The 56,923-nt window shown below is 67.7% G+C and carries 49 protein-coding genes (1 of these 49 cut by a window edge); 24 read left to right on the forward strand and 25 right to left on the reverse strand.

The window, feature by feature from the left end; genetic code table 11:
* The 5 genes from ACZK3W_RS21705 to egtB form a co-directional block, all read right to left on the reverse strand.
* Window positions 1-502, reverse strand: partial view of a DUF2628 domain-containing protein gene (locus ACZK3W_RS21705; RefSeq protein WP_125895935.1) — the 5' portion only. The gene continues 272 nt to the left of window position 1, outside the view; 502 of the gene's 774 nt are visible here — the first part of the coding sequence; it begins with the start codon at window positions 500-502; its stop codon lies off the left edge, out of view.
* Window positions 503-551: 49 nt separating this feature from the next.
* Entirely contained in the window at window positions 552-1,418 is an 867-nt protein-coding gene (locus tag ACZK3W_RS21710; RefSeq protein WP_071229489.1) for a D-hexose-6-phosphate mutarotase, read from the reverse strand.
* Window positions 1,419-1,458: 40 nt separating this feature from the next.
* Window positions 1,459-2,727 (reverse strand): lytic murein transglycosylase, encoded by a 1,269-nt coding sequence (locus tag ACZK3W_RS21715; RefSeq protein ID WP_125895936.1) that lies wholly within the window; start codon window positions 2,725-2,727, stop codon window positions 1,459-1,461.
* 84 nt (window positions 2,728-2,811) lie between these two features.
* The gene (egtD, locus tag ACZK3W_RS21720; RefSeq protein ID WP_125895937.1) at window positions 2,812-3,786 is read right to left on the reverse strand and encodes an L-histidine N(alpha)-methyltransferase; all 975 of its coding nucleotides are present in this window, start codon (window positions 3,784-3,786) and stop codon (window positions 2,812-2,814) included.
* Window positions 3,783-5,054: an ergothioneine biosynthesis protein EgtB gene (gene egtB / locus ACZK3W_RS21725; protein WP_478450270.1), complete on the reverse strand. Its 1,272-nt coding sequence runs from the start codon at window positions 5,052-5,054 to the stop codon at window positions 3,783-3,785. Before egtB ends, egtD begins: the two co-directional genes overlap by 4 nt.
* Window positions 5,055-5,204: 150 nt before the next feature.
* Here egtB and ACZK3W_RS21730 point away from each other — a divergent pair, with 150 nt between their 5' ends.
* Complete coding sequence (locus ACZK3W_RS21730) at window positions 5,205-6,485, forward strand: GGDEF domain-containing protein (RefSeq protein WP_125895939.1); 1,281 nt, start codon at window positions 5,205-5,207, stop codon at window positions 6,483-6,485.
* A 3-nt stretch (window positions 6,486-6,488) separates the two neighbouring features.
* Here ACZK3W_RS21730 and ACZK3W_RS21735 read toward each other — a convergent pair whose 3' ends face one another.
* Window positions 6,489-6,881, reverse strand: coding sequence for a YchJ family protein (locus ACZK3W_RS21735; RefSeq protein ID WP_125895940.1), 393 nt, complete (start codon window positions 6,879-6,881; stop codon window positions 6,489-6,491).
* 102 nt (window positions 6,882-6,983) lie between these two features.
* Between ACZK3W_RS21735 and ACZK3W_RS21740 the strand changes: the two genes are divergently transcribed.
* On the forward strand, window positions 6,984-7,763 hold the full coding sequence (locus ACZK3W_RS21740; protein ID WP_014039007.1) for a sulfite exporter TauE/SafE family protein: 780 nt from the start codon (window positions 6,984-6,986) through the stop codon (window positions 7,761-7,763).
* A gap of 96 nt (window positions 7,764-7,859) precedes the next feature.
* Here ACZK3W_RS21740 and ACZK3W_RS21745 read toward each other — a convergent pair whose 3' ends face one another.
* From ACZK3W_RS21745 to folE, 4 genes are all read right to left on the reverse strand, one after another.
* Window positions 7,860-11,240 (reverse strand): ATP-binding protein, encoded by a 3,381-nt coding sequence (locus tag ACZK3W_RS21745; RefSeq protein ID WP_125895897.1) that lies wholly within the window; start codon window positions 11,238-11,240, stop codon window positions 7,860-7,862.
* A 16-nt stretch (window positions 11,241-11,256) separates the two neighbouring features.
* Entirely contained in the window at window positions 11,257-11,958 is a 702-nt protein-coding gene (locus ACZK3W_RS21750) for a DUF4194 domain-containing protein (protein ID WP_005411692.1), read from the reverse strand.
* Window positions 11,945-13,414 carry a DUF3375 domain-containing protein gene (locus ACZK3W_RS21755; protein WP_046985163.1) on the reverse strand — a complete coding sequence of 490 codons (1,470 nt, stop codon included), beginning with the start codon at window positions 13,412-13,414 and terminating at the stop codon, window positions 11,945-11,947. Before ACZK3W_RS21755 ends, ACZK3W_RS21750 begins: the two co-directional genes overlap by 14 nt.
* Window positions 13,415-13,526: 112 nt before the next feature.
* Window positions 13,527-14,138, reverse strand: a complete 612-nt coding sequence (gene folE / locus ACZK3W_RS21760; protein WP_004141296.1) for a GTP cyclohydrolase I FolE — start codon at window positions 14,136-14,138, stop codon at window positions 13,527-13,529.
* A gap of 545 nt (window positions 14,139-14,683) precedes the next feature.
* Here folE and ACZK3W_RS21765 point away from each other — a divergent pair.
* The 8 genes from ACZK3W_RS21765 to ACZK3W_RS21800 all read left to right on the forward strand — a co-directional run bounded on the left by ACZK3W_RS21765 (window position 14,684) and on the right by ACZK3W_RS21800 (window position 21,695).
* Complete coding sequence (locus ACZK3W_RS21765) at window positions 14,684-15,139, forward strand: MarR family winged helix-turn-helix transcriptional regulator (RefSeq protein ID WP_012481667.1); 456 nt, start codon at window positions 14,684-14,686, stop codon at window positions 15,137-15,139.
* Window positions 15,140-15,247: 108 nt separating this feature from the next.
* Window positions 15,248-15,457 (forward strand): DUF1656 domain-containing protein, encoded by a 210-nt coding sequence (locus ACZK3W_RS21770; RefSeq protein ID WP_010487502.1) that lies wholly within the window; start codon window positions 15,248-15,250, stop codon window positions 15,455-15,457.
* Window positions 15,454-16,371, forward strand: a complete 918-nt coding sequence (locus tag ACZK3W_RS21775) for an efflux RND transporter periplasmic adaptor subunit (RefSeq protein ID WP_032973896.1) — start codon at window positions 15,454-15,456, stop codon at window positions 16,369-16,371. Before ACZK3W_RS21770 ends, ACZK3W_RS21775 begins: the two co-directional genes overlap by 4 nt.
* Window positions 16,368-17,828, forward strand: a complete 1,461-nt coding sequence (locus tag ACZK3W_RS21780; protein WP_049400357.1) for an efflux transporter outer membrane subunit — start codon at window positions 16,368-16,370, stop codon at window positions 17,826-17,828. Before ACZK3W_RS21775 ends, ACZK3W_RS21780 begins: the two co-directional genes overlap by 4 nt.
* A gap of 3 nt (window positions 17,829-17,831) precedes the next feature.
* Complete coding sequence (locus ACZK3W_RS21785; protein WP_293799478.1) at window positions 17,832-19,871, forward strand: FUSC family protein; 2,040 nt, start codon at window positions 17,832-17,834, stop codon at window positions 19,869-19,871.
* 61 nt (window positions 19,872-19,932) lie between these two features.
* A complete protein-coding gene (locus ACZK3W_RS21790) occupies window positions 19,933-20,328 on the forward strand; it encodes a hypothetical protein (RefSeq protein ID WP_125895899.1) in 396 nt (131 codons plus the stop codon).
* 357 nt (window positions 20,329-20,685) lie between these two features.
* Complete coding sequence (locus tag ACZK3W_RS21795; RefSeq protein WP_478450271.1) at window positions 20,686-21,141, forward strand: IS110 family transposase; 456 nt, start codon at window positions 20,686-20,688, stop codon at window positions 21,139-21,141.
* On the forward strand, window positions 21,114-21,695 hold the full coding sequence (locus ACZK3W_RS21800; protein WP_478450272.1) for a transposase: 582 nt from the start codon (window positions 21,114-21,116) through the stop codon (window positions 21,693-21,695). The genes ACZK3W_RS21795 and ACZK3W_RS21800 overlap by 28 nt, the downstream gene beginning before the upstream one ends.
* Window positions 21,696-21,741: 46 nt before the next feature.
* Here ACZK3W_RS21800 and recD read toward each other — a convergent pair whose 3' ends face one another.
* The 3 genes from recD to recC are packed head-to-tail and all read right to left on the reverse strand — an operon-like array spanning window position 21,742 to window position 30,643.
* Window positions 21,742-23,622: an exodeoxyribonuclease V subunit alpha gene (recD, locus tag ACZK3W_RS21805; protein ID WP_180837995.1), complete on the reverse strand. Its 1,881-nt coding sequence runs from the start codon at window positions 23,620-23,622 to the stop codon at window positions 21,742-21,744.
* On the reverse strand, window positions 23,619-27,299 hold the full coding sequence (recB, locus tag ACZK3W_RS21810; protein ID WP_125892565.1) for an exodeoxyribonuclease V subunit beta: 3,681 nt from the start codon (window positions 27,297-27,299) through the stop codon (window positions 23,619-23,621). Before recB ends, recD begins: the two co-directional genes overlap by 4 nt.
* Window positions 27,296-30,643, reverse strand: a complete 3,348-nt coding sequence (gene recC / locus ACZK3W_RS21815) for an exodeoxyribonuclease V subunit gamma (RefSeq protein WP_125892567.1) — start codon at window positions 30,641-30,643, stop codon at window positions 27,296-27,298. Before recC ends, recB begins: the two co-directional genes overlap by 4 nt.
* Window positions 30,644-30,832: 189 nt before the next feature.
* Between recC and ACZK3W_RS21820 the strand changes: the two genes are divergently transcribed.
* Genes ACZK3W_RS21820 through ACZK3W_RS21845 form a run of 6 tightly spaced genes read left to right on the forward strand, consistent with a single transcriptional unit; the run spans window position 30,833 to window position 34,929 of the window.
* Window positions 30,833-31,621 (forward strand): ABC transporter ATP-binding protein, encoded by a 789-nt coding sequence (locus ACZK3W_RS21820; protein WP_049462908.1) that lies wholly within the window; start codon window positions 30,833-30,835, stop codon window positions 31,619-31,621.
* A complete protein-coding gene (locus ACZK3W_RS21825) occupies window positions 31,621-32,370 on the forward strand; it encodes an MlaE family lipid ABC transporter permease subunit (protein WP_005414955.1) in 750 nt (249 codons plus the stop codon). The genes ACZK3W_RS21820 and ACZK3W_RS21825 overlap by 1 nt, the downstream gene beginning before the upstream one ends.
* A 59-nt stretch (window positions 32,371-32,429) precedes the next feature.
* The gene (gene mlaD, locus ACZK3W_RS21830) at window positions 32,430-32,954 is read left to right on the forward strand and encodes an outer membrane lipid asymmetry maintenance protein MlaD (RefSeq protein ID WP_010487482.1); all 525 of its coding nucleotides are present in this window, start codon (window positions 32,430-32,432) and stop codon (window positions 32,952-32,954) included.
* On the forward strand, window positions 32,951-33,613 hold the full coding sequence (locus ACZK3W_RS21835) for an MlaC/ttg2D family ABC transporter substrate-binding protein (RefSeq protein WP_010487479.1): 663 nt from the start codon (window positions 32,951-32,953) through the stop codon (window positions 33,611-33,613). The genes mlaD and ACZK3W_RS21835 overlap by 4 nt, the downstream gene beginning before the upstream one ends.
* Window positions 33,603-33,914, forward strand: coding sequence for an STAS domain-containing protein (locus tag ACZK3W_RS21840; RefSeq protein ID WP_032128488.1), 312 nt, complete (start codon window positions 33,603-33,605; stop codon window positions 33,912-33,914). Before ACZK3W_RS21835 ends, ACZK3W_RS21840 begins: the two co-directional genes overlap by 11 nt.
* A gap of 1 nt (window position 33,915) precedes the next feature.
* A complete protein-coding gene (locus ACZK3W_RS21845; protein WP_032128489.1) occupies window positions 33,916-34,929 on the forward strand; it encodes an MlaA family lipoprotein in 1,014 nt (337 codons plus the stop codon).
* 84 nt (window positions 34,930-35,013) lie between these two features.
* Here ACZK3W_RS21845 and ACZK3W_RS21850 read toward each other — a convergent pair whose 3' ends face one another.
* From ACZK3W_RS21850 to ACZK3W_RS21860, 3 genes are all read right to left on the reverse strand, one after another.
* Window positions 35,014-35,559: a glutathione peroxidase gene (locus tag ACZK3W_RS21850; protein ID WP_125892569.1), complete on the reverse strand. Its 546-nt coding sequence runs from the start codon at window positions 35,557-35,559 to the stop codon at window positions 35,014-35,016.
* A 137-nt stretch (window positions 35,560-35,696) separates the two neighbouring features.
* Window positions 35,697-36,095: a hypothetical protein gene (locus tag ACZK3W_RS21855; RefSeq protein ID WP_125892571.1), complete on the reverse strand. Its 399-nt coding sequence runs from the start codon at window positions 36,093-36,095 to the stop codon at window positions 35,697-35,699.
* 71 nt (window positions 36,096-36,166) lie between these two features.
* Window positions 36,167-37,702, reverse strand: a complete 1,536-nt coding sequence (locus tag ACZK3W_RS21860) for a DNA recombination protein RmuC (protein WP_049400349.1) — start codon at window positions 37,700-37,702, stop codon at window positions 36,167-36,169.
* 45 nt (window positions 37,703-37,747) lie between these two features.
* On the opposite strand from ACZK3W_RS21860, the gene ACZK3W_RS21865 reads away from it, so the two are divergent.
* A complete protein-coding gene (locus ACZK3W_RS21865) occupies window positions 37,748-38,353 on the forward strand; it encodes a glutathione S-transferase family protein (RefSeq protein ID WP_478450273.1) in 606 nt (201 codons plus the stop codon).
* 121 nt (window positions 38,354-38,474) lie between these two features.
* Here the strand turns inward: ACZK3W_RS21865 and ACZK3W_RS21870 are convergent, their stop codons facing one another.
* Window positions 38,475-39,482, reverse strand: coding sequence for a zinc-binding alcohol dehydrogenase family protein (locus ACZK3W_RS21870; RefSeq protein ID WP_049420932.1), 1,008 nt, complete (start codon window positions 39,480-39,482; stop codon window positions 38,475-38,477).
* Between the two features lie 91 nt (window positions 39,483-39,573).
* On the opposite strand from ACZK3W_RS21870, the gene ACZK3W_RS21875 reads away from it, so the two are divergent.
* The 5 genes from ACZK3W_RS21875 to ACZK3W_RS21895 all read left to right on the forward strand — a co-directional run bounded on the left by ACZK3W_RS21875 (window position 39,574) and on the right by ACZK3W_RS21895 (window position 43,915).
* Window positions 39,574-40,545 (forward strand): LysR family transcriptional regulator, encoded by a 972-nt coding sequence (locus ACZK3W_RS21875; RefSeq protein ID WP_121504956.1) that lies wholly within the window; start codon window positions 39,574-39,576, stop codon window positions 40,543-40,545.
* A gap of 15 nt (window positions 40,546-40,560) precedes the next feature.
* Window positions 40,561-41,190: a leucine efflux protein LeuE gene (gene leuE / locus ACZK3W_RS21880; RefSeq protein ID WP_049420930.1), complete on the forward strand. Its 630-nt coding sequence runs from the start codon at window positions 40,561-40,563 to the stop codon at window positions 41,188-41,190.
* Entirely contained in the window at window positions 41,187-41,615 is a 429-nt protein-coding gene (locus ACZK3W_RS21885) for a hypothetical protein (protein WP_414578237.1), read from the forward strand. Before leuE ends, ACZK3W_RS21885 begins: the two co-directional genes overlap by 4 nt.
* A gap of 5 nt (window positions 41,616-41,620) precedes the next feature.
* A complete protein-coding gene (locus tag ACZK3W_RS21890; protein WP_478450274.1) occupies window positions 41,621-42,310 on the forward strand; it encodes a suppressor of fused domain protein in 690 nt (229 codons plus the stop codon).
* A gap of 177 nt (window positions 42,311-42,487) precedes the next feature.
* Window positions 42,488-43,915: an amino acid permease gene (locus tag ACZK3W_RS21895; protein ID WP_032128498.1), complete on the forward strand. Its 1,428-nt coding sequence runs from the start codon at window positions 42,488-42,490 to the stop codon at window positions 43,913-43,915.
* A gap of 92 nt (window positions 43,916-44,007) precedes the next feature.
* Here ACZK3W_RS21895 and ACZK3W_RS21900 read toward each other — a convergent pair whose 3' ends face one another.
* Together ACZK3W_RS21900 and ACZK3W_RS21905 are read right to left on the reverse strand one after the other, a co-directional pair.
* Window positions 44,008-45,249: a dipeptidase gene (locus tag ACZK3W_RS21900; protein ID WP_478450275.1), complete on the reverse strand. Its 1,242-nt coding sequence runs from the start codon at window positions 45,247-45,249 to the stop codon at window positions 44,008-44,010.
* Between the two features lie 124 nt (window positions 45,250-45,373).
* A complete protein-coding gene (locus ACZK3W_RS21905; protein ID WP_295555531.1) occupies window positions 45,374-46,543 on the reverse strand; it encodes a class I SAM-dependent rRNA methyltransferase in 1,170 nt (389 codons plus the stop codon).
* Window positions 46,544-46,951: 408 nt separating this feature from the next.
* Here ACZK3W_RS21905 and ACZK3W_RS21910 point away from each other — a divergent pair, with 408 nt between their 5' ends.
* Window positions 46,952-47,914, forward strand: a complete 963-nt coding sequence (locus ACZK3W_RS21910) for a TerC family protein (RefSeq protein WP_049400341.1) — start codon at window positions 46,952-46,954, stop codon at window positions 47,912-47,914.
* Between the two features lie 106 nt (window positions 47,915-48,020).
* Entirely contained in the window at window positions 48,021-48,791 is a 771-nt protein-coding gene (locus ACZK3W_RS21915) for a rhomboid family intramembrane serine protease (RefSeq protein ID WP_049400340.1), read from the forward strand.
* Between the two features lie 146 nt (window positions 48,792-48,937).
* Here ACZK3W_RS21915 and ACZK3W_RS21920 read toward each other — a convergent pair whose 3' ends face one another.
* From ACZK3W_RS21920 to rpmH, 6 genes are all read right to left on the reverse strand, one after another.
* Window positions 48,938-50,053, reverse strand: coding sequence for a glycerophosphodiester phosphodiesterase (locus ACZK3W_RS21920; protein WP_125892587.1), 1,116 nt, complete (start codon window positions 50,051-50,053; stop codon window positions 48,938-48,940).
* A 270-nt stretch (window positions 50,054-50,323) separates the two neighbouring features.
* A complete protein-coding gene (gene mnmE, locus ACZK3W_RS21925; RefSeq protein ID WP_049399027.1) occupies window positions 50,324-51,673 on the reverse strand; it encodes a tRNA uridine-5-carboxymethylaminomethyl(34) synthesis GTPase MnmE in 1,350 nt (449 codons plus the stop codon).
* 3 nt (window positions 51,674-51,676) lie between these two features.
* The gene (locus ACZK3W_RS21930; RefSeq protein ID WP_125892591.1) at window positions 51,677-54,349 is read right to left on the reverse strand and encodes a polysaccharide deacetylase family protein; all 2,673 of its coding nucleotides are present in this window, start codon (window positions 54,347-54,349) and stop codon (window positions 51,677-51,679) included.
* Window positions 54,350-54,501: 152 nt separating this feature from the next.
* The gene (gene yidC / locus ACZK3W_RS21935; protein WP_032128506.1) at window positions 54,502-56,217 is read right to left on the reverse strand and encodes a membrane protein insertase YidC; all 1,716 of its coding nucleotides are present in this window, start codon (window positions 56,215-56,217) and stop codon (window positions 54,502-54,504) included.
* The gene (gene rnpA / locus ACZK3W_RS21940; RefSeq protein ID WP_021203275.1) at window positions 56,217-56,711 is read right to left on the reverse strand and encodes a ribonuclease P protein component; all 495 of its coding nucleotides are present in this window, start codon (window positions 56,709-56,711) and stop codon (window positions 56,217-56,219) included. Before rnpA ends, yidC begins: the two co-directional genes overlap by 1 nt.
* 5 nt (window positions 56,712-56,716) lie before the next feature.
* A complete protein-coding gene (gene rpmH, locus ACZK3W_RS21945) occupies window positions 56,717-56,857 on the reverse strand; it encodes a 50S ribosomal protein L34 (RefSeq protein WP_005411729.1) in 141 nt (46 codons plus the stop codon).
* Window positions 56,858-56,923: the final 66 nt, after the last annotated feature.

Consider the following 56,923-nt stretch of genomic DNA (forward strand, 5'->3'; position numbering starts at 1 on the left):
TCAGCAGCAGCAGGCCAGCCCACATCGCCGCCAGGCGGTACATCTTGCGGTACATCATCCAGATCAGGCCGAGCAGGAAGGCCGGCCAGTGCCAGGTGCCACTGCCCGTGGCGATGCCCTGATCCAGCCGCCAGCGCTGGCGATAGATCGGGAAGTTGCCACCGACCACGCTGGCGTACAAGGCCATCTCGCCCTCCAGCCCGGCAGCCGCAGCCACATCCGGTGCAGCGACCGGCGCACGATAGGGGTCGGACGGATCGCCGACACTCGACGCGATGCCCTCAGCCGCGGGCGCTGCGTCGATATCCAGGACCGGAGCCACCTCGACCTGCGTTGAGGCCTGATCCAGCTCCGCCAACGGCCGCCACGAGGGCATGCCCTCGCACCAGAGCAGCGTTCGCGCCGTGACCGTCCCTTCCCGCTGCAGCTGGCGAAGACCGGCCAGATCCACCGGCCCACTGCTCTGCCTGCCATTGGCGTACCACCATTGTGCTTCCTGCATGTTTTCCGTCCTTGCTACTGCATCGACAAACTGAAACCGCTGCCAGCGCCTACAGCGCGGTACTGGCCAGGGTCTGCACCAGTTGATGGCGCTCACCCGGCGCAAGCGTAATCTGCTCCGGGCCTGCGTTGGCCACTTCCAGGCAAACGTAATCGTGCCAGCCATCGCCGACATCGGCCATTTTCGCTGCCGCCTCCGCACCGGGATTCCAGGCCACCAGCGTCTGGCTGCCTTCGCTGCGGATCTCGATCCGCCGCTGCAGTACGGGATCACGCAGCACGTAATGGCCGCCGGCACCGGTATAGATGCGATCGCTGCGACCGGGGTCACGCGGATCGCGCAATGACCACGGTCCCTGTTGCAGGCGAAGCTGCGCATAGTCCTCGTACTTGTCCAGGTACTGCAGGCCGTCGAGGCCCTCGACCTCGACCTGGTTGGCATCGCCCACCCGGAAATAGCTGTGCAGGGCCTGGGTGAAGGTCACCGGCGAGGTTCCGGTGTTTTCGGTGACGAGCTGCTGACGCAGCTGGCGGCCGATGCGCAACTGCATCTGCAGGCGCAGGCCGGGATCGGCGCAGGGTGCAGGTGCCAACTGCAGCTCGACCTCACCGTCATCGCTCTGGCTGGCCTGCAGAAGCTCCCAACGCGCGGTGCGCACCAGGCCATGCGCGGGCACATCATTGTTCTGGCCCTGGCGGCCGAACCACGGCCAGCACACCGGGACGCCACCGCGGATGGGCGTGGGCAGCTCGGCGCGCGTGGGCGAAAGCCACAGTACATCGGGCTGCCCATCGGGAATGAACGACAGCAGCTGTCCGCCGAACACGCTGATGACCGCCGTCGCGCTGGGGGTGCGCACGTGCCAGGCCTCCAGCCCGTGATACAGGCCGCTGCTGATGTCCGGATCCGACTGCATGCGATGACGCTCCTTGAAGACCGCGGCGATGATGTCGCGGTCAGCGTGCCTGGGGCAAGGCCTTCTGCGCAGCGGGTGCGATGGCGGCCGCCTCTTCCTGCAGCGCGCGCAGGATGCGCTGGCCGGCACGCCCATCGGCATTGGCCCAGCCCAGGCGCTGCTGCTCGGACTGGATCGCGCGACGGGTGGCGGTACCGATCATGCCGTCGGCGGTACCGATGTCGTGGCCACGCGCCAGCAGCAGGGTCTGCAGCTGACGGCGTTCATCGCGGCCGATGCCGGGATCATCGGTCGGCCAGGCGGTGGCCAGCTCATTGCCGCCACGCAGCTGGTCGGCCAGCGTGGCGATCGCCAGCGCATAGCTTTCGGCGGCGTTGTAGCTGTAGATCGCGTCGTAGTTGCGGAACACCAGCAACGCCGGGCCCTTGTTGCCGGCCGGCAGCAGCAGGGCGGCGCGCGCATCCGCCGGCAGGTTGGCCGGAGCCAGCACACTGCCATCCAGCGCGGTCAGGCCCTGCGCACGCCAGTCGGCCAGGGCGCGACGCTGGGTACGTCCGGCCTGGCTGGCGTTGAAGCCAGCGGGAACAAGAACTTCCATGCCCCACGGCTCGCCACTGCGCCAGCCGGCACGCTTGAGGTAGTTGGCAGTGGAGGCCAGCGCATCGGGAATGCTGCCGACCAGATCGCGGCGGCCATCGCCATCACCGTCCACGGCGATGCGTGCGTAGGTGCTGGGCATGAACTGCGTATGCCCGAAGGCACCGGCCCAGGAACCGGTGAGGCCCTGTGCCTGCAGGTCGCCGCGGTCGATCAGCTTGAGCAGTGCCAGCAATTCACCGCGGAAGAAGGGTTGGCGACGGCCGGCGCAGGACAGCGTGGCCAGTGACTGCAGCAGGGGGCGCTTGCCGAACACGCGGCCGTAGTCGCTCTCCACGCCCCAGACCGCGACGATGGTGGCCGGATCGACGCCGTACTGCGCCGACACTCGATCGAGCAGGTCGCGATGCTGCTGCAGCATGGCGCGACCATCAGCCACGCGCTGGCGATCGACCAGCGCGGCCAGGTAGTCCCAGATCGGCGTGGTGAATTCCGGCTGCGCGTCGAGCAGGCCGAGCACGCTGGGGTCCGGGGTGAGGCCGGCGGTGATTTCGTTGAAGCGCTCGGCGCTGATGCCCTGGCTGGCGGCCGTGGCCTGCAGGCCCGAAAGGCAGCGGCTGAAGGCCAGATCGACGCTGGCATCCGGTGCTGCAGGCAGCGCGGGGGGCGAGGCGAGAGCGGCCGCCAGGCCGAGGGTGGTCAGAATGGGCATGGCGTCCTCCGTGTTGCCGTTGCACGGCCATCTTAGGGGTAGCGGTGCTGCAGAACCTGAAGGGGTACCGGCTGGCCGGCCGCCCTAGATGGCACGCAGCAGGCGCAGGCCGTAGGCGGGACTGTCGGCATTCCAGCGCTGCGTGACCTGCAGGCCCGCGTGCTGCAGCAGCGCCTCGAAGCTGTCGTCGGTGTACTTGTGGCTGTACTCCACACGGATCGGTTCGTCGGCGGCGAAGTGGAAGGTGCGGCCGTCCAGATGCATATCCTGCGCCCAGCGGCTGACCAGATCGGTTTCGATGCGCAGCCGCGCGGTGCTGTAGCAGGCACGGTGGTGGAAGCCGTCGAGGTCGAAGTCGCTGCCGATCTCGCGATTGAGCCGGGCCAGCAGGTTGAGAGTGAACGCGGCGGTGACGCCCTGCGCGTCGTTGTAGGCCGCTTCGATCAGAGCCGGGTCCTTGTGCAGATCGATGCCGACCAGGGCCAGGCCGTCGCGGCCCATCGTCTGGCGCATCGCCCGCAGCAGTGCGACCGCGTCTTCGCCTTCAAAGTTGCCCAGCGTGGAACCGGGGAAGAACAGCAGCCGTCGCGCGGGTTCGCGCTCGGGCATGGGAACGGCGACGGGGCGGGTGAAGTCGGCACAGACCGGCAGCATCTCCACCTCCGGCAACGCCGGCGCCAGATGATCGATGCTGGACAGCAGCGCGGCCCGCGAGATTTCAATCGGCGTATAGGCCACCGGGTCGTGAAGTGCGGCCAGCAGCAGCGCGGTCTTGCGTCCGCTGCCGCTGCCCAGCTCCACCACGTGCAGACGCGGGCCAACGCTGCGGGCGATGTCCGGCAGCACACGCTTAAGCAGGGCCAGCTCGGTGCGCGTGGGGTAGTACTCGGGGGTCTGCGTGATCTGCTCGAACAGTCGCGAGCCACGCGCATCGTAGAAGTACTTGGACGGCAGCTGGCGCGGCGTACGTGAGAGTCCGGCCACTACGTCGGAGAGGATCTGCTGCCGCCCGGGGGTGAGATCGGTCAATGCCTGCAGCGCGTCATGCACGGTGCTCATGTGAGGTCCCTGGCCAGGCGCAGCCCGGAGAACTGCCAGCGCGCCGGCGGCATGAAGAAGTTGCGGTAGCTGGCGCGCACATGGCCGCGGGGTGTCGCGCAGCTGCCGCCACGCAGCACCCACTGCCCGCACATGAACTTGCCGTTGTACTCACCGAGGTTGCCGGCGAAGGGACGGAAGCCCGGATAGGCGCCATACGCGCTGTGGGTCCACTCCCAGACATCGCCGAACAGCTGCCGTATTCCACTGCCCTGCGATGCCTGCGGGTGCAGCCGGTCGTCGTCAGCGAAATGGCCGCGCAGCGGCTGCGACGCAGCGGCGGCTTCCCATTCGTACTCGCTGGGCAGGCGCGCGCCGGACCAGCGGGCGCAGGCATCGGCCTCGTAGTAGCTGAGGTGGCAGACCGGCGCGTGCGGATCCAGTTCGCGCCAACCGCCCAGGGTGTACTCGCGCTGCAGGGCGTCATCCCAGTACAGCGGGTGCTGCCAGCCCTCGGCTTCGCGCAGCGCCCAGCCTTCGCTGAGCCACCAGCGCGGTTCGCGATAGCCACCGGCGTCGATGAAGGCCCGATACTCGGCATTGCTGACGGGACGCTCGGCCAATGCGTGCGCGGGGAGCAGCACGCGGTGCGCTGGCGATTCGTTGTCGTAGGCGAACGCGGCCTGCTGCGGCCATGCCGCGGCGCCGACCGTGACGATGCGCTCGGATGATTCGATCCAGCCCTGCGCACTGGCAGCGCTGGTGGCAGGCTGCAGGTCCTCGCGGTAGGCGGGCTGCAATGGGTTGCACCAGAACGCATGCTTGATGTCGGTGAGCAGCAGTTCCTGGTGCTGCTGCTCGTGCTGCAGGCCCAGCTGCAGATGTTGCAGTGCCTGTTCATCGAGATCGCCCGCCGCCAACCGCGATTGCACCTGCGCATCGACCTGCTGGCGGTAGTCTCGCACCTGCTGCAGCGACGGGCGCGACAGCAACCCGCGCTGTGGCCGCGCATGCGCCGGGCCGATGCTCTTGTAGTAGCTGTTGAACAGGTAGTCCCAGCCCGGGTCATGCGCTGGCGCGGTGCCGAAACCCGCCAGCACGAAGCGTTCGAAGAACCAGGTGGTGTGGGCCAGGTGCCATTTGCTCGGGCTGGCGTCAGCCATGCTCTGCAGCATGGCGTCCTCGGCACTGAGCGGCGCGGCCAACTGCAGGCTGCGCGTCCGTACATGGGCGAACTGGCGGGCGAGATCGTGCTGCGGGGCAGCGACGGCGGCGGGTACGCTGTCCATGTGGGCAGCATCGGCGCTGGATGGTGAGTGCGACGTCATGGTTCGGCATCACTTCGTTCACATGGATGAGCCTGCCGCATTCAAGAAGCCACCACGAACGCCGCTAACGGCAATGCTGCGGCCGCGTCGTCACCGCGCTGGAATTCCTGCTTGCCCCTGCATCCGCTCCGCCAGCCTGCGCATTACCTGTTCGTGCTGCCTGCCGTGCTGGTTGCCGTGGTGGTGTGGACCGCATTGGATACCGCAGACGTGGCCAGCCCGGCGCAGCGCATCCTGCCCTGGCTGCTGGCCTGCCTCGGTGCCGGCCTGGCCCTGCTCTACCACCAGGTGCGCACGTTGTGCCTGCTGATGGTTGTGGCGGTGATGTTCGCGCTGCTGCACCAGGACGTCGCTGGCTACCTGCGCAATGGCCATGTCACCACGCTGACACCGCTGCGCTTCCACGCCATCTCGGCCTGGTTGCCGCTGTTGTCTGCCGGCCTTGCGTTGTGGCCGGAGCGCGGACGGCGGCGCCAGGACCTGCTGCTGCGCGGTATTGCCAGCGGCACCGCGGTGATGATCTTCCTGCTGCTAGCCACACAGCAGCCGCGCGGCATGCACGATCTGCTGTCGAACCGTCACTGGGCCTGGATTCCCGCCGACTGGAACGCGCTGGCGCAGCTGCCGGCGCTGCTGTTCCTGCTGGCGACCGCAGCGTTGGGCTGGCAGGCGTGGCGGCATCCTCGGCCACTGCACACGGCGATGCTGCTGGCCCTGCTGTGCCTGTGGTGGATGCTGCCGCGGATCTTCCTGCACCCTGTACTGCTGCCGGCGCTGAGCAGCGCCGCCCTGCTGCTGATGCTGGGCGCGATGCTGCAGGAGTCCTTCCACATGGCCTTCCGCGATGAGTTGACCGGCCTGCCGGGGCGACGGGCATTCAACGAGACCCTGCAGCGGGCACGCGGCACCTACAGCATCGCGATGGTGGACGTGGACCACTTCAAATCATTCAACGACACCCATGGCCACGACACCGGAGACGATGTACTGCGCCTGGTGGCCTCGCGGCTGGCGCGGGTGGGCGACGGTGGCCGTGCATTCCGCTATGGCGGTGAGGAGTTCGCGGTGGTGTTCCTGGACCGCCCTGCGGCGGCCTGCATGGATGCCGTGGAGGCGCTGCGGCAGAGCATCGAGGAGACCCGCATGCAGCTGCGCGACCGCAGCACCCGCAGCCGCGATGACGAAGCCGGCCGCCAGCAGCGCGGACGCGGTGGCAGCGGCCAGGTGGTACAGGTGACAGTGAGCATCGGCCTGGCCGACAGCCATGTGGATCCGCGCCCGATGGCGGTGGTCAAGGCCGCCGACCAGGCGCTGTACGTGGCCAAGGACGGGGGGCGCAACCAGGTGCACGCACATGCCGGCCAGCGCGTGCTGGCCGTGCGTGGCGGCTGAGGCTCAGACCGCGTCGAGGTAGTACCAGCGGCCGTCGATGCGCTGGAAGCGGCTGTGTTCGGTCATCTTGACCGCACTGCCGCCGCCGACGCGATAGCGCGCGGTGAAGCGGACATCGGCGCTATCGGCACCGGTGACGGTGTGCTCGTGCACGGTCAGGCCCAGCCAATGGGTACGCTGGCCGGGTGCTTCATCCAGTGACAGCTCGGCCGGACGCGTGTCCGGGTGCCAGCTCTGGCGCAGGTAGTCAGCCAGACCGCGCACGTAGGCGCTGTAACGCGAACGCATCAGGCGCTCGGCGTCGGGCGCGGCTTCACCGGTGTGGAAACGGCCGCAGCAGGCGGCATAGTCGGCGGGCAGGCCACAGGGACAGGGATCGGCGGGTTTTCGGCTCATGCCGGCATTGTCGCCGGGTTGCGCGGATTGATCCACGCGCGGCACGGGCCAGCTGAAGCAGGACAGGCGTATGCTGTCGCGCCCCCACCTTGATTGATCGCCGTGCTGGAACTGGTTCCCCCTGAGTTGTGGTGGCTGGTGGTGATCGCCTTCATCGCCGGTCTTGTGGATGCCGCCGTGGGTGGCGGTGGCCTGGTGCAGCTGCCCGGCCTGTTCACGGTGCTGCCGCAGCAGACGCCGGCGATGCTGTTCGGTACCAACAAGTTCAGTTCGATGTTCGGCACCGGTGCGGCTGCCTGGCGCTATGCGCGCAACGTGCGCTTCCCGTGGAAGCCGGTGCTGTTCGCGGCCGGCACCGCCTTCATCTTCTCCTTCGCCGGGGCCACCGCGGTGAGCCTGCTGCCCAAGGACGCGGTGCGCCCACTGGTGCTGGTGCTGCTGATCGCGATGCTGGCCTACACGTTGTGGAAAAAGGACTTCGGTGCGCTGCACCGGCCGCAGGAGATCGGCCGCCGCGAGCTGGTGATCGCGCTGGCGATCGGTGCAGCGATCGGCTTCTACGATGGCTTCTTCGGGCCGGGCACCGGCAGCTTCCTGATCTTCCTGTTCGTGCGCTTCTTCGGCCTGGATTTCCTGCGCGCGTCGGCCGCGTCGAAGGTGGTGAACCTGGCGACCAATGTGGCGGCGATCTCGTTCTTCGTGCCGACCGGCAACATCCTTTGGCTGTTCGCGCTGCCGATGGCGGCGGCCAACATCATCGGTTCGGTGGTGGGCACGCGGTTGGCGCTGAAGGGCGGCACGCCGTTCATCCGCAAGCTGTTCGTGGGGCTGGTGGTGGTGCTGATCGCGCGGATGGCGTGGGATACGTTCCGCGGAGCGTGAGTGCGGTTGCCGGCCAGCGGCCGGCACTACCGGGTCATGAACCCCGCCCATGGGTAGTGCCGGCCGCTGGCCGGCATTCCCATTCAATCGGCCGGGTCAGGCCTCCGCTTCTTCCGGTTCGTTGGCCTGCTGGCGGCTGCGCTCGGGCAGCTTCAGGCGCTTGCCTTCTTCGTCGTACTCGATCAGCAGCACGCCGGAGTCGTGGCGGCCGCTGATTTCGACGAAGCAGGCACCGCCGATGAACGGTTCCAGCGTCATCACCGACTTCAGCGGGGTGGCCACCACCATCTGGAAGCCGAAGTTGTCGAAGATGTTCATCGCCAGTGCGGTGAACTCGTTGTCGGCCTTGTCGAAGGCTTCGTCAAGCACGACCGCGGCGTAGCTGGGCAGCTGGCTGTCAGCGCCGCCGAGCTGGTAGCGCAGTGCCGCAGCCAGGCAGGTGGTGGCCAGTTTCTGGCGCTGGCCGCCGGACTTGCCGGCGCCGCTGCGGTAGATCTCGACCTGCTGGCGCGTTTCCGCATCCAGCTCGACGCCGATGAACTCCACGTGCATGCGCACGTCCAGCACCAGTTCGCGCCAGCGCTTGTCTTCGCCTTCCTGTGAACCCAGGCGGTTGACCAGCTGGCGCAGCACGGTGAACTGCGATTCGGCCAGCTCGCGCTGCTCGGTCTGCTGCTGCGACAGCACCTCGCGCAGCTGCAGGTGGAACTCACCGACTTCCGGCAGGCGGCGGTCGCTCAGTTCAATGGTCAGCAGCGTGCCACGGTTGAACGGCACCTGTTCCAGGCTGGCGTTCACCTCGTCCAGGCGCTGGCCGATCGACTTGCGGGCCTCGGCGCTGTGGCGCTGCAGGGCCAGCAGGTTGTTCTTGCTCTGGTTCTGCAGCAGATCGAAGAAGCGCTCTTCGTGCTGCGGCAGGCCGTCGCGCTCCAGGCGTTCGAGGCGGGCGAGGAAGTCCTCGGCCGAGGCCACCGAGACGGTGAAGTCGCCCGATTCCTCCGGCCACTGCTGGATGAAGCGACGGAAGCAACCGATCAGCTGGTTCTCGATGCGGTTGAGGTCCTGCTGCGAGGACGACAGCTGCTCGTTCAGCGCGTTGCTGACCTGGCGCATGTGCGCCTCCAGCGTTTCCAGGCTGAGCGGGCCCTGCTCCTGCAGGCGCTCGGCGAGCCCGGCTTCCTGCTCCTGGGCCAGGCTCGGCAGCACCAGCGCACGGCTCTGCTGGCGGGCGCGGTCGAGGCGATCGCGCTCCTTGACCAGCTGGCCGCGCTCGACGCGGACGTCCTCATAGGTGCGGCGGGACTGCTCGATGTCGGCGCGCACGGCGTCGATCTGCTTGGCCAGCTTGGCCAGATCGGCATTGCCTTCGCGCAGGTCACGCAGGGTGGCCTCGATGTCGCTCAGGCGCTGCTGCGGAGCGGCGATGTCGATCTCGTTCCAGCTGATGCTGACCAGCTCGTGGCAGGCCAGGCGGCGTTCGTTGTCGCGGTCACGCTGGCCGCGCAGGCGCGCGATGTCAGTCTCGCAGCTGGCGATGCGCTTGGCCAGTTCCTGTGCTTCGCGCTCGAAGGCGCCCACCTTGTCGTGGTTGTTGAAGCCGAGGATCCAGCGGCGGCGGTCGCCTACCGCGCTGCGGTCGTCCTTCTCGAAACGGTCGCCCGGATGCTTGACCTGGCCTTCGCGGGTGATGCCGCGGTCGACGTTGCGCAGCTGCTTGGCATCCACGCATTCGTAGTCAAAGCGCTTGCCGAGCTCGCGCCGCAGCCAGCTTTCGAACACATGCTCGCGCAGCTCCAGCTTGTGCAGCAGCGACTTCGCCGACGGCTCGCGCGCGAACGCATCATCGTTGCGGCGCACGCGGTAGTAGGTGAAGCGCATGCCCAGGTGAGTGCGGTTCACCCACTCGGCGACGTCGTTGTAGTGCTTGTCATCGACCAGCAGCGACAGCGCGAAGCCGCCCAGCACACGTTCGATGGCGCCCTGCCAGCCCTGCTCTTCCGAGCGGACCTGGATCAGCTCGCCGACGAACGGCAGCGCCGCTTCGGCGATGCCGGTTTCCTCGGCCAGGCGCGCGCGCAGCTTCTGCATCGGCGCCGGAATGTTGGACGGCGTGCGCTGCATCGCTTCGAGTTCGACGCGTACTTCACCGAAGCGGCGCTCGTCATCGCGCTTGCCGCCGAGGCGATCGCTGATCGCATCGTCCAGTGCCGCCGAGGCACGCTGGCGGTCCTGCAGTTCGTTCTGTGCGCGCTCGACCAGCTCGGCGAAACCATGGGCATCGTCGGGCAGTTCGGCCTGCAGCTGCTGTGCCGCCTCCTGGGCCTGGTCACGCTTGGCCTTGCGGCGGTCGCGCTCGGCTTCGGCGCGGCCCTGCTCGCGCTCCAGTTCCTCGATGCGCTCACCGCCCTGCTGGCGGCGCTGCAGTTCCAGTTCGGCCAGGCGCTCGGTGTGGTTGTCGAGCGCGGCGCGGCGCTGGGCCTCTTCGCCGAGCAGGCCACGGTCACGCACGTCCATCTCGCGCAGGCGCGCTTCGATCAGCGCCTGGCGGCGGCTTTCGCGGAAGCTGTCGACGCCGAGCTTCAGTGCTTCGTCGTCGCCACGCTGGCGGTGCATCTCTTTCAGATCGTTGTAGTAGGCGCGTGCCGGCAACAGGGTTTCCACCTGGCGGCGCGCGGTGACCACGGCCTGGTGCGCGCCATCGAGCTCGGCGAAGTCGCTGACCAGGCGCTCGGCGGCGTCGAAGGTCTTCGGCGTGTCGAGCATGAAGTCGCGCAGGAAGACGTTGAGGTCGCCCAGGTTCTTCGCCGACTGCGTCTTGTGCAGCAGGCGCAGTGCCATCTCGTTGTCGATGCCGAGCAGGTCGCGGAAGCGCTCGGCGTAGCCGGAGAACGTGTCGAAGTGGTGCAGGTCGGACAGCTTCTGCTTGAGCTTGCGCAGGTCCAGGTCGAAGCCGCCGAGATCCTTGGCGATGTCGAACGGACGCTCGGCGATCATGTAGTGCTTGCGCACGTCACCGGCCGAGGTGCCGTTTCCGGAGATCCACAGCAGGCGCACCAGGCTGACCACGCGGCCGTCGCCAGCGCGGTATTCCAGCACCAGTGCAGTCCAGGTCGCACCCTTGCGCAGGTACTGCGTAGCGATTTCACCGGTGCCGCTGTCCTGCTGGTCGGCCCACGCGCCACGCACATAGGACACCAGGTTGCGGTCGCGCCCACTGCGCTCGGCTTCACGCGCGGCGGCGTTGAAGTCGACGATGGCCGGTGGCGTCAGCAGCGCGGACATGGCATCGAGCAGGGTCGACTTTCCCGAGCCGGAACGGCCGACGAACAGGAAGCCGCGCTCGGCGATCGGCACTTCGGTCAGGCCATTGAAGGTGCCCCAGTTGTGCACCTGCAGGCGGCGCATGCGGAACTGCTGCAGGCGCGGGTCCGGCAGGCCTTCGTTGAACAGGGCGGGAGTGTGCTTGGAGATAGCCATGCGATGTTAGGGTCTCTCAGGCCTCGGCGGCCGGGGTTTCGCGCAGCTGGCGGTACACCGCCGAAAGCTGGGACACGTCTTCGGCGGAGAACAGCAGCTTCAGCGCCGGCGAGACTTCGTGGCGGTCTTCCTGGCCGCTGAGGCGGGTCAGGATGTGGTTGTCCTTCATTTTCTGCACCGCCGAGGCGACACGGCGGTTGAAGCCGGCGCGGTCGGTGGACAGGTTCTTCTCGTAGATGGCCAGTGCTTCGGCCATCTCGGCATCGGCCACCACCGCGCGGTTGCCGCGCGCATCGGCCTCGGCCAGCTGCTGGCGCAGATACAGCAGCAGCACCGAGTCGATGAAGGTCAGCGGCGAGGTGCGCAGCAGCACCGGCGCGTCGACGTCTTCGGTATCGGCCTGGCGGGTGAACGCCACGCCGCTGTCGCGATCCAGTACCAGTTCCAGGAACAGGTCGGCCAACGACGAGCGGATGGCGGCTTCGCTGCGGATCAATGCCGGCCACAGCTTGGCGTGGCGCAGCTGGTCGATGCTGGGGCCGATCAGCAGCTGGCACAGCGCGCGGCGCGCATCCAGCGGCAGGCGTCCGGTATCGCCCAGGTAGTACACGTCGTTGCCACGGCGGGGCTGTGCCACGGCCGCCACCGGCTCGGCTTCGTAGGCGTCTTCCGCCACGTCGGCCTGCGCTGCATCGATGGGATCTTCATGCCAGCTCATGGCGTCTCTCCTGGGTGAACCAAACCAGCGGGATGCGGGCGCGACGGATCTGGCCGTCGCCACCACGCCATTCGGCAAGCTCCTGCTCGCCGGCGATCACGTTGCCGAAGCGCGTGCCCAGCGACAGGTAGCCGATGACGCTGCCCAGGCCCTGCGGCGCTTCACGCTGCGACAGCGCCTGGGCAATGCTGAGCCGCGGCTGTGCATCGAGCAGGTCGTGCAGGTCGCGGCGCAGGGTGCGGAAGTCGATTTCGGACGAGGCGACCAGGTCGCCAACGCTTTCCAGGCTGATCGCGGCCGCGTCGTTGTATTCGACGTTGCCATCGACCTGGGCACTGCGCGGATCATGCAGCTTCCACTGCGACCACGAACGCAGGCGGCTGGTGGTCAGCTGCAGGTCGCGGCCGATGCCACGCTGTGCGGGGAACTCGTCGCGCAGCGCCAGCGCTTCGGACTGCGCCTGTTTCAGCAACTGGTTGAGACGGCGCTGTTCCAGGTAGCCACGGCTCTGCACGAAGCCGCGCAGGCTGCGCGCAAAGTTCTGCAGCACGTCGTGCACCTGGCCACCACGCTCGAGCATGGTGCTGGTGAAGCCACGCAGGAAGTTGCGTTCGTTGCGGTCAAGGCGGCGCGCAAAGCCACGCGCCAGCACCGCTTCCAGCGCGGCATCGAGCTGGGCGCTCTGCTCGGCGTCGTTGAGCAGGCGCCAGAAGGCCTGGAAGCTGCGCCCGGCATCACTCTCGCCGATCACGTCCACGCCTTCGAACAGCTGCGACAGCACGTCGCCGCGCTCGCCCTCGTCGTCGATGATGCGTTCGCGGAAATCGCGGTTGAGCTGTTCGAAGTCGTCGCGCACGCGGCGGAAGTCCTCGGTCAGCTCGTCGGCGAGGCCGATGATCTGGCGCGCACGTTCCAGCGCGCGCTTGCCGTCCAGCGCGATCACACGGCCGGCACCGACACGGGCGATCTCAGCGTCGATGCGGTCACGCTCGTCGCGCAGCGCGGACAGGCGCGCGTCCGGATCGGATTCGGTCTGTGCGGCCAGCTGCGAGAGCTGTTCGATGACCAGCGCCAGGCGGCTTTCGGTGGCGGCCACGCGGGCCTGCTCAAGGCCGTCGGCGAAGCGGATGGCCTGCAGCGCCGCGGTCGACAGTTCGTACTGCTCCTGGTCGGCGCCTTCGGGCAAACGGCGTTCCAGCCAACCCTGGGCCAGCCAGTGCGCGATGTAGGCCTGCGCGGTGCGCGGCAGGTCGCGCGACAGTTCGTCGCCGTTGAGCTGGTCCAGCGCACGTTGCAGGCGCTCGTTGAGCACCGACGACGACAGCGTGCGCTCGCCGTCCATCAGCAGCCCTTGCAGCAGGCCAATGATTTCCGGGGCATGGTCGGCGGCGAGCAGCTTCCACTGGGGCTGTTCGCGCAGATGGCGGTAACGGGAGATGCGTTCGCGGTGCTTCATGCAGCGAAAGGAGTCATGAGGGCTGGCGGGGACGAGCAGCCACGCACGGCTGCCGTGCAGGCAGCCGTGGGCATGCCGGCCACGCGGGGCCAGCGGGGTGCGGGCAAGCGGCTCAGCGCTTGCCGCCCACTTCGATGAAGCGCAGGAACTCGGCGCGGGTACGCGCGTCGTCGCGGAAGCTGCCCAGCATCTTCGAGGTGACCATGCTGACGCCGCGCTTGTGGATGCCGCGGGTGGTCATGCATTCGTGGGCGCCTTCGACGACCACGCCGACACCGATCGGCTGCAGCACATCCTGGATGCACTGGGCGATCTGCGCGGTCATCTTCTCCTGCACCTGGAAACGGCGGGCGTAGGCTTCGACGACACGGGCCAGCTTGCTGATGCCCACCACCTTGCCGGCCGGCAGGTAGCCGACGTGCACGCGGCCGATGATCGGCGCCATGTGGTGCTCGCAGTGGCTTTCGTACTCGATGTCGCGCAGGACGATCAGTTCGTCATAGCCGGCCACTTCCTCGAAGGTCCGCTCCATGTAGGCGCGCGGATCGTCGCGGTAACCGCTGAACCAGTCGCCATAGGCTTCGGCGACACGGCGGGGGGTATCCAGCAGGCCTTCACGGGACGGGTCCTCACCGGCCCAGCGCAGCAGGGTGCGCACGGCATCCTCGGCCTGGTCCTGGGTCACGTCGCCCTGCGGGGCGGCCTTTTCGTTGTTCTTGCTCATTGCGTACAGCGTCCCGATCGGGGGGCGAGCATCGTACCCGACCGGGGGGGGGGGTCGTCCTGTTGGGACGGTTCATCGGGGGGTCGTTGTTGGCGCGTCGTTGCTGTCGGCCTGGAGGGGGGAGGGGGCTGCGCAGGACACGCCGTAAACCCCCCTCCGGGGTCCGGCCCAGCCGCTGGCGGCTGTGCGTTCGAGCGCTTGCGAGGCATGCCTCGCAGGCAAAGCGCCCTCACCCATGGGGGCTCGATGGCGCCATCCATGGCGCCAACGGTCCTGCGCAGCCCCCTCTCCCCCTCCTTGACGGTTTCCTGCGGGCGCGACCGGACCGCCCGAAAGCGGGAGTCAAAAGCGGGGTTCATGGCTCCGGAAGCACCGCGCCGCTGCTGTGGTTTTTCCTGCTTTGGTGGGTGCGGACCTTGGTCCGCACTGCATCTGCTGCTGCCCCACCCGACACCAGGCAGGCGCAACGCTTTCCTCACTACACCCCGCCCATTCAGCAAAAACCATTGATAGGAATGAAATTAGTAGTATCCTATCTATCTCTTATGGACCGACCCCTCGACGAGCGCACCGTGCTGCAGATGCAGCTCAGCTCCGGCCTGCTTTACGCAGGGCGGCAGTGGCAGCGCCTGGCCGACAGCCGGCTCGGCAGCTACGGCATCTCCACCGCCTGCACCATGCCGCTGCTGATGATCGGCCGCTCCGGCGGTGGCATCCGCCAGGTGGCGCTGGCCCAGCAGCTGGGCATGGAGGGTCCTTCCCTGGTGCGCCTGCTGGACAAGCTGTGCGCCAGCGACCTGGTCCGCCGCGAGAGCGACGCCAGCGACCGCCGCGCCAACCTGCTGTGGCTGACCGACGCGGGACACGCGCTGGTCAGCGAGCTGGAAGACCAGTTGATCGGCCTGCGCCAGGACGTGTTCGGCGAGCTTTCCATGGATGAACTGCACGCCGTGCTGAAGGCATGGCGCCTGCTGGCCGAGGCTGCCGACCGCATCACGTAAGAGCGCTGCCCCCGAATACCGCCGCTGCCGTGCACACGCCAGCGGCTTTTGCCCGTTGCTGTTGTTTCGTTGTTCCTCCCCTCCCCCACCTCGCCCCCGCCCCTACCGATGCCCGGTGAATTCAGTCTCCACGGAGTGTTCGTCCCGACCCTGCTCGGGTTGATGTTGTTGGCCTATCTGGTCAACAGCGGCCTGCACGCGCTGCTGCAGCGTGCCGGCGCCTATCGCCATGTATGGCACCCGGCGCTGTTCAACCTGGCGCTGTACGGAATCGTGCTGGGCCTGCTGTTCCACCTCCTGCGTTGGATGCAATCGTGAACAAGATCGTGAAGAAGACCCTGCCGGTGCTGCTCACCAGCGCAGCCGTGATCGTCGCCCTGCTGGTGCTGCGCCAGCTGTGGGTCTATTACATGGATGAGCCATGGACCCGCGATGCCCATGTCGGCGCCGACGTGGTGCAGGTGGCGCCGGACGTATCCGGACTGGTGGAAACGGTGCAGGTGGCCGACAACCAGGCGGTGAAGAAGGGCGACCTGCTGTTCGTGGTCGACCGTGCCCGTTACCGCATCGCGCTGGAGCAGGCCAAGGCCAGCCTGGGCGAGCGCCAGGCCTCGGTGGCACAGCTGCGCCGCGAGATCGGCCGTGACCGCAGCCTGCAGGACCTGGTCGCCGCCGAGGACGCCGAAGTGCGCCGCGCCAAGCTGCAGGCCGCACAGGCCGCGCTGGCCACCGCACAGGCGGCGGTCGACCTGGCCGAGCTCAACCTGGGGCGCACCGAGGTGCGCGCACCGGCTGATGGCCGGGTCAACGACCGCACCATGCGCGTGGGCGACTACGTGGTGGCCGGCAAGCCGGTGCTGGCGCTGCTGGATACCGGCTCGTTCCGCATCGATGGTTACTTCGAGGAAACCCGCCTGCGTGGCGTGGCCCCGGGACAAGCCGTGGACATCCGCCTGATGGGCGAATCGACCCCGCTGCGTGGCCATGTCGAAAGCATCGCCGCCGGCATCGAGGACCGTTACCGCAGCAATGGCAGCACCCTGCTGCCGAACGTGACCCCGGCCTTCGACTGGGTGCGCCTGGCGCAGCGCATCCCGGTGCGCATCGCCATCGACGAAGTACCCAAGGGTGTGGAACTGATCGCCGGCCGCACCGCCACGGTGACCGTGGACACCGGCCGCCATCCGCACAACGACAAGGCCGGCACGGCGCCGACACAGGCGGGCCTGTGAACGCCGCCCTGCCCCGTCTCGGCCTGATCGTCGCGCTGGCCAGCCTGGCCGCGTGCAGGACCGTCGGCCCGGACTATGCATTGCCGGAAGGTTCGGCGTTCAAGCGCCCGCAGGCCAATGCCGCCTTCATCGATACCCAGAACCCGCAGATCGCCGCCAACCAGGCGCTGCCCGACCGCTGGTGGTCGCTGTACAACGACCCGGTGCTGGATGGCCTGATCACCCAGGCGCTGCGTGACAACGTGGAGCTGAAGGCCGCCGATGCGCACCTGCGTCGTGCGGCGGCGGTGTACGAACAGGCGCTGGACGCCGGTGGCTTCGAGTACGAGGCCGAGGCCGGGGTCAGCCGCGCGCAGCTGTCGGCCGAATCGTTCCTGCAGGAACACGAGCTGCCGGTGATCAACCTGGCCGATGGCAAGTTCGCGGTCAGCTACCAGTTCGACCTGTTCGGCAAGCTCAAGCGCGGCGCCGAAGCGGCCCGTGCCGACGAGCAGTCGGTCGCCGCGGCACGCGATCTGGCCCAGGTCAGCGTGGTCGCGCAGGTGGCCGACAGCTATCTGGAAATCTGCCACGCCAACCACGAACTGCACGTGGCCGAGCATTCGCTGCAGCTGCAGCAGCGCAGCCGTACGGTCACCGAGCGCCTGATCGCGGCCGGCCGTGGCACGCCGCCGGAACTGGCCCGCGCCAATGCCCAGGTGGCGCTGCTGGAAGCTGCACTCCCGCCGCTGCAGGCGCAGCGCTCGGCGGCCGCCTATTCGCTGGCCGCGCTGCTGGGGCAGACCCCGGGCCAGCTGCCGGCCGGTGTGATCGACTGCGCGCACGCCCCCGCCCTGGCGCAGCCGCTGCCGGTCGGTGATGGCCGTGCACTGCTGCAGCGTCGCCCGGACGTGCGCCAGGCCGAGCGCAAGCTGGCCTCGGCCACGGCGCGGATTGGTGTCGCCACCGCCGAGCTGTACCCGGACATCCGCCTGGGTGCCTCGCTCGGTGCCGCCGGCCTGCTGGAAGACTTCGGCACGCCGATGACCCAGCAGTGGTCGATCGGCCCGCTGATCTCGTGGACGCTGCCGTCGTCCGGCACGCACGCACGCATCCACGCCGCCGAAGCCGGTGCCGATGCGGCCCTGGCCGAGTTCGACCACACCGTGCTGCAGGCGCTGCGCGAGACCCAGACCGCACTGGACCGCTATGCACAGGACCTGCGCCGGCTGCAGTCGCTGCGCATCGCGCAGGAGCAGGCCGCACTGGCCGCCGAGCAGAACCGCCGGCTGTACCAGGGCGGCCGCACGCCGTACCTGTCCAGCCTGGATGCCGACCGCAGCCTGGCCACCAGCGATGCCACCCTGGCCGCCGCCGAAGCGCAGGTCTCGCGCGACCAGATCCACCTGTTCCTGGTGCTGGGTGGCGGTTGGCAGGCCAGCGCCGCCGCGCCCAACGCCTCGACCGCAGCGAAGTAAGCCATGAACGCGCTGACCGACCGCCAGGCCTGGCTGTTCTCGATCAAGACCTACCTGGCCGCGGTGGCCGCGCTGTACATCGCCATGGCCGGCAACCTGTCGCGCCCGTACTGGGCGATGGGCACGGTGTACATCGTCAGCCAGCCGCTGCTGGGCCCGACCCGCGCCAAGGGCGTGTACCGCATCGTCGGTACGCTGGTGGCGGGCCTGGCCACCCTGCTGGTGCTGCCGGCGCTGGTGGAATCGCCGCTGGTGCTGAGCGCGGCAATGTCGATCTGGCTGGCCGGCTGCCTGTTCATGGCCCTGCTCAACCGCGGCCCGCGCGGCTACGCGTTCCTGCTGGCCGGTTACACGACGGCCTTCATCGGCTTCCCGGCGGTGACCTCGCCGGAAACCATCTTCGACACGGTGGTGGCACGCAGCGAGGAGATCATCCTTGGCACGGTGGTGGCGGTGCTGTTCGCGTCGCTGCTGTTCCCGGCCTCGGTACGTCCGATGCTGCGCGCGCGCATCGGCAACTGGATGGAGGACGCCGCGCAGTGGTGCCGGCAGATCCTTGAACGTGGCCGCGCGCATGCGCCGCGCAACCGGCTGGCCGCCGACCTGGTGCAGTTCGAGGCGCTGATCGAGTTCCTGCGCCGTGATGATCCACGCCATGCCGGTTCGGCGGTGTCGATGGAGCGCCTGCGCGAGCGCATGCTGCTGCTGTTGCCAGTGCTGTCCTCGATTGCCGACCGCCTGAGCGCGCTGCGCAGCGATGGCCAGGCCCTGCCGGAAGGACTGCCGGCACTGGTCGACGATATCCATGACTGGCTGGACGGGCCGACCAACGCCAGCGAGTACGCCCGCCTGCGCGCGCGCATCAGCGCACTGAAGCCGCAGGTGGACCGCGACCTGCAGCACCTGCAGCTGGCCAGCCTGCTGCTGCGCCTGGAGGAACTGGTGGACCTGTGGCAGGACTGCCGCACCCTGCAGCACGCGATCGACCACGGCACCGCGCCACTGGACCGCGCGCACTACCGCATCCGCACCGAACGCGTGGCCGCCGACAAGCACGTCGACTACGGCATGGCGCTGTTCTCCGCGCTCAGTGCCGGCGTGGCGCTGATGAGCTACTGCGTGCTGTGGATCGCGCTGGGTTGGGAAGGTGGTGGCAACGGCGCGATGATGGCCGCGGTGACCGCTGCATTCTTCGCTGCACAGGACGACCCTGCACCGAGCATGGTGTCGTTCCTGGTGTGGGCGATGGTCGCCTCGGTGGTGGCTGGCGTGTACCTGTTCGGCGTGTTCCCGGCGGTGCACGACTTCGGCCTGCTGGCATTGGTGCTGGCGGTGGCGTTCCTGCCGCTGGGCTTGATGCTGCACCACCCCAAGAGCGCATTGTTCGCGTTGCCGTTGACGGTGAACCTGGCCGCGCTGCTGAGCCTGCAGAACACCTACAGCGCCAACATCCAGACCTTCCTCAACTCGTCGATTGCGATGTTCATCGGCATTGGCTTTGCGGTGGTGATGACCCGCCTGTTCCGTTCGGTGGGTGCCGAGTGGACCGCACGCCGCCTGGTGCGGCAGGGCTGGACCACGCTGGCCGAGGCCGCCGAAGGCCGTGGCCAGCAGGACCGGCAGCGCTTCGCCGCACGCATGCTCGACCTGCTGGGCCTGCTCGCACCGCGCCTGGCAGCGACGCCCGAGGGCAGCGACATCGCCTCGGTGGACATGCTCAACGAGGCGCGCATCGGCCTGAACATCCTGCAGTTGCGTCGCGCACGGCTGGAACTGCCCGAGCGCAGCCGCGAAGCGGTCGAGCACATCCTGGAAGAAATCGCCGTGCATTACCGCCGTCAGATCGCCGCGCACAAACCGATTGTGGCGGCCGAGGCGCTGCGGGAGCGGCTGGATACCTCGCTGGGCCGGGTCGGCAGTGTGGCCGCCTGCAAGGCCCGCGATGAAGCCCTGATGGGCCTGATCGGCCTGCGCTTCGCGCTGTTCCCGGAAGCCAAGGCATTGGCGCCGGGGTTGGCGGATGCCAACACTGCATCGGCCTGATAATGAGCACTAGCGACGGGCGACGCCCGGCAGCCTTTCACCACGCCCACAGGACGGTTCAATGAGTTACGACATGATGGTGTTCGAGGCCAGCACCGCTCCACGTGAGGCGGCGGCCTTCATCGCCTGGTTCGAGAAGCAGACGCAGTGGAACGAACGCCACGAGTACGACGACCCGGCGGTCAGCAGTCCCACGTTGCAGGCGTGGTTCGCGGAGATGGCACAGGAATTTCCGCCAATGAACGGGCCGTTGAGCAATGACGACGATGATCGTGCTGAGGTGACCGAGTACAGCATCGGTAGTCAGGTGATCTACGGCGCGTTCGCCTATTCGGTGGCCGAGCGCGCGCATGGCCGCGTGCAGGATCTGGCCGAGAAGCACGGCGTGGGCTTCTTCGACGTGAGTGCCGATGAAGCGGCGATCGTGTTCCCGGATGGCCTGGTACTGATCGCGTAGATCCACGCAATGCGTGGATGAACCCCGAAGCGATCAGGACGCTCTTTTGTAGAGTCGAGCCATGCTCGACTCCGTGGCCCATCAGCCGAGCATGGCTCGGCTCTACATTATTGCGGCGCAGTCGAGCATGGCTTGTATGTTCCTCCCGGCTCCTACGAGGTATGTAGGAGCCAGGGTGGAGGGACCGTCAAGCATGCATCTGCGGATACTAGCCGACAGACGAGTCGAGCGATCCCCATCCCGCACACGAACGTCGATAAAGGATCGTACGGCCCCCAAAGGGGATCGTCGATGTAGGCAAGCTAACGTCGGTGCGGTACCACCCCAGCCCCTTAAAGATAGCTGGGAGCCGTACAAATGTCTGATTCTCTCGATATTGGCGTGGACGTGGACTCCAAGGAGTTCGTACCGGCAGTGGCCGACCGCAAGGCCGGCGACAGGATCGCCAACACCCGGGCCGGCATAGCCCAGTGGCTCAACACCTTGCCCCAGCGATGCCGGATTGGCATGGAGGCGACGGGGCGGTACTACGAGTTGTTGGCTCGGATGGCTGGCCAAGCAGGCCACGTTGTCTATGTGATCAATCCACGTCTGATCAAGCACTACGGCCGGGCGACGGGCTCGCGTGGCAAGACGGACGCCATGGACGCCGAAGCGATCGCCCGGTACGTGAAGAAGGAGAACGATCGCCTGCGTGAATACGTACCGCGTACCGATGAGCAGCAGCAGATGCACGATTTGCTGCGCAAGCGGCAGACGCTGGTAAAGACACGCGCGCGCCTGATTTGCTGCGCAAGCGGCAGACGCTGGTAAAGACACGCGCGCGCCTGGAGCAATCCTTCGGGGTAAGCAAAAGTGCCCCCGGGGAGCTGTCAGATCTGTTCTGCGCTCTGGCTGGGACGCTGTCCGAGCTGGAAAGCGAACTGCAGCGCTTGGGTCGCGATGGAGAGCATGGCACGCTCTACAAGCGCCTGTTGACCATCCCTGGTATCGGCCCCGCCGTCGCCGCTCACCTGATTTACTACATGACGCGCTGGCCGTTGGCCAACGCCAACGCGTGGATCGCCTGCACCGGCCTGGATCCCCGGCCTAACGAGTCTGGCGGCAGAACGGGACGGCGTCGGCTGTCCAAACAGGGCGCGCCAGTGCTGCGCCAGATGCTCTACATGGCCGCCATGGGGCTCAAGCGGTGTCGTCGGGGGCAACCGCTCTACGACGAGCTGTCAAAACGCGGTCACCCCAGCACCGCCGTCTTCAACATCCTGGCCAGAAAACTGGCCAGGATCGCCTGGGGTGTGTTCAAAAGCGGCCGGGACTTCGATCCGGCCATGCTGAAGGTGGGTCAAGCCTGCTTCCAGCAGGCTTGACCACGAACATAGGATCTCGACTCTACAGGGGCGCATCGCGCCCGTTTCAGAACAACGTGCCCTGCACCATGGGCTGTTCAATGCGCGCCGGCTCTTCGGCCACCGCTTCCGCACCCAGTCGCCAGGCCAGACCACCCAATCGGCTGGCGTGGCGTTTTAATGCGGCCTGCAGCACATCGGCGCTGCCGGCCACATGCAGCACCTGGCGGGCGCGGGTCAGGCCGGTGTAGACCAGTTCGCGCGACAGCACGCGGCTGTCCTGGCGCGGCAGCTGCAACCACACTTCGTCGAACTCCGAACCCTGCGCCTTGTGCACGGTCATCGCGAAGGCGCTTTCATGCGCGGGCAGTGCGGCCGGGTGGAAGGCGCGCGGCTGGTCGACGCTGTCGCCGGGGAACCAGGCCACCATCGCGCCGCTGCCATCACGCAGGCAGATGCCGATATCGCCGTTGAACAGGCGATGCCGGTAGCTGTTCTCGGTGACCAGCAGCAGGCGACCCTGGAAGTAGCCGGGGGTGTTGCCGGCCAGCAGCTGTTCGATGCGGCTGTTGAGCCCGCGTGCGCCCTGCGGGCCTTCGCGCAAGGCGGTCAGCACACGCAGGCGCCCGGCCTGCTGCAGGGCAAGCACTGGATCAGCCGCGTCGGCCAGTGCGCGCCAGTGGCCCAGCAGGTGCTCGCGCTGGCCACGCAGCGGATCGGCCTCGCCTTCGTGGAAATGCACGCCGGCCAGTTCACCGCTGCGCAGCAGCTGCAATGCTGTGCTGCTGTCGCCCTCGCGCACGGCGTGGGCCAGCGGTGCCAGATCCAGCGCATCGCTCTGCCGGTAGCCGCGCTGCAGCTGCACGCGGCGCCCGGCGAAGGCGCGTGGTGCGGCCTGCGGCTGCAAGATGGCCGGCGCCAGAAGACCATGCAGTGCCTGCGCGTCATCAGCGCGGGTACCGATGCCATCACCGCTGGCACGCAGGATCGCGCTGAGCACGTCGCCGGCCTCGACCGAGGGCAACTGATCGGGATCGCCGAGCAGGATCAACCGGGTGCCGCTGGCGATCGCGTCGACCAGCTTGGCCATCATCGGCAGATCGATCATCGAGGCTTCGTCGACCACCACCACATCCACCGGCAGCGGATTGTCGGCATGGTGGCGGAAGCGCGGTGAATCGGGAATCACGCCGAGCAGGCGATGCAGGGTGGTGCCGGTACTGGGCAGCGCCGCGCACAACGCCGGGTCCAGTCCTTGTTCCTGCAGCCGTTGCACGGCGACGCGAAGGCTCTCGGCCATGCGCTCGGCGGCACGCCCGGTGGGCGCGGCCAGCGCCACCTCGGGCAGTGGCTGGCCGGCGTGCCGGGCCTGCGCGGCCAGCAGCAGCAACAGGCGCGCGATGGTGGTGGTCTTGCCGGTGCCGGGGCCGCCGGTGACCAGCGCCAGCGGATGGCGCAGGGTCACGCCGGCGGCGCGTGCCTGATGATCTTCGCCGCCCAGTGCCTGCGGGAACAGCTGCGCGAACAAAGGCGCCAACGCTGCCATGTCCGGCGCCGGCAGCGGATGCCGGCCGATGCGCTGCAGCCCAGCCGCCAGCTGACGCTCGTACTCGCGATAGCGGCGCAGGTAGAGCAGGCCGTTCTCCAACACCAGCGGCGCATCCTCGGCGATGGCGTCGGCCTGCTCCGGCGTCGCGACCCACGGCGATGCGCACAGCTGCTCCAGCCAGTCCTGCGCGGCAGGCCACTCGGGTACGCCTTCCAGCAACCGCTGCGGTTGCGCCGGATCGAACGCAGCATGGCCTTGCGATACCGCCAGCGACGCAAGCGCAGCCGCCAGCGCCACGCTCTCGGGCGTGTCGTCGCGCAGCCGCTGCAGGCTGGTCGCCAGTGCATGGTCGAGGGTGCGCAGCAGGCCCTTCTGGTGCAGTTCCTTCAGCAGGCTCATGCACTGGCTCCGCGGGCACGCGCAGCCAGTTCGGCCTGGGCCTGTTCGCCACCGGCGAACAACGCATCCAGGGCATCCACCAGCGCCAACGGGAAGCGGTCCACATGCACACCGTTGCCGGCGGCATCCAGGCCGCGGCAGAACAGATAGCGGATGCCGCCCATGTCGCGCTCGTAGTCGTAGGCCGCACCCAGGCGGAAACGCAGCCAGCGATGCAGGGCCACGGTGTAGATCAGCGCCTGCAGGTCGTACTCGCTGTGCCGCATGGCAATGGCCAGCAGGTCCGGGCTGTAACCAGGCAGGCGGTTGGACTTGTAGTCGAGCACGTACCAGCGCCCATCGCGCACATAGGTCAGGTCGATCATGCCGGTCATCAGCCCTTCCAACCGGCGGCGCTGGCCGAAGCCGCGTCGCGTGCTGGAAACACCGTGCGCATGCAGCACCTGCAGCAGCGCCGGCACCGTGGTCGGCTCGATGGCGAAATGGAAGTCGATTTCCGCGCGACGCTCGCCTTCACCCAGGCTGTGCAGCGCACCGCCTTCGGGCAGCGGCACGGTGAGCGTGTGGCCGACCAGCGGCACCAGTACGGACACGCCATCATCCAGATCGACGTCAGCATATCCTTCGTCGTGCAGTGCCTTGCGCAATACCTCGGCCTGTCCCTCAGGGGCTTGCAGACCTGGCTGCCAATCACCCCATGCGGCGAAGTCGACGTTCTCCATCGCTTCGTGCAGCACGTTGCCGAAGCGACTGCCCATGAAGCGCGGGTCGACCGGTGTGCTGTCTTCGGCCGCCGCGGCGGGTTCCGGCAACGCCGGTTCCAGTGGCAGTTCCGGGCCAGCGGGTTCGTCGGCAGCGGGCGCCGGCAGCTCGGTGGCGGCGGCTTCGATATCACTGCCCGCGCCGGCATCGGCGTGGGCCAGCTGGGTGAAGCTGTACACCCACCAGTCGTGCGGGACGCGCCGGGTCAGGGCACGCACCGCCGGAAGGTCACCTTCCACTTCGGCCGCCAGCTGCGGCAGCGCGGCCGCTGCCTCACTGTCATCGATGTGCACATCGGCGTGCGCGCGCAGCGCCTGCAGGTCACCCAGCAGCGGCGCCAGCCGCGTCTTGCCGAGCCCGGCCAGATCACCCACGGCGATCCACAGCGCATGCTCGGCACGGGTCAGTCCCACATACAGCAGGCGCGCATCCTCGGCCCGCTGCTCGCGCTCACGTTGGTTGCTGGCCGCTTCCCAGGCCTCGTCCTTGTCCAGCTTCCAGTGCAGCTGGCGCTGGCCACCGACGTGCACCGTGCAGTGCGAGGCGGTGTTCGGTGCGCCGCCGTCGATGCCGACGAAGGGCAGGAACACCAGCGGATACTCCAGGCCCTTGCTCTTGTGCAGGGTGATGATCTGTACCCGGCGCGCATCCGATTCCAGGCGCAGCAGCTGTTGCTCGTCATCCTGATCGGCGCTGGCCATCTGCCCCTGCAGCCAGTCCAGCAGACCGTGCATGCCCAGCGCCTGCGCCGAGGCTTCCTGCAGCAGTTCGCCCAGCTGCAGGTAATTGGTCAGGCGGCGCTCGCCGTCGATCAGCGCCAGCAGGCGTTCGCCCTGTGCGGCACAGACATCGGCGATCACCGCGAACGGTCCGCCGCGCTGCCAGCGCTCGCGCCAGTTCAGCAGCTGTGCCTGGAACTCGCGTTGCAGGTCGCCCTCGCGCTCCATCGCCGCGATCGCGCTGGCGCGTTGACCGAGCAGGACAGTGGCCAACGCTGCACGCAGGCGGCCTTCGTCAGCCGGTTGCAGCAGCGCCAGCAGCAGCGCACGAAGATCGCGCGCTTCAGCGGTGGCGAACAGGCTCTGCTTGCCGGCTGCCACCGCGGGAATGCCGACCGCCGCCAGCGCGCGCTGCACCAGCGTGGCCTCGCGATGCGAGCGCACCAGCACCGCGATATCACCGGGTTGAACCGGGCGCCCACGCAGCACGGCATTGCCCGCACGCGCCTCGACCAGGATCTGGTGAATCGCAGCCACGCAGGCCTGGGTCGCGGCATCACGCGAGGCGTCCGCACTCATCGCCTTGTCACCGCCACTGCGCAGCACGCGCAGGGTGAGTGCCGTGGCGGCATGGCCATCACGCTGGTAGTCCTCGTCGATGCGCACGCCACCGGGCCGCACCGGCTCGAACTGGATGTCGCGTTCGAGGAAGGCGTCTTCGCCACCGTTGTCGTACAGCGCCTGCAACGCACGCAGCACAGCCGGTCGCGAGCGGAAGTTCTGGTCCAGCACCGGCGCCTGCTGTGCCACCTGCTTGGCCTTCAGGTAGGTGTGGATATCACCGCCGCGGAAGCCGTAGATCGCCTGCTTGGGGTCGCCGATCAGGAACAGCGCCGGTGGCAGGCCGAGTTCACGCACCTCCGGCGAATCGCCGAACACGGTGTGGAAGATGCCCCACTGGCGATCGTCGGTGTCCTGGAACTCATCGACCAGCGCGATGCGGTACTGCGCACGCAGTTGTTTCACCAGCGTCAACCGTTGCGGGCCTTCCAGTGCCAACGCCACGCCATCGATCAGGTCGTCGTAGGTCTGTACCCGGCGCGTGCGCTTCAGCGCCTGCAGGCGCTGCGTGGCTTCGGCGCGAAGCGCGTGCAGGAAGTTCAACGCGGTACCACGCAACCAGGCATCGCGTTCGGCCAGCAGCGCGACATAGCGCGCCAACGGCGCCTGCAATGGCGACGATGGCGTGCGATCGGGGAATTTCTTGTTGGTCTTGTCGGCCAGCACCTCCGGCAGCAGTGCCGGCAGGCGCTCGCTGGCCAGCATCTCGCGCGGGTCGCCGCGCTCAGCCCAGGCCAGCAGCTGTCGGCCTAGCGGGTGCAGCCAGCCCAGCTTGTAGGACACGCCGTTGATCCACTTGTTGTCGACGGCATCGCAGAGGTCGATGAAGAACTGCTCGCCATGCTCGCGAAGCGCCTGCTGCAGTTCGGCGGCGGTGGCCTGCAAGGCCGGGTGTGGATCAGCCAGCGTCACCGGCTGTGGCAACGGGTGCAGGGGCGGCGTGCCCAGCAGCGCGCGCAGATCGGCGGCCAGCGCGTCCGGGTTGGACCACAGCCAGGTCAGCGGCTCCAATGTGGCCGGGTCGTTGGCATGCACGCGCCACAGATCAGCGGCCAGCTCCTCCAACAGTTCACGATCGCTGGCCAGCAGTTCCGGCGGATCAAAGGTATGGCCGCTTTCCAGTGCATGCTCGCGCAGCACGCGGGTGCAGAAGCCGTGGATGGTGAAGATCGAAGCCAGGTCGATCTCGTCGGCAGCCACCTGCAGGCGGCGTTTCAGTGCGACCGCGCTCTCGGTTCCGCCCTGTAGATGGCGCTGCAGTACCTCGCGGGTCAACCGCAGGTCTGGCGCTTCGCCCTCGGCCGGTTCCAGATCGACCAGGCGCGCGGCCAGCGCCAGGCGCTCGCGGATGCGTTTGCGCAGTTCCTGGGTGGCCGCATCGGTGAAGGTCACCGCCAGGATCTGGCCGATACGCAGGCCCTGCTCCACCACCAGTCGGGTGAACAACGTGGCCAGGGTGAAGGTCTTGCCGGTGCCTGCGCTGGCTTCAATCAGGCGAATGCCGTCCAGCGGCAGGGCCAGGTAGGGATCGCCCGCCATACGCTGGGTTTCCTTGTCTGCGATGGCGGTGTTCATGCGTTGCCCTCCTGGCGTGCTTCGGTACCGAGAGTGCGGCCTTCGCGCACCGCGCTGAAGACCACCTGGCTGTTGCGCAGCAGCTCGGCATAGCTGGCATCGGTGGCAAACGGGTCGGCACCGCGCAGCAGCAGCTGCCAGGCGTCGCTGCTGGATTCACCCCAGCTGCGGTCGCTGCCATGCCACTGCTTCCAGCCTTCGCTGCGCTGTTTTTCTGCCGGCGCGTTGTACAGCACCCAGCCGGTGTACGGGGCAAAGCGCAGCGGCTCACGCAGGCCGCGCTGGCGCAATTGCAGCAGCGCACGCAGCGCGGCGCGTGCAGCGGGGGCGCTCAGTGCTGGCAGCACATGCGGGCCGGGCCCGGCGTCACCGCCATCGTGGAACTGCACCAGCGGCAACGCATCGCCGGCGGCGTTGGCCAGCAGCCAGTCCAGGCCCTGGCGGATCACTGCATTGCCATTGAGGGTACCGGCGCGCAGGCGCACCAAGCCCTCGGGATGCCGATCGGCCACGCGGCCATGCAGGCGCACGCCCTCGATGTCCACTTCGTAGCGACGGCTTTCCAGCGGTTCGCCCTGCATCCAGCCCAGCAACGCACTGGCATACGGGCGCGTCTTCAACTGCTCCCCCTCGAACTGGCGCTCGCCCAATGGGCCGGACGGCAGCAGGCCGCGCGCGCGCAGCCGCGGGTACAACGGCTCGGTATCGCCGCTGAGCGTGGCGCGCACCACCGCCGCCTGCACGCTGCGCTTTTCCGGGCCGCGCGATGACAGCACCAGCGGTTCCAGGTCATCGACCTCCTCGATATCGTCGGCCAGGCGCAGGCCCAGCGACTGCGCGAGGAACTGCCCGGCCGGATCGCACAGGAAACGGCGCAGGGTATCGAGTGCGACGTCGTCCTCCACCGCATCGTCGAGCGGCGGTGGCAGCGGTGCGTCGAACCACGGCTGCAGTCCACCGCGCTGGCCAGTGAGGCGACCGGCCGCCGGATGCCACTGGCGGCGATAGCTGAAGCGACGCGGATCGCCATCACCAAACGCCGCCGGTGAGAACGGCTGCATTGCGTGGCGCACGGTGAAGTCGCGGACCGCCGCAGGCGGATCGAGGTGATACGCAGCGGCGGCATCGATCAGTTCACTGACCAGCACCGACGGCTCGCGCACGCTGCCATCGCGCGGATCGGCACCGAGGTAGCTGAGGTAGAACACCTCCTGCGCGGCGGCGAACAGCTGCAGGAACAGGAAACGGTCGTCTTCGCGGGTGGAGCGGTCGCCCGGTCGGCGGCGCGGCGTGTCCAGTTCGGCGGTGAGCTGGTTGAGACCGGCCGCCGGGTCACGGCGCGGGAAATCGCCATCATTGAGGCCCAGCACGCAGATCACCCGGAATGGCAGCAGTCGCATCGGCACCATGCGGCCGAAACTGATGCCACCGGTCAGCAGCGGTGCGCGCGTATCGGCCTCGCCCAGCGCGCCGGCGAAGTGCGCACGTACCACCTCCGGCGGCACGCCTTCCGCGAAGCCGGCCTTGGCAGCATCCTCGGCGAACTGGTTGAGCAGCTTGCGCAGGCGCTCCAGGGCACGCTGGCTGTTGGGTGAACTCGGCGCGGTGGGCAGCAGTGCATCCAGCAACGACAGCAGGCGCTGTCGCCATTGCGCCGGGGTCAGCAGCTCGCCGAGGCGACGCTGGTAGATCGCCAGCACGCGCAGCAGGCGCAGCAGCCGGTCCAGCGCGTCCAGCGCGCCGCCTTCCAGTTCGATCCACGGTGCGACACCCGCCAGGTCGGCCTCGCTGCCGGTGGCATGGCCGAGCACCAGGCGATCCAGCGCGAACTGCCAGGTGTAGGCGTCGTCGGCCGGCGCCTGGTGCTGGTGGCGGTGCTTCGCATCCAGGCCCCAGCGTGCACCGGCCTGCTGCAGCCAGCCATGCAGGCGGTCGAAGTCCACCGCTTCCAGCCCGGCCGCTTCGGCCAGCGGCGCGCTGGCCAGCAGGTCCAGCACCTCATTCAGGCCAAAGCGCGAGACCGGCAGGCCCAGCAGGTGCACGAACACATCAGCCAGCGGTTCACCGGCCAGCGGGCTGCTGTCGGCCAGCGCATAGGGGATGTGCTCCTCCTCGCCACCACGGCCGCCGAACACCGCTTCCAGGTACGGCACGTAGGGATCGATGTCCGGCGCCAGCACCGCGATCTCGCGCGCCTGCAGCGGCGGGTCGAAGCGCGGGTCCTGCAGCAGGCTGCGCAGCTGGTCGTGCAGCACCTGCAACTCGCGCAGGCGGGTATGGCAGGCGTGTACCTGCAGGCTGGGGTCGTCGCTGCGAAGCCCGTCACGCAGCTCGCCCGAGGGCAGTGCGCGGCGGTGGAACAGGTCACGCTGCAGGCGATGCAGCAGGCTGTCGGACAGGCCGCCTTCGTCCAGGGTCGGCCGGGTGTCGTCCTCCGGATCGGAATAGGCGGCGATTTCGCCGGCCGGATGCACCACCTCGTAACTGCCCAGCACCGCCATGAAGTCGCGCCCGGCCGCGCCCCAGGCTTCCAGCAGACGGTTCTCGCCGGCTGCTTCGCCGAAGGGATCGGGCGCGCCGCTGCGCAGGCGCTCGGCCAGGGTCTGCAGATCGCCCCAGTACGACTGCACCGGGGTGGGCATATAGAAATGCAGCTCGCCAACACGTGCCTGGGTGGCCATCACCCGCAGCACATCGGGCGAGATGTTGAGCGTCGCGAACGCAGACATGCGCGGTGGCAAGCCCTTCGGCAAGGGTTGGCCGGCCCCTTCGAAACGGTCCAGGTATTCCTGGATGCGGCGCGCGCGGTAGTCGTGGCCGTGGGTGATGGTGCGCCACAGGATTGCCTGCGGATCGGACGGATCGGCACCGGCCGCCCAGCGCAGCAGCCAGTCGCGGCGCCACGCCTGGTACTTCTCGAACACCGAGGCCAGCTCGCCAGCCAGCGCCCACGGCTTCAATGCGTCATCGCCGGCAAGATAGGACTGCAGCGCGCGCATCGGTGGCTGCGCCAGCAACGCCGGGTCGCGCAGGGCCTGGTACAGCTTCCAATGCAGGCCGGCCGCGTCCAGGTCGTCCTGCTCGCCGCTGACGTTGGCCTTCAGCGCGCGCGCCACGAACTCACCCGGGGTGAGGAATTCGAGGTTCGCAGCCACACCGAACTCGGTGGCCAGTGTCGCTTGCAGCCAACGCCGCATCGCTACCTGCGGGATCAGCACCACTTCCGGTGCCAGCAGCGGCTGGCCAGGAACGGGCGTACGCACATTGCGCGCCAGCAGCGCGGCCAGCACGTCCAGGGAGTTGGAATGGTAGAGGCGGAAATCGCTGCCTGGGTCACTCATCATGCACAGTGTGCAGGACAGCAGGCAGTATTCAATGGTTGGGCCGCGAGCGGTACGGATTGTTCCGGGACACCAGCCGATTGTCCCGGCCTCCGCCGAGGCTTGTCGTGCAACAATACTGCACCGTCCAGTCTGCTTATGTTCAGCCGACGGGCCCGATCCTTCGATGTCTAAAAAACGTTAATGGTGCCCATGTCGGCTTCCACCTCCAGTCTGGTGCAGTTATCCAACGTCCGCATCGACCGGAGCGGACGCACGATCCTGCGCGACGTGTCGCTGCAGGTGCCCAAGGGCAGCATCACCGCCGTTCTGGGTCCGTCCGGCAGCGGCAAGTCGACCCTGCTGGCGGCGCTGACCGGCGAACTGCGCCCGGTCGCCGGCGAGGTCACCCTGTTCGGCAAGCCGATTCCGCATGACAGCGGCGCGCTGCTGGAAATGCGCAAGAGCGTGGGCGTGCTGCTGCAGGGCAACGGCCTGCTGACCGACCTGACCGTGGCGGAAAACGTGGCGCTGCCGCTGCGTACGCACACCCGCCTGCCGACCGCCGTGCTGCGGCGGCTGGTGCAGATGAAGCTGCATTCGGTGGGCTTGCTGGCCGCCGCCGATGCCTGGCCGCGCGAGCTGTCAGGTGGCATGGCGCGCCGCGTGGCGCTGGCCCGTGCACTGGCGCTGGACCCGCCGCTGATGATCTACGACGAGCCGCTGACCGGGCTGGACCCGATCGCCTCGGGGGTGATCATGAGCCTGATCCAGCGCCTCAACCACAGCCTGGGCCTGACCAGCATCATCGTCAGCCACCACGTGCACGAGACCCTGCCGATCTGCGACCAGGTGATCGCGATCGCCAATGGCGGCATCGTGTTCCAGGGCACGCCCGAGGCACTGCAGTCCAGCCAGGACCCGCTGCTGCGGCAGTTCCTGCACGGCCAGCCCGATGGCCCCATCCCGTTCGATGCCGCGCCGCGCGCGAGGGTCGCCTGATGCCGTTCGTTCAAGCCACCCGCTCGCTGGGTCGTGCCGGCCTGTTCTCGCTGACCGTGCTGCGCGGTTCGCTGCCGACCCGTGATTTCCTGGCCGAGTTGACCCGCGAGATCTACAAGATCGGTGCGCGCTCGCTGCCGATCATCGCCGTCGGCGGTGCCTTCGTCGGCCTGGTGCTGACCCTGCAGGGCTACCGCACGCTGACCACCTTCGGTGCGGCCGACGCACTGTCGACCCTGCTCGGGCTTTCGCTGTACCGCGAGCTGGCACCGGTGCTGACCGCGCTGCTGTTCATTGGCCGCGCTGGCAGCTCGATCGCCGCCGAGCTAGGCCTGATGCGTGCCACCGACCAGATCAAGGCGCTGGAGCTGATGGCGATCGACCCGGTGGCCAAGGCGGTGGCGCCGCGCTTCTGGGCGGCGGTGCTGACCGTGCCGCTGCTGACCGGCATCTTCTGTTCGCTTGCAATCAGTGCCAGCTACTTCGAAGCGGTGCACGTGCTGGGCCTGGACAATGGCGTGTTCTGGTCGGCGCTGCGCAACAGCGTGGACTTCTGGGACGACTTCGGCGTGGCAATGCTGAAGTCGGCGATCTTCGGCGGCACTGCCGCGCTGGTTGCCGCCTATGTGGGTTTCCACGCCGAGCCGACCATTGAAGGCACTTCGGTGGCGACCACCCGTGCGGTGGTCAACGCTTCACTGCTGGTGCTGATGTTCAACTTCGTGCTGTCGGCAATGTTGTTCACCTAACCCCTCCACCGGCGGTGCGCAGGCGCGCGCGGCCACAACGACTCGATCAGGTAATCCACATGGCCATCCGCGGTCCCAGACTCGAATTTTCCGTCGGCGCCTTCCTGCTGCTGGCCCTGGCCTCGCTGATGGTGCTGGCCGTGGCCTCGACCAACCAGCGCTGGAGCTGGGGCAGCGAAGGCTACGACCTGAAGGCACGCTTCTCCCAGGTCGGCCAGCTGCGCAAGCAGGCACCGGTGAAGATCGGCGGCGTCACTGTCGGCCAGGTCGCTTCGATCGACCTGGACCCGGTGAAGTTCGAATCGATCGTCACCCTGCGCATGGACAGCAAGGTCAAGGACCTGCCGGCGGACACCTCGGCCGGCATCTTCACCAGCGGTTTGCTCGGCGAGAGCTATATCGGTCTGCAGCCGGGCGGTGATCCGGACGTGCTGAAGGCCGGTGACGAGATCGTCTTCACCCAGCCAGCGGTGGACCTGATCCAGCTGGTCGGCAAGTACATGTTCAGTGGCGGTGCCGGTGGCGGCGCTGCTCAGAAGCCCAACGATGGCGCGCAGGCGCCTGCAACGGAACCGCAACCATGAAGATGAAACTGATCCCGGCCCTGCTCGCCTCGGCGCTGCTGGCGGCCACCCCGTTCCTGGCCCAGGCCCAGGCCGCTGCGCCTGCCGCTGCCGCAACGCAAAGCCAGGCCGGCAAGGTGGTGATCGATGCCAGCAGCCGCATCCTGTCCACGCTGCAGCAGCGCAAGAGCGAGTTCACCAGCAACCCGGCCAGCCTGCGCAGCTACATCGACAGCGAGCTGACCCGCACCTTCGACCGCGACTACGCCGCGCGCCTGGTGCTGGGCCCGCACGCCCGCGGCGCCTCCGACGCCGACATCAAGCTGTTCGCCGATGCCATGGCCGACAGCCTGATGCAGCGCTACGGCTCCACCCTGCTCAACATCCAGGGCAAGCCGAGCTTCCGCCTGAAGGGTGAAAGCCCGCTGCCGGGCAATCGTGGCGTGCGCGTGAGCACCGAACTGGTGCGCGCCGGCAACGAACCGACCCCGGTCGAGTACTGGATGCGCAACGTGAACGGCCAGTGGAAGATCTTTGACGTCAACATCGAAGGCATTTCCTACGTGCAGACCTTCCGCAACCAGTTCGACACCCCGCTGCGCCAGAAGGGCATCAAGCAGGTGGCCAACGAACTGCACAGCGGCAGCATGCAGGCCGGGCCCGCGGGCAATGGCAAGTAACGCACTGGCGCTGCTGGAAGGCGACACCCTGCGCCTGCGCGGGGTGCTCGACCGTGCCGCGGTGATCGCGCTGTGGCCGCAGCTGCAGGCCCTGCCGGCAAAGCTGTCACGGCTGGAGCTGGGTGAGGTCGAACGCGTGGACAGCGCCGGCCTGGCGCTGCTGGCCGAGCTGGCCGCACGTGCGCGCAAGAGCGGTCACCCGCTGGCAGTCTCCGGCGCGCCGGCCGGCTACAACGAGCTGAGCGCAGCCTACCGGCTGTCGCCCGACCTGGATTTCAACGCTACTTCTGCTGCGAGCTGACATGAACGTCGTACGCACTTTCCCCCTGATCGTCCTGGCCACCGCCCTGACCGCCTGCGCCGGCAAGCCCGCACGCAGCGATGCGCCCGCAGCCAGCACCGTGGTCCCGGCCAGCACCATCGCCGAGGCCTCTGCCCCCACCGCCGATACCGCTACGGTCGATGCCGCACCGGCAACAGCCGTGGTTGCCGCACCTGCGCCGGCCACGCCGCCATCCGCACCGGCCCGCAGCGCCGACACCGATGCGGCCAGGGCCGCGGCGGCGACCGCCCCCGGTGGTGACGACGACTTCGATGCCCTCTACGGCGGTGCCGGTAACACTGGCAGCGCGGCAGCCTACGATCCGTGGGAACCGTTCAACCGCAAGGTGCACACGTTCAACAACGCGGTTGACCGTGGCATCGCCCGCCCGCTGGCCACGGCCTACACCCACGTGGTGCCGCGCTTCGCCCGCACCGGCGTCAGCAACTTCTTCAGCAACCTGCGCGCACCGGTGACCATCACCAACCAGCTGCTGCAGGGCCGCGGTGCAGATGCGTGGGACAGCCTCGGCCGCTTCCTGATGAACAGCACGCTGGGTATCGGCGGCCTGTTCGATCCGGCCAGCAAGGCGATGGTGCCGCGTCGCAATGAGGACTTCGGGCAGACCCTGGGTGCCTGGGGCTGGCGTCGTTCGCGTTACGTGGAACTGCCGTTCTTCGGCCCTCGCACCGTGCGCGATGTGTTCGGCCTGGCCGGTGACATTCCGCTGTCGCCGATCCGCCGCATCGAAGAGGACAAGATCCGCATCGGCCTGCAGGGCATGCAGCTGGTCGATACCCGCGCGCAGCTGCTGGCGATCGACGACCTGCGTGACACCGCCGTGGACGAGTACTCGCTGGTACGCGATGCGTGGATGCAGCGCCGCAACTACCAGATCGAGAACGATCTGCGCAGCAAGCGCGACCGTGGCCACGACGATGCCAATTCGCCGATCCCGGTCGATGCGATGCCGATGCCGCAGTGGACGCACTGAGTCCGGTCTGCAGCGCATGAAAAACCCCGCCTCGGCGGGGTTTTTCTTTTCCGGTAGGTGCCAACCTTGGTTGGCACGCTTTCCTCAGGCTGCCAGCGCTGCCTCGATGGCCTCGCGCAGGCGCGCGTCATCGGCAGCCACGTCCGGGGCGAAACGCGCGATGACCTTGCCGTCGCGGCCAACCAGGAACTTCTCGAAGTTCCACAGCACCGCCGGTGCTGCGTGGATCGGGATCTCCTTGCTGGCCAGGCGCTCACGCAGCGGGCCTTCGCCGATCGACTGCGGCTGGGCGGCGGTCAGCTGCTGGTACAGCGGATGGGTATCGTCACCGGCCACGCTGATCTTGGAGAACATCGGGAAGCTGACGTCGTAGGTGAGCTGGCAGAACTGCTGGATCTCTGCCTCGCTGCCCGGCTCCTGGCCGAGGAAGTTGTTGGCGGGGAAGCCCAGTAATTCCAGACCCTGCGCGTGCTTTTCCGCATACAGCGCCTGCAGGCCTTCGTACTGCGGGGTCAGGCCGCACTTGGAGGCGACGTTGACCAGCAGCAGTACCTTGCCCTGGTAGTCGGCAAGCGAGGACGGCTGGCCGTCGATGGTGGTGAGGGAAATGTCCTGGATCGGGGTGCTCACGCGGGGGCTCCGGCAACAGCGGGGAATGGCCCACCAGCATAGCGCCGCGCGATGGCGGTAGTGCCGGCCGCTGGCCGGCAAACGTGCGACCGTTCGCAAGGGTTCATGCGGTTGCCGGCCAGCGGCCGGCACTACGATCAGTCCACGCAGATCGTGCCCTGCGCCTTGCCGTCATCAATGCGCTGGCGGCAGCCGAAGTTCTGGCGCACATCGCGCTGGCAGGTACCGGTAGCGGCGCTGCCAGCGGCCACCTCGGGACCGGCCAGGCACTGGCCCGTGCACTCGTTTTTGCGGCTGCAGGCCTTGCCGGCATCGGCATAGGGAATCACGCACTGCTCGCGCTGCAGCCGGCCGAGCCGCTGCAGGCTGCCACCGGCGGCCTGGCAGTCGACGTCGCGCGCTTCGCGATACGCCTCGGCCGCTTCAGGGCTGGTGGCTGCGGCAGGTGCCGCGGTCGTATCGGCAGCCGGTGGTGCGCTGCTGCAGGCGGCAAGCAGCGCGGTCAGGACAAGGCTGGTGAAGCGGCGCAGGCGCATGACGATACCTGATCGAGGCGGACAGGCCGCCAGCATACGCATCGGCGATGCAGGCGGCGTGTCAGCGTGGCTCAGGCCTCGTCGCCGTCACTGCCTTCCTCTGCTGGCAGCGCGTCCGGCAGCAACTGGCGGCTCTGCTCAACCGGCAGCGACTCGACATCCCTCAGCTTGCGGGCGATCGCGCGGGTGCGCACCCCGGTCTGGTCGATCTGCTTGCTGGCCTGGTCCAGCTTGGCCTTCACGTTGTCCAGCACATCGCCGAACTTGCCGAACTCGGTCTTCACCGCCCCCAGCAGGCTCCACACCTCGCTGGACCGCTTCTCGATGGCCAGCGTGCGGAAGCCCATCTGCAGGCTGTTGAGCAGTGCGGTGATCGTGGTCGGCCCGGCGACCACCACGCGGTGGTCGCGCTGCAGCAGATCGACCAGGCCGGGGCGCCGGATCACCTCGGCATACAGGCCTTCGGTAGGCAGGAACATCACCGCGAAGTCGGTGGTGTGCGGCGGCACGATGTACTTCTCGCAGATCGACTTGGCCTGCACCTTCACCGCACGCTCCAGCTGCGCACCCTGCACGCGTACCAGTTCGGCGTCACCCTGCTCCTGTGCGTCCAGCAGGCGCTCGTAGTCTTCGCGTGGGAACTTGGAGTCGATCGGCAGCCACACCGGCGTGTCATCGCTGCTGCGGCCCGGCAGGCGCACGGCGATGTCGACCATTTCGCCACTATCCGGGCGTACCTTCACCCCGCGCGCGTACTGCTCCTGGATCAGGGTCTGCTCGAGGATGTTCTCCAGCTGTACTTCACCCCAGCTGCCGCGCGTCTTGACGTTGGTCAGCACGCGCTTGAGGTCACCGACGCCGGTGGCCAGCTGCTGCATCTCGCCGAGGCCGCGCTGCACCTGTTCCAGGCGCTCCGAGACCAGTTTGAAGGACTGGCCAAGGCGTGTTTCCAGGGTGGACTGCAACTTCTCATCCACCGTCACGCGCATCTGTTCCAGCTTCTGCGCATTGTCGCTCTGCAGCGCGCGCAGCTGCTCTTCCAGCGTCGTGCGCATCTCGGCGATGCGCTGCTCGTTGCGCTGGGTCAGTTCCTGCAGGCGCAGGCCAAGGCTTTCAGTCAGGCGCTGCTGCGACTGCGCGCCCTCCTCGCGGCCCTTGCGTGCATCGTCCACCAGGGTCTGCCGCAGCGCGCCGAGCTGGGTATCGGTACGCCCGGTGAGCTCCTGCAGCTGCTGGCCAAACGCATGGATGCGGGCTTCCTGCTGCTGGCCGAAGGTCTCCAGCTGGCCGCGCAGCTCCTGCAGCCGCTGTCCCATCAACGCCGCGCCGCGCTGCTGGCTCTCGGCCGCTTCGGCGCGCGCCTTGCGGGCATCTTCGCCCAGCGCTTCGCGCAGCAGGTCGAGGCGCTGGTCGGTGCGGGTGGACAGATCGGTCAGCGCGCGGGCGAAGCCATCGAGCTGTTCGCGCAGCTCGCTGCGCCCGGCCCGCGCCTCCTCGCGCACCGCCTGTTCCAGGCGGTCATGCGGCGGGCGGCGCAGCAGGGCGACCAGCTGCAGGATGAGCACGGCCAATAGAAGGCCGCCAATGAGCAGATATTCGGTTTGCATGGGGCAAGTGTAGGCTGGCCGAGTCTCAACTGCTGCGTCAGGACCATGGTCATCCTCTACGGAAAGCCCACCTCCATCAATGTGCGTAAAGTGCTGTGGCTGTGCGCGGGGCTGGATCTGCCCCTGCACCACGAACCGGCCCCCTCGCCGGACCTGCTGGCCACGCTGAACCCCAACCGGCAGGTGCCGGTGCTGCGTGATGGCGACTTCGTGCTGTGGGAATCCAACAGCATCTGCCGCTACCTGGCCGCACGCGCCGGTCGCGAGGATCTGCTGCCACATGCAGCAAAGGACCGGGCCCGGGTGGAGCAGTGGATGGACTGGCAGGCCAGCGACCTCAACAGCGCATGGCGCCATGTGTTCATGGCGCGCGTGCGCCAGCATCCGGACTATCCGGATGACGCCCGTGCCGAGGCCAGCCTGGCGCAGTGGAACCGGCTGATGGGCGTCCTTGATGCACAGCTGGCCACTACCGACGGCTACGTGGCGGGCAACACCTTCACTCTGGCCGACATCGTGCTCGGGCTGTCGAGCCAACGCTGGCGCAGCACGCCGGGCAGCAAGCCGGTACTGGCACACGTAGATGCCTGGTTCGAACGCCTACGCCAGCAGCCCGGTTTCGCCGAGTACGTCGACAACGGTGTGGCCTGAGCGGTGGCTTCTGCAGCTGTTGGCAGGTGTCGACCTTGGTCGACACGGCTGATCCACGCCATGCGTGGATGAAGCGCTGTAGAGCCGGGCGCAGGCTCGGCTCCACAGGAAAAACCGGGCCTTACCAGCCTTCCAGCACGATCTTGCCCTTGGCGCGGTGGCTCTCCAGCAGCGCGTGGGCACGCCGCAGGTTGGCCGCGTCGATGCGCCCGAAATGCTCGCCCAGGGTGGTCTGCAGCACGCCTGTGTCGATCAGCTCGGCCACCCGGTTCAACAGGTCATGCTGGCGCTGCATGTCGGCGGTCTTGTAGAGCGGCCGGGTAAACATCGACTCCCAGTGCAGTGACAACGCCTTGCGCTTGAGCGCCATCACGTCGACCTGGCCGGGATCATCGATCAGCCCCAGCTGGCCCTGCGGCGCCAGCAGTTCCACGATCTGCGCGTAGTGCTGGTCGGAGTGGGTCAGGCTGGCCACGTGCTGCACCTCGCTGATGCCGAGCCGCGCCAGGCCCTCGGCCAGCGGCAGGCTGTGGTCGATCACATGGTGTGCGCCCATTGCGTACGCCCAGTCCTGGGTATCCGGACGCGAGGCGGTGCCGATCACCGTCAGTTTCGTCAGCTTCCGCGCCAACTGCACCAGGATCGAACCGACACCGCCGGCAGCGCCGATCACCAGCAGGGTCTGGCCTTCGCCACCGCCCTCGGGGATGCGCAGGCGGTCGAACAGCAGTTCCCAGGCGGTGATCGCGGTCAGTGGCAGCGCGGCGGCGGCGGCATCGTCGAGGCTGGCCGGCTTGCGGCCGACGCTGCGTTCGTCCACCAGCTGGTACTCGGCGTTGCTGCCCGGGCGATCGATGACGCCGGCGTAGTAGACCGCATCGCCGGGCTGGAACAGGGTCACCTCGCTGCCCACCGCGTCGACGATGCCGACCGCATCCCAGCCCAGCACGCGTGGGCCATCGGTGGCCACGCCGCGACGGACCTTGGTGTCGACCGGGTTCACCGCCACCGCACGTACCGCCACGCGCAGGTCACGCGGGCCAGGCTGCGGCAGCTCCAGTTCGATGTCGATCAGGGCCTGGGCATCATCGATCGGCAGGCCGGCTTGGGTGTAGGCAATGGCGCGCATGGCAGCGGTCCAGTGGGGAAGGAGGCGACAGGTTGCGCCGCACGCGCTCCCGCAGAAAGGCGCAGAATCGGGCAGCACTTTCACTCTGGCAATGAAGATGATCCGCTTCGACGATCTGCAGCTGTTCGTCCGCACTGCCGCACTGGGCAGCTTCTCGCAGGCGGCGCGCGAGGCCGACCTGCTGCCCGGGCAGGTCGCCGCGGCGGTGGCGCGGCTGGAACGCGAGCTGGACCTGCGCCTGTTCGTGCGCACCACCCGCAGCCTGCGCCTCACCGGCGAGGGTGCGCTGTACCTGCCGTATGCGCAGGAGGTACTGGCCACCCTGCGCGAGGGACAGGCGCGCGTGCAGGGCGAGGACACCGAGCTGCACGGCACCCTGCAGCTGTCGGCGCCCTCGGACCTCGGCCGCAACCTGCTGCTGCCCTGGCTGAGCGCCTTCCGCGCCGCGCACCCGCGGCTGCGCCTGCACCTGCGCCTGTCCGACGAGGTGGCCGATGTATTCCGCGACCCGGTCGACGTGGCCATCCGCATCGGCCACTTCGACGACGCCAACTACGTCGCCCTGCCGCTGCTGGAAGGCAATCGACGCGTGCTGGCCGCCTCGCCCGGCTACCTGCAGCGGCGTGGCACGCCCACCCGCCTGGAGGATCTGCGCGAGCACGACTGCCTGGTCTATCAACTCAACGGCCGCGCCTACGATCGCTGGTCATTCGAGGTCGACGGGCGTCGCAGCGTGATTCCGGTGCGCGGTCCGCTGGTCTGCGACGACGCCGATGTAGTGCGACGCTGGGCCGTGGCCGGCGAAGGCATCACTTACAAGTCCTGGCTGGACCTGCGCGAGGACGTGCTGGCCGGGCGCCTGCAGCTGCTGCTCGATGGTGTTGGCAGCAGCATCCCGCTGCAGCTGGTATGCCCGCACCGCAAGCAGTTCTCGCCAGCGGTACGGCAACTGCATGCGCAGCTGCGCCAGCACCTGCAACCGCTGCTGTCTGGCATGCCCACTGGCCTCACCCGCCCCCTGTCGCCAACGGCGGCACTGGCCGACAATGGCGGCCCCCCGTAACAAGAGAACGCCGCCATGCCGTGGATGGGCATCCAGGACCTGTGGACATTTCTGGTCGCTGTGCTGGTGTTTCTTGCCCTGCCCGGCCCCGGTACCTTCACGCTGCTGACCGCCACCGGCCGTGGCGGCGTGCGCGGCGGCTACACCGCGCTGGCCGGCCTGCTGGTCGGCGACCAGATCCTGATGTGGCTGGCGTTGGCGGGCGTGGCGGCGCTGCTCAAGGCCAACCCGCTGGTGTTCCACGCGGTGCAGTACCTCGGTGCGGCCTACCTGGTGTGGGTGGGCATCAGCCTGCTGCGCACACCGAAGCACGAGAGCGGCGACGCCGGTCCGATCCGCATGCAGCCGGGGCGCTACTTCCAGCAGGCGATCCTGGTCAGCCTGCTCAATCCGAAGGCGATCCTGTTCTACATGGCCTTCCTGCCGTTGTTCATCGATCCGAAGGCACACCAGGGCATCGCCACCTTCGCTGCGCTGGCGGGCATCATCCTGGTGGTCAGCATCGCCTACTGCTCGATGTTGATCGGCGTGGGCAACCTGGCCCGTCGCCGGCTGATCCAGCATCCGCGGATCAGCGACGCGCTGCGCCGCGTGGCCGGCCTGTTCCTGGTGGGGTTCGGCATCCGGTTGGGGCTGAACGGATGAAACCCTGGCCGACGGCGATGGGCGCCCTGCTGCTTCTGGCCAACACGAGCGCCCCGGCGGCCACCGCGCAGGATCATCGCTGCCTGAGCGGCGGCCGCAATGACGGCATCCATCTGGAATGGCGTTGGCTGGATGACGGCCAGGCCGACGTTCGCTATGCCGGGCAGCGCGAACGCCTGCTGCTGCGCCGGGTTTCAATGGAGACCACGGTGCTGGCCGAAGACCGCCCCTACCAGTTCGACAGCGTCTGGGAAGAGCGCATCAACGGGCGCCTCAACGGCCGCTACCTGCTGAGCACGCAGGGCGCGCTGGTGCTGGACCTGAGCTACGAGCGTGCCCGCGACGGACGTCGCACCACCTTCCACGATGACGTCGAGGCCTGGCAGGAAGACGGCTGCCGCTGGCCCGGCAAGGTGGCCGAGTGAGCACCATGGACGACGACACCCTGCTGGAGCGCAGCTGGGAATATCGGGAGGAGACGCTGTACCGGCGGTTGTTCGGCGATACCGGGCCGGGGATCTATCCGATCGACATGGATCTGCTGCGCAACGTCTTCAAGCAGGACCAGATCGACCCGCGCTGGCTGCATGTCGGCGTCAATGCCTGCCCTCCGCACGGTGATCGAAGGCACTGGATCTATATCAGCTCCGGCCTGTCCAACCCCTGGGAAGGGCGGCACGAAGATGGCGATTCGGGGTTGGGCATCGAACTGATGCTTGAGACGCAGGAAGAAGCGACCTGGGCACTGACCACCTTGCGCTGGTTCACCGCGTACCACCTGCTGCTGTGCCACTCACGCATGCCCGGCAATCCGTTGGCGCCATGGGACCGGCTGAAGCTGGGGGGGCCGGTGGATCACGCAGGGAGCATGCTGCAGGCGGCCGTCTTCGTTCCGTCGTTGCATTTCCCGGGACCCCAGCAACTGCCATCGGGACGATTCGACTTCCTGCAGCTGCTGCCGTTGACCCTGGACGAGCACGCGTTCGGCCGCACGCAGGGCTTCGAAGTACTGGTGGCCCAGTTGAGAACCCAAGGTGCGGCGCCAGTGGTTGATCCGCAGCGGGTCAGCATCGATCTGGCCCCTGCTCTCACGCTTCAAGCGCCTCCCGGCTCGCCTTGAGGGATCGAATCATTTCGAATCCTGCCAACATTTGTGCCGATTCCGGCAGAATGCTCGGAGTACAGCCGCGCCGGTGACGCATCTGACCCTCGCATGACCCCCGTCAGTGGTAATGCTGCGCTGCGTTCGGTCACACTCGGGAACTTGTCGTTCTTAGTCACCCCTTCCGAGGCCTGCATGTCCCTGTTCCGGCGCAAGTCCCTAGATTCCGTCACCGTCCACGAAGCCGGCAGGCGCCTGATCCCGACGCTCAGCTGGCCGCACCTGATCGCGCTGGGTATTGGCGCCATCGTCGGTACCGGCATCTACACGCTGATCGGCGTCGGTGCCAACCTGGCCGGCCCGGCCGTGCTTATCTCCTTCGCCATCGCCGGTGCGGTCTGCGCCTGCGCGGCACTGTCCTACGCCGAGCTGTCGACGATGATGCCGGCCGCCGGCAGTGCCTACACCTACAGCTACAGCGCGCTGGGCGAGGTGTTCGCCTGGGTGGTGGGCTGGAGCCTGATCCTGGAGTACTCACTGGTGGTGAGTACCGTGGCGGTGGGCTGGTCCGGCTACTTCGTCGGCTTCCTCGAATGGGTCCACACCCAGTTCGGCTGGAACGTGCACCTGCCCGCCTGGCTGGCGGCCGGCCCACACGTGGAAGGCGGCATGATCAACCTGCCGGCGATCGTCATCACCTGGCTGGTGGCCGGCATGCTGATGGCCGGCACCAAGGAAAGCGCCACCCTCAACGCCATCCTGGTGGTGTTCAAGCTGATCGCGCTGGCCATCTTCGTGGCCGTGGCCCTGCCCGCCTTCGACAGCGCCAACCTGCAGCCGTTCATGCCGTATGGCTTTGCCAAGTCGATGGGCCCTGATGGCGTCGAACACGGCGTAATGGCGGCGGCAGCGATCATCTTCTTCGCCTTCTACGGCTTCGATGCGATCTCCACCGCCGCCGAGGAAACCAAGAACCCCGGCCGCGACCTGTCGATCGGCATCATCGGTTCGATGATCGGCTGCACCATCGTCTACGTGCTGGTGGCGCTGGCCGCGGTCGGTGCGATGAGCTACGCGGTGTTCGGCCACAGCGCCGAGCCGCTGGCCCTGATCATGCGTCAGCTGGGCCATCCGACCGCGGCGATGGTGATCGGCGTGATCGCGATCATCGCGCTGCCGACCGTACTGCTGGCCTTCCTGTACGGCCAGAGCCGCATCTTCTTCGTGATGAGCCGCGATGGCCTGCTGCCGCGTGGCCTGTCCAAGGTCAACGCACGTACCGGCACGCCGGTGGCGACCACGCTGTTCACCGCGGTGGTGGTGTCGGCGCTGGCCGGCGTGGCCCGCCTGGACGAGATCGCGGCGCTGGCCAATGCCGGCACCCTGGCCGCGTTCACCGCCGTGGGCATCTGCCTGGTGGTGCTGCGCCTGCGCGAGCCGAACCGCGAACGTACCTTCCGTACCCCGCTGGCCTTCGTGGTTGGTCCGCTGGCCGCGCTGGGCTGCATCTATCTGTTCCTCAGCCTGCCGCACAGCACCCAGCTGTACTTCCTGCTGTGGAACCTGGCCGGCCTGGTGCTGTACTTCCTGTACAGCCGCCGCCACGCGCTGATCGCGAAATAGCCGGATCACCGGTAGTGCCGGCCGCTGGCCGGCACCTCGCATCCTGTTGATACGGGCCATGCCGGCCAGCGGCCGGCACTACCGCAGGGCGGTCAACCGCCCTGCTTTGCAGCGTAGTCCTGCGCCTGGCGCATCACCCGCAGCAGGTTGCCGCCCCAGATGCCGGCAATCTGCTTCTCGGTATAGCCCTTGCGCAGCAGCCACGCGGTGATCTTCGGCAGCTGGCTGACATCGGGCAGGTTGCTCAGGCCACCGCCGCCATCCCAGTCCAGGCCGATGCCCACGTGCTCGGGGCCCACCACCTTGAGGATGTGCTCGAAGTGGGCGAAGAAGTCGTCGAGGCTGGCATGGCGCACCGGGTGCTCGTGGTCCAGCGCCTGCTCGGCCTTCAGCAGGGCAACGCCCTGTTCGATGCCCATGCCTTCCCAGCCACCCAGCTGCTTGCTCAGCGCTTCCTCGGCCTGCTTGCGCTCGGGCGTCTTTGCGGTGTCGATCAGGTAGCCACCATAGGCGTTCACCTGGATCACACCGCCGGCCTTGGCCAGCTTGCGCAGGCGCGCGTCATCCAGATTGCGCGGGTGGTCGTAGACCGCCTTGGCCGAGCTGTGCGAGAGCACGAACGGCACCGGCATCATCGCCAGCAGGTCGTCGAACACCGCATCCGAAGCATGTGACTGGTCGATCACAATGCCCAGCTTCACCGCCTGCCGCACCAGGTCCTTGCCGGCCGGGCTCAGGCCTTTCCACTCCGCACCCTTGGGGTCGGTGGCCGAATCGGCAAACTCGTTGTTGGCAAAGTGCACGGTGCTGAGCAGGCGCAGGCCGGCGCGGTGGTAGAACGACAGCAGGCTCGGGTCTTCCACCAGCGGGCTGGCGTTTTCCATGCTGATGTAGACCACGCGCTTGCCGGCGGCCTTGATCCGCGCCGCGTCATCTGCGGTCAATGCCAGCGCGAAGCGCTCGGGGTTGGCCGCCAGCATTTCGCGGATCTCCAGCAGCCGCTGCAGGCCATGGTCACGCTCGGCGAGGTGCGCGGCGGGGCTGCGGTCGCCCTGATCGGTGTAGATCGCCCAGAAACCGCCGTCCAGCGCACCTTCGACCATGCGCGGGTAGTCGACCTGCGAAAGCGCGTTGCGGTCGTGACGCTGCTCGATGTCGAAGCCGGTTCGGCCGAAATTGGCCGGCGTATCCAGGTGGCTGTCGAGGGTGACCAGGCGCTGCTGCAGGGCCTTGGCGCGCGCCAGCTCCTGTGCGCTGAACTCGATGGCATGAGCCGACAGCGGCGCGCACAGCGCCAGGGCAAGCACGACGGACAGGTGGCGCAACGATGGCATGGGCTCTCACCGGCAATGGGAAGAGCCCGACCATAGCGCTGCGGACCGCGGATTTGTAGAGTCGAACTGTGCTCGACTGATCAGGCACCGCGAGTCGAGCATCGCTCGACTCTACATCTGGAAATCAGTCCACCACGCGGCAGAACACGGCCTTGAGGTAACGCGATTCCTGCACGTGGGCCATGAACGGATGGTCCGGACCGGCGCCGGCCACCTTCAGGATCTGGATCGTGCGGCCGGAGAAATAGGCCGCACGACGCAGCATGTCGAGGAACTGGTCCTCGGCCACCAGGCCGGTGCAGGAGAACGTGGCGAACAGGCCACCGGGCTTGACCACGCCCAGCGCCAGCTTGTTCATGTCCAGGTACTTCTTCAGCGCGGTGATGACCTGGTCGCGGTCGCGGGTCATCTTCGCCGGGTCCAGGATCACCACATCGTACTGCTCACCGCGGTTGGCGGCGTCGCGCAGCCACGGGAAAATGTCGGACTGGACGAACTTCGGGCGCACGTTGTTCAGGCGCGAATTGCCCTTGGCGATCTGGATGACGTCTTCATCGATGTCGATGCCGACCACTTCAGTGGCACCACGCGCCGCCGCGTACACGGCGAAACCGCCGGTGTTGCAGCACAGGTCGAGCACGCTCTTGCCTTCCACCTGCTGGCTCAGCCACTCGCGGTTCTCGCGCTGGTCGGCGAAGAAGCCGGTCTTGTGCGCACCGGCCGGGTCAGCGCGGAACTTGATGCCGTACTCGGTGATCACCGACGCTTCGGTGGTGGTGTTGCCGTGGAAGTCGAAGCTTTCCTGCTTCTGCACGTGCTCGTCGGCAAAGCTGTGGAAGCGGCAGCCCGGGAACTGCTCGCGCAGGGCGTCGTAGATCCACTCGCGGTGGCGGAACATGCCGGCGGCGAAGAATTCGACCACCACCAGGTCGCCGTAGCGGTCCACCACCAGGCCGGACAGGCCATCGCCCTCGCTGTGCACCACGCGCCAGGCGTCGGACACCGCGTCGAGCTTCAGCACCTCACGGCGCAGCGACACCGCCTGGGCGATCTTGCGCGAGAACCAGCCAGCATCGACCGGCACGTTCTGGTCGGTTTCGAGGATGCGCACGGCAATGCGCGAGTGCCCGTTGTAGAACCCGCGGCCGATGAACTCCCCGTCCACGCCGACCACGTCGACGATGGAACCGGGCTTGGGCCGGACGGTCGGCTTCTCGACCAGTTTCTGGAAGATCCACGGGTGGCTGGAACGCCACGCATTCTTGAGGCGGACAATCGGAAGGGGGGTATTCATCCACCTATTGTAGCCGGGGGGCGCTTTCGTAGAGTCGAGCTGGCGCGACGGGCGTTGCTGAACGGCCCGGGCAAGGCGTGCCAACCAAGGTTGGCATCTACCGCGGCGGGCAGGCAGGCATGGCAACCCAAGGTTGGCATCTACCAGAGCGGGGCCCCCGGCCGCCCGGCATTTGACGGCAGCCCGGCCAGGCCGCAGAATCGGCGCCAGAAGGGGAGTAGCTCCCAGACGTTGTCGCCGTCATTTCGAGCCCGCAGGCTCCGGTGCAACGGCAGTTCCAGCCGACTGGAACTGCGAGCGAGACCTTCGCCGTACTGGCGAAGCTCTGTCCCTGGATCCCCCTCCCGATCCTCCGTTGCAGATCCTCGCCGTCCGGCCTGGCATTCATCTTTCCAACGGACATTCCCAATGCAGACGATCGGTAACGTGTGGTTGTGGGGCGGCTTCGCAGCGGTGGTGGTCATCGCCCTGCTGGTCGACCTCGTGTTGATGCGCCATGGTGGACCGCACAAGGTCACCTTCAAGGAGGCCCTGTGGTGGTCCATCGGCTGGGTCGCGCTGGCCCTGCTGTTCAATGCGGGCCTCTGGTACTACCTGAATGAGACCGCGGGCCAGGTGGTGGCCAACAAGGTCGGCCTCGAATTCCTGACCGGCTACCTGGTCGAGAAGGCGCTGGCGGTCGACAACATCTTTGTCTTCCTGATGATCATGAGCTACTTCGCGGTGCCGGAGGAGCAGCGCCAGAAGGTGCTGATCATCGGCATCCTGGGCGCGATCGTGCTGCGTACGATCATGATCTTCGCCGGCAGCGTGCTGATCACCCAGTTCCATTGGCTGCTCTACGTGTTCGGCGCCTTCCTGCTGTTCACCGGCTGGAAGATGTGGTTCGCCGCCGGCCAGGAGCCCGATCTGGAAGCCAACCCGGCCCTGCGCTGGATGCGCAAGCACCTGCGCCTGCTGCCGGATTACGCGGGCAATGCGCTGAGCGTGAAGCGCGACGGCGTGCGCTGGTTCACCCCGCTGTTCGCGGTACTGATCCTGATCGCGGTCACCGACGTGATCTTCGCGGTGGACAGCATCCCGGCGATCTTCGCGATCACCACCGACCCGTTCATCGTGCTCACTTCCAATGTGTTCGCGGTGCTGGGCCTGCGTGCCATGTTCTTCCTGCTGGCCGGCATGGCCGACCGCTTCCACCTGCTGCCGTACGGCCTGGCGCTGGTGCTGGGCTTCATCGGCATCAAGATGATGATCATCGACCTGTTCAAGATCCCGACCCCGATCTCGCTGGGCGTGGTGGCGGTGATCATCGCCGCTACCGTGGTGTTGAGCCTGAAGTACCCGCCGAAGGAAGGCGAAGGCCAGGCCTGAGCCTGACCCGCTGGATGGCGCGGCCGGTGGGATTGTCCCGCCGGCCGTTTCCACTCTCCCGCGGCGGTGGCCTTGGTTTCGCACCAACCACCGCCATTGCTGAGGTATGAACAACAACGCGCCCCTGCCCGCTGGCGACGTGCCGGCCCCCCGCAATGACCGCTCGCGCATCCTGCGGGCGTTCAATGTCAGCCTGGCCGCCGTGCTGGTGCTGGTGGCCGTGTTCGCCCTGCAGGGCACGTTCGACTGGCGACCGTGGGCGGTCGCGCCGCTGGAAGCCAAGGGCCTGCTTGGCCTGATCGGCGGCCCGATGCTGCATGCCTCGGTCGAGCACATCGCCGCCAACAGCATCGCGATCCTGATCCTCGGCACGCTGGCCGGCAGCGTCTACCCGAAAGCCACCGTGCGCGCCCTGCCCCTGCTGTGGCTGGGCTCGGGCATCGGTGCGTGGATGCTGGGCAATCCGGGCAGCGTGCACCTGGGCGCCAGCGGCGTGACCCACGGCCTGATGTTCCTGCTGGCCAGCCTGGGCCTGCTGCGCCGCGATCGCGCGGCCATCGCCACCGGCCTGATCGGCATGCTGTTCTACGGCGGCATGCTGATGACCATCCTGCCGCACGCCGATGGTGTGTCCTGGCAGTCGCACATGGGCGGCGCCTTCGCCGGCATCATCGCTGCGCTGCTGTTCCGCAACGCCGACCCGCTGCCGCCGCGCCCGCGCTACAGCTGGGAAGACGAAGAAGAAGACGTCGAACCGCTGGCCGACGACGAGCTGGAGCCGCCGTCACCGCAGCGCGTGCCGGTGCTATGGCAGCCGCGCGAGGGCCAGGACTACGTGGTGATCCCGTTCCGCCGGCCGGACGAGCCGCGCGGCTGAGCGGGTGACGGGGGTCCGGCATCTTCATGACCCGGCAGTGGCTGACCTTGGTCGGCGCTCCTGCTGCATGCCAACCAAGGTTGGCAACTACCAGAGCATTCCGTCACATCCGGTAGCGCCGGGCCATGCCCGGCGGCATTGGCCGGTCAGTTCGCCGTATTCCCCGCCGCGCCCATCCCATCCACCGCCTGCCGGCCCAGCGCCGGGTCATCGGTGAAGAACGCATCGATGCCGGTGGCCAGATAGGCGCGCATCTCGGCAATTGACCCCTCGGCATTGCGCGCGTTGTCGGCGCCCTTGCGCAGGTTGCTGGCCTGGAAATGATTCTCCGGACGGAAGGTATACGGAATCACCATCAGGCCCACTGCATGTGCGTCCTGTACCAGCGTGGTCGGTGTCCCCAGTGCACCCTTGGCGTCCAGCGGAATGATCGAGCGCAGCTCCGGGCCGATGCTGTCGGCGTAGCTGGCAATGTCCTTCAGTCCGGCCGGCGTCATCATCTGCGCGTAGGTCAGCTTGCCACCGGCCTTGGCGATGTCGGCCGGCTGGGTATCGCCTTTCCACAGCAGCTGCAGCAGGCGGATGTTGCTGCCCCGCCCGATCTTGCCGCGCAGGTAGCGCAGGTTGGCGGTCTCGAACGACTGGATGGTGACCGGGCCCACGTTGGTATAGGCGTTGCCGCGCAGCGCGATCAGGAGCTTGTCTTCCATCGGCAGGCCGATCGACTGGAAGTAGGTCGGATGCTTGATCTCCGGCACCACGCCGATGCCGCGGTTGGCGCGGCCAGCCTGCTGCACCAGGAACGCAAGGATCTCGTCGAGGCTGGCGATGCGGAACTGGCCATCGTAGGCGGTGCTGCGCAGTTCCGGCAGGCGCTCACGCGCGTACAGCGTCTTCAGCTCGGCCAGGGTGAAGTCTTCGGTGAACCAGCCATCGACCTTCTGCCCGTCGATGACCTTGCTGGTGCGGCGGCTGGCGAATTCGGGATGCGAGGCGACATCGGTGGTGCCACTGATCTCGTTCTCGTGGCGGGCCACCATCACCCCGTCCTTGGTCATGACCAGGTCCGGTTCGATGTAGTCGGCGCCATCGGCGATGGCCTGCGCGTAGGCCGCCAGGGTGTGCTCGGGCAGCAGTGCGCTTGCCCCGCGGTGGCCATAGACCGACACCTTGTGTGCGGCCGGGGTGGAGGATTCAGCACTCATGGCCACCGATGGTGCCACGGCCAGCGACAACAGCAACGCACAACCCCACGACTTCACTGCGACTTCCCCAAGCGGTATGTGATGGGCGTCAGTATGCGGCGGCAATGTGACAGGCGGGGGACCCCATGGATCCGGTAGTCGCCGACCTTGGTCGGCGCTCTGCCAGCCGGCGTCCATGACCCCGGACGCCCTGTGCCAACCAAGGTTGGCACCTACCAGAGCGAAGGTTGGCACCTCCCAGGGCGAAGGTTGGCGCCTGCCAGAGCATGAGCCGCGCGATTGATCGATGACGGGGTCAGAGATCCCTTCGGGGATCTGGCCCCGACCTTACTTGCCGATGCAGAAGCTGGAGAAGATCCTTCCCAGCAGGTCATCGGCACTCATCTGCCCGGTGATCTCACCCAGCGCGTCATGCGCCAGCCGCAGTTCCTCGGCGGCCAGTTCCAGGTGCTCATGCGCCAGCTCACCATCGGCGCGCTGCGCATGTTCCTGCGCGCGCTCGATCGCATCGACGTGGCGCGTGCGCGCGGAGAACTCGCCGTCCACCTGCTCGCCTGCCCCGGCCGAGGCAATCGAACGCAGGCGCGCATGCAGATCTTCGAGTCCGGCGCCGGTGGCCGCCGAAACGAACACCCGATCCGGATCGTCCAGCGTCGGCAGCGCCGTCAGCAGATCCGACTTGTTGTGGATGTAGACCTTGTGCGGCACCGCCGCCACGGCATCGCCCAGCGCCGCTTCGCCGGCCGCTGGATCGCGCGCATCCAGCACGATCAGCGCCAGGTCGGTGCGTTCGATTTCCACGTGCGCGCGGCGCATGCCTTCGCGTTCGATGGCATCGCCGCCGTCGCGCAGGCCGGCGGTGTCGACCAGGGTCAGCTCCAGGCCGTCCAGGCGGATGGTTTCGCGCAGGGTGTCGCGGGTGGTGCCGGCGATGTCGGTGACGATGGCGCGCTCGCTGCCGGCCAGTGCGTTCAGGAGTGAACTCTTGCCGGCATTCGGCGGCCCGATCAGCACTGCATGCAGGCCATCGCGCAGGCGTCGGCCGCGCTCGGCATCCCGCCGCAGCAGGGCCAGGTCGCTGCGCGCCTGTTCCAGGCCACGGCGCACCTGTGCTCCACCGAGGGTATCCAGCGGTTCGTCGGCGAAGTCGATGGCCGCTTCCACATGGATGCGCAGCAGCACCAGCTGTTCGACCACGGCGTCGATGCGGCGCGAGAACACACCATCCAGCGAACGGCGCGCAGCGCGCGCGGCACGGTTGTCGCCCGCGGCGATCAGGTCGGCGATGGCCTCGGCCTGGGCCAGGTCGAGCTTGCCGTTGAGGAATGCCCGTTCGCTGAACTCACCCGGGCGCGCCTGGCGCGCACCGAGCGCGATGCAGCGCGCGACCAGTTGCTGCAGCAGCACCGGGCTGCCATGGCCCTGCAGCTCCACCACCTCTTCGCCGGTGAAGCTGTTCGGTGCCGGGAACCACAGCACGATGCCATCGTCGATGACCTCGCCGTCGGCATCACGCAGGCGCGCGTAGTGCGCGTGGCGCGGACGCAGTGCAGGTGCACCCAGCGCATTGGCAATCGCTGCAGCGCGCGGGCCGGACAGGCGCAGCAGGCCGACACCGCCGGCGCCGGGCGCACTGGCGATGGCCACGATCGTGTCGGTGCGGATCGCGTCGTTCATGGCTCAGAGTTTCTCCAGCTGCGCACGCGCCTGGGCCGCGCCGCTGCCCTGCGGCTGCAGCGCCAGGTAGGTGGTGTAGGCCTGTTTGGCCTTGGCCTTGTCGCCGGCGTTGAAGTAGGCGTCGCCCAGGTTGAGATAGGCCACGGCGCGCGAGGGGTCGATCTTCAGTGTGTTCTCCAGCCAGCGCGCCGCTTCGGCATAGCGCTGCTGGCGGTAGTAGACGAAGCCGAGGTTGTTGGCGGCCTGGGCGAAGTCCGGGCGCAGCTTCAGCGCCTCGGTGAACTGGGCTACCGCTTCGTCGTACTGCTTCTCGCGGTACAGCTGCAGGCCACGGTCATTGGCCTGCTGCGCGCGCTGGCGGTCGGACGCCGGGCCGGCGGTGGGCACCACCAGCTTGGCCTTGCCGCCCTGCAGGTCGGCCACGGTCACCGGCGCCTGGCTGCCCTTTGCTTCGCTGGCAGCATCAACCTTGTTGTTCAGCGCGATCGCATCGGCGGTCAGCTGGCGCGTATCGGCGTTGAGGAATTCCTGGCTGTCCGGCACCTGGAACACGAACTCGCCGCCCTGCGAACCGGGCAGGCTGCCGAAGGCCGGGGTCTGGTGCGAGACCGCCGAGACCGCCGGCGCCACGTAGGCGGCCAGTTCGGTACCGGTGATCAGGCCATCGCCGTTGAGGTCGCCCTTGCCGGCCAACGCCTGCAGCAGCACCCAGGTGAACACCGAATGGCCGTTGGGGCCGGCATCGGCCACCTGCTGGTCGGCACCACCGGCGGTCAGCATCTGCCGCGCGCTGCGTCGCGCGTTCTCGCGCAGGAACGACGACGACGAGGGGCCGCCACGGGTCAGGCCCAGGCCGCTGTAGCAGGCATCCATCACGAACATCACATGCTTGGCCTGCATGCTTTCGGCGATGTTCTGGATGTCGGTCATCGCAATCGCGTCGGTGGCGAATTCCTTCGGATCCGAATCGACCGGAATGATGTAGCCGAGGTCGCGCCCCGAGGCGAGCTGGCGGGTCGCGCCATGGCCGGCGAAGAACACGAACACGCGGTCGTTCTTTCCGGTGCGGTCGTCGGCCAGGCGGTCGTGGAAGGCGGCCAAGATGTTGTTGCGGGTGGCCTGCTCGTTCTTCAGCACGATCACCTGCGAGGACGGGAAGCCGAACTGCCCGGTCAGGGTATCGGCCACCGCCTGTGCATCATGGCTGGCGTACTCCAGCTTCGGCCACTTGGCGTAGTTGTCGATGCCGACCACGATCGCCCACGACTTCTCGTAGCCGGTGGTGACCGTGGCGGCACCGGCATCACCCTTGCGCGCTCGGGCGACGGTGAAGTCGCGGCCATTCCAGCCGGCGAACTGGTAGCCATCGGCGATCAGCCGGTCGAGGATCTGCGGCAGCGCCTTCACCGCACGATCGTGGATGTCGTGGAACAGGATGATGCCGCGCTGTTCCTTGTTCACCTGGTCGAGCACGCGCTGCACGATCGACTCCGGTACCGGGTCGGCCCAGTCCATCGAGTCGATGTTCCACATGATCGACTTCAGCCCGGCCTCGTTGAGCAGCTGCAGGCCTTCGGCATTGCGCGCGCCATACGGGAAGCGGAACAGCGGTGCGCGCTTGCTGTCGACATCCTTCAGCAGCGTGTCGGTGTCCAGCACCTGCTGGCGCAGCGCGTCGCCGGTGGTGCGCGACAGCTGGGCGTGGGTCAGGCTGTGGTTGCCGACCGCATAGCCCTCTTCCATCAGATTGCGGCTGATCTTCGCCATCGGGCCCAGGCTGACCTTGCCATCGGCCTCGACCTTGCCCAGGTTTCGGCCCACTTCGAAGAACACGCCCGGCACGTCGTAGCGCTTGAGGATGGCCACCACTTCATCGGTGTAGGCCTTGTGCGGGCCATCGTCGAAGGTCAGCACCACGGTCTTGGCCGGCAGGTCGCGGCCGAAGATTTCGCGGTCGCTGTCCTTCATGGACATCGGGTACGGCTCGATCACCCCGTAGTCGCGCAGGATCGCTTCGCGGCTGTAGTCCTTGTGCAGGTGCGCGATGTAATCGTCCCACTTCTCGCGCTTCAGCTCGATGGCGCGGGTGCGCTCGAAGCGGCTGAAGATGCGGGTCAGTTCCTGGTTGTAGTTGCGTTCGATCTCGTCGAGCGCTTCCAGGTCCTCGCCGATGCGCTGGTGCAGCTTCACCGCCGGCAGCGACGAATCGGTACCGACCCGCTCATGCAGATCACCCAGCACTTCGCGGAAGGCCAGGCGGTCGGCATCGAACAGTTCCGGCGCGGACTCGATGTAGTCCAGCACGGTACCCAGGGTGGCGAAGCGCTGCGGACTGGAACCGCGCAGCAGGGTGTCGAACTGCGCGGCGATGGCCGTACGTTGCTCCAGGCCATCATGGAACAGCTGCTGGCCCACACGCGTGGAGGTGCCGCGGTCGGCGGCCGACTGCTGTTCTTCGTCGGCCAGCAGCACGATGATCCGACGGTAACCGTCGAGCTGCTTCTGCAGCGCAGCCAGCAACGGCGCGGCGGCCGGGTCGGCGGCGGCCGCGGCCTGCGCGCTGGGCTGGGTCACGCCGGTTACCGGTGCCTTCGCGTCTTTGTCGCCACAGCCGGCAACGACCAGGGTCAACAACAGCGAGGGCAGGAACAGGCGGAACGACGACGCACGCGGCATGGCGGACTCGATGGATGGAGGAACGGTGTGCCGGCGATTCTAACGCCGCATGCGAAAAGCCCGCCTTGCGGCGGGCTTCTGCGGGTCGGTCGGGGCTCAATGGCAGTCGACCAAGGTCGACTCTCTACAAAGCCGGCGACCTGCCGGTCGGATTACTTCTTTTTGACCGGGGCCGGGGCGGTGGTGGCCGGGACCGGCTCGCCGCCATGGCGCTTGGTCATCCACCACTGCTGCAGCAGGCCCAGGCCGCCGTTGACCACCCAGTACAGAACCAGGCCGGACGGCATGAAGGCCATCATGACGCCAAACACCAGCGGCATGAACTGCATCATCTTCTGCTGCATCGGGTCCATGCCCGGTGCCGGGGTCAGCTTCTGCGTGAACCACATCACCGCCACGTTGATCACCGGCAGGATGAAGTACGGGTCGCGTGCGGTCAGGTCCTGGATCCAGCCGAACCAAGGCGCCTGGCGCAGTTCGACCGATTCCACCAGCACCCAGTACAGGGCGAAGAAGATCGGCATCTGGATGAGGATCGGCAGGCAGCCGCCCATCGGATTGATCTTTTCCTTCTTGTACAGCTCCATCATCGCGGTCTGGAACTTCTGGCGGTCATCGCCATAGCGTTCCTTCAGCTGCGCGATGCGCGGCTGGAAACGACGCATCTTGGCGCCGCTCTTGTACTGGGTCGCCGACAGCGGGTACAGCACCAGCTTCAGCAGCACCACCAGGCCGACGATCGCCCAGCCCCAGTTGCCGACCAGCTTGTGCACCTGGTTCAGCACCCAGAACAGGCCCTGGCCGATCACCGCCATCATCGAGAAGCGGCTGTAGTCGACCACGCGGTCCAGGCCCGGCACGTCTTCCTTGGCAATCAGGTTGACCAGCTTCGGGCCGACCCACAGGCGGGCTTCGGTGCTGGTGGACTGGCCCGGGGCCACGGTGAAGGCCGGGCCACGCGCTTCGATCAGGTCACGACCGGCCACCTGCGACAGCACGTAGTGTGCGGTCTGGTCCTTCTGCGGGATCCAGGCGGTGAAGAAGTGGTGCTGCAGCATCGCCAGCCAGCCGCCGGTGATGTTCTGGTTCAGCGTGCCGTCTTCCAGGTAGTCCTTGAACGCACGACGCTGGTACTTCTTGTCGTTGTCGTACCAGGTGGCACCGTTGAAGCTGAAGGAATCCGGGTTGGTCATGCTCCGCGACAGGATGGTCGGGGTGCGGTCCAGGGTGCGGTAGACGTAGCCGTTCCACGGCGCGGCGCCGGCGTTGCTGACTTCATCCTTGAAGCGCACGGCATACTCGTTGCGCGAGACGGTCAGCGTGCGCTTGATGGTCACGCCGTTGTCGGCGGTCCACACGAACGGGATCTGCAGCTCGTTCTGGCCCTTGGCCAGCACGAAGTCCTTGATGTCACCGACCAGCTTGAAGCCGTCGGCGCCGGGGACCGGGGTGTTCTTGTCTTCGCTGGCCCAGCCACTGATCGCGCTGTAGGGGTGCGCGGGGTCTTCGGTCAGCAGGCGGACCGGCGGGCTGCCTTCGTCCTTGGTCTGCGGGAACTGCAGCAGCTCGGCATCGAGCACGCGGCCGCCGTCGAGCACCAGGCGCAGCACGTCGGTGGTGACGGTCACGCGCTGGCTGGCCGGCGTGGCGCTGGCCTGGGCCTGCACGGCGGCCTGGCCGGGGGCACCCGGCACCTGGGCGCTGGGGATGGCGCCCGGGGTTGCGCCCGGAACGCTCTGTGCGGCGGCCGGGGCCGACGTGGTCGTCGGTGCCGGGGTCGGAGCAGCCTTTTCACGGCTCCACTCCATCCACAGCAGCACGGCCACCATCAGCCAGGCAAAAATGAGGAATACGCGGGTCTGGTTCATCAGCGGACAGGCTCGGCGGGGCCGGGACGCGATGCCGGCTCGGTCAAAGAAGGAGTTGCGATGCCATCAGGCGGCGGCATTGTGCCGTCCACGCCCGGCGTGGGCAATGCACGCAGGCGACGCAGCAGGCGCAGGAAGGCCTGGCGGATCTCGTCGTTGCTGGCGGAACGCGCAGCACTTCGAGCCACGACGACAAAGTCGCCTGGCTGGATGTCGGTACGTGTCTGACGCAGGATGTCGCGCAGGACGCGCTTGATCCGGTTACGCCCGACGGCGTTCGGATCAACCTTGCGGGAAACCGCCAGACCCAGCCTGGCCGGCCGGTCAGCCGGCAGCCAGTGCAGGGTCATCAGCGGATCGGACACACGGCGGGCGCCGTTGAAGACCGTTGAGTATTCGGCACGCGTGCGAACCCGCGCAGAGCGAGGGAATCGCTTGCGCGGGTCTGCAGTATTCACTGTCGAAGGGATTGCGTCTGCCGCGATGTGCGGCATGGCAATCAGGCGCTCAGGACTTTGCGGCCCTTGGCGCGGCGACGCGACAGGATCTTGCGGCCGTCAGCGGTCTTCATACGGGCACGGAAGCCGTGGTCGCGCTTACGCTTGAGGTTGCTGGGCTGGTAGGTGCGCTTCGTGGCCATTGGGGGCCTCTCGTATGAATGGGACGGAAAGAACCGGAAATTCTAGAGAGGTACCCCGCCCCAAGT

This window comes from Stenotrophomonas sp. 80084_Sma (assembly GCF_056481995.1).

Excerpts from the sequence above, each read along its gene's own strand:
- ACZK3W_RS21865 (WP_478450273.1), top strand. The coding sequence starts at position 37,748 with ATGGTCATCCTCTACGGAAAGCCCACCTCCATCAATGTGCGTAAAGTG.
- ACZK3W_RS21835 (WP_010487479.1), top strand. The coding sequence starts at position 32,951 with ATGAAGATGAAACTGATCCCGGCCCTGCTCGCCTCGGCGCTGCTGGCG.
- ACZK3W_RS21765 (WP_012481667.1), top strand. The coding sequence starts at position 14,684 with ATGGACCGACCCCTCGACGAGCGCACCGTGCTGCAGATGCAGCTCAGC.
- ACZK3W_RS21840 (WP_032128488.1), top strand. The coding sequence starts at position 33,603 with ATGGCAAGTAACGCACTGGCGCTGCTGGAAGGCGACACCCTGCGCCTG.
- leuE (WP_049420930.1), top strand. The coding sequence starts at position 40,561 with ATGCCGTGGATGGGCATCCAGGACCTGTGGACATTTCTGGTCGCTGTG.
- rnpA (WP_021203275.1), bottom strand. The coding sequence starts at position 56,711 with ATGCCGCACATCGCGGCAGACGCAATCCCTTCGACAGTGAATACTGCA.
- ACZK3W_RS21790 (WP_125895899.1), top strand. The coding sequence starts at position 19,933 with ATGAGTTACGACATGATGGTGTTCGAGGCCAGCACCGCTCCACGTGAG.
- folE (WP_004141296.1), bottom strand. The coding sequence starts at position 14,138 with ATGAGCAAGAACAACGAAAAGGCCGCCCCGCAGGGCGACGTGACCCAG.
- ACZK3W_RS21855 (WP_125892571.1), bottom strand. The coding sequence starts at position 36,095 with ATGCGCCTGCGCCGCTTCACCAGCCTTGTCCTGACCGCGCTGCTTGCC.
- egtD (WP_125895937.1), bottom strand. The coding sequence starts at position 3,786 with ATGAGCACCGTGCATGACGCGCTGCAGGCATTGACCGATCTCACCCCC.
- recB (WP_125892565.1), bottom strand. The coding sequence starts at position 27,299 with ATGAACACCGCCATCGCAGACAAGGAAACCCAGCGTATGGCGGGCGAT.
- mlaD (WP_010487482.1), top strand. The coding sequence starts at position 32,430 with ATGGCCATCCGCGGTCCCAGACTCGAATTTTCCGTCGGCGCCTTCCTG.
- ACZK3W_RS21745 (WP_125895897.1), bottom strand. The coding sequence starts at position 11,240 with ATGGCTATCTCCAAGCACACTCCCGCCCTGTTCAACGAAGGCCTGCCG.
- ACZK3W_RS21870 (WP_049420932.1), bottom strand. The coding sequence starts at position 39,482 with ATGCGCGCCATTGCCTACACCCAAGCCGGCCTGCCGATCGATGATGCC.
- ACZK3W_RS21875 (WP_121504956.1), top strand. The coding sequence starts at position 39,574 with ATGAAGATGATCCGCTTCGACGATCTGCAGCTGTTCGTCCGCACTGCC.
- recC (WP_125892567.1), bottom strand. The coding sequence starts at position 30,643 with ATGATGAGTGACCCAGGCAGCGATTTCCGCCTCTACCATTCCAACTCC.
- recD (WP_180837995.1), bottom strand. The coding sequence starts at position 23,622 with ATGAGCCTGCTGAAGGAACTGCACCAGAAGGGCCTGCTGCGCACCCTC.
- mnmE (WP_049399027.1), bottom strand. The coding sequence starts at position 51,673 with ATGAACGACGCGATCCGCACCGACACGATCGTGGCCATCGCCAGTGCG.
- egtB (WP_478450270.1), bottom strand. The coding sequence starts at position 5,054 with ATGGACAGCGTACCCGCCGCCGTCGCTGCCCCGCAGCACGATCTCGCC.
- ACZK3W_RS21885 (WP_414578237.1), top strand. The coding sequence starts at position 41,187 with ATGAAACCCTGGCCGACGGCGATGGGCGCCCTGCTGCTTCTGGCCAAC.
- ACZK3W_RS21825 (WP_005414955.1), top strand. The coding sequence starts at position 31,621 with ATGCCGTTCGTTCAAGCCACCCGCTCGCTGGGTCGTGCCGGCCTGTTC.
- ACZK3W_RS21900 (WP_478450275.1), bottom strand. The coding sequence starts at position 45,249 with ATGCCATCGTTGCGCCACCTGTCCGTCGTGCTTGCCCTGGCGCTGTGC.
- ACZK3W_RS21770 (WP_010487502.1), top strand. The coding sequence starts at position 15,248 with ATGCCCGGTGAATTCAGTCTCCACGGAGTGTTCGTCCCGACCCTGCTC.
- ACZK3W_RS21795 (WP_478450271.1), top strand. The coding sequence starts at position 20,686 with ATGTCTGATTCTCTCGATATTGGCGTGGACGTGGACTCCAAGGAGTTC.
- ACZK3W_RS21845 (WP_032128489.1), top strand. The coding sequence starts at position 33,916 with ATGAACGTCGTACGCACTTTCCCCCTGATCGTCCTGGCCACCGCCCTG.
- ACZK3W_RS21860 (WP_049400349.1), bottom strand. The coding sequence starts at position 37,702 with ATGCAAACCGAATATCTGCTCATTGGCGGCCTTCTATTGGCCGTGCTC.
- ACZK3W_RS21895 (WP_032128498.1), top strand. The coding sequence starts at position 42,488 with ATGTCCCTGTTCCGGCGCAAGTCCCTAGATTCCGTCACCGTCCACGAA.
- ACZK3W_RS21785 (WP_293799478.1), top strand. The coding sequence starts at position 17,832 with ATGAACGCGCTGACCGACCGCCAGGCCTGGCTGTTCTCGATCAAGACC.
- rpmH (WP_005411729.1), bottom strand. The coding sequence starts at position 56,857 with ATGGCCACGAAGCGCACCTACCAGCCCAGCAACCTCAAGCGTAAGCGC.
- ACZK3W_RS21755 (WP_046985163.1), bottom strand. The coding sequence starts at position 13,414 with ATGAAGCACCGCGAACGCATCTCCCGTTACCGCCATCTGCGCGAACAG.
- ACZK3W_RS21750 (WP_005411692.1), bottom strand. The coding sequence starts at position 11,958 with ATGAGCTGGCATGAAGATCCCATCGATGCAGCGCAGGCCGACGTGGCG.
- ACZK3W_RS21915 (WP_049400340.1), top strand. The coding sequence starts at position 48,021 with ATGAACAACAACGCGCCCCTGCCCGCTGGCGACGTGCCGGCCCCCCGC.
- ACZK3W_RS21710 (WP_071229489.1), bottom strand. The coding sequence starts at position 1,418 with ATGCAGTCGGATCCGGACATCAGCAGCGGCCTGTATCACGGGCTGGAG.
- ACZK3W_RS21905 (WP_295555531.1), bottom strand. The coding sequence starts at position 46,543 with ATGAATACCCCCCTTCCGATTGTCCGCCTCAAGAATGCGTGGCGTTCC.
- ACZK3W_RS21930 (WP_125892591.1), bottom strand. The coding sequence starts at position 54,349 with ATGCCGCGTGCGTCGTCGTTCCGCCTGTTCCTGCCCTCGCTGTTGTTG.
- yidC (WP_032128506.1), bottom strand. The coding sequence starts at position 56,217 with ATGAACCAGACCCGCGTATTCCTCATTTTTGCCTGGCTGATGGTGGCC.
- ACZK3W_RS21820 (WP_049462908.1), top strand. The coding sequence starts at position 30,833 with ATGTCGGCTTCCACCTCCAGTCTGGTGCAGTTATCCAACGTCCGCATC.
- ACZK3W_RS21890 (WP_478450274.1), top strand. The coding sequence starts at position 41,621 with ATGGACGACGACACCCTGCTGGAGCGCAGCTGGGAATATCGGGAGGAG.
- ACZK3W_RS21910 (WP_049400341.1), top strand. The coding sequence starts at position 46,952 with ATGCAGACGATCGGTAACGTGTGGTTGTGGGGCGGCTTCGCAGCGGTG.
- ACZK3W_RS21715 (WP_125895936.1), bottom strand. The coding sequence starts at position 2,727 with ATGCCCATTCTGACCACCCTCGGCCTGGCGGCCGCTCTCGCCTCGCCC.
- ACZK3W_RS21735 (WP_125895940.1), bottom strand. The coding sequence starts at position 6,881 with ATGAGCCGAAAACCCGCCGATCCCTGTCCCTGTGGCCTGCCCGCCGAC.